This window comes from Pseudoalteromonas sp. JC28, from assembly GCF_013319255.1.
GTDB lineage: Bacteria > Pseudomonadota > Gammaproteobacteria > Enterobacterales > Alteromonadaceae > Pseudoalteromonas.
Genome location: NZ_QOKX01000005.1, coordinates 346,028 through 403,698, shown reverse-complemented (window position 1 = coordinate 403,698; position 57,671 = coordinate 346,028). Strand labels below are relative to the sequence as shown.

The 57,671-nt window shown below is 42.7% G+C and carries 53 protein-coding genes and 1 other RNA gene (2 of these 54 running past the window's edge); 20 read left to right on the top strand and 34 right to left on the bottom strand.

Going from position 1 to position 57,671, the window contains the following annotated elements; genetic code table 11:
- The 8 genes in view from DS891_RS13750 to hisC are tightly spaced (at most 36 nt apart) and all read left to right on the top strand, a layout consistent with a single transcriptional unit that may run on beyond the window.
- Positions 1–562, top strand: the 3' portion of a protein-coding gene (locus DS891_RS13750) for an ABC transporter ATP-binding protein (protein WP_039497249.1). It extends 158 nt beyond the left edge of the window; 562 of the gene's 720 nt are visible here — the last part of the coding sequence; its start codon lies beyond the left edge, outside the window; the stop codon is at positions 560–562.
- Complete coding sequence (locus DS891_RS13745) at positions 562–1,962, top strand: DUF3526 domain-containing protein (RefSeq protein WP_174170077.1); 1,401 nt, start codon at positions 562–564, stop codon at positions 1,960–1,962. Before DS891_RS13750 ends, DS891_RS13745 begins: the two co-directional genes overlap by 1 nt.
- Entirely contained in the window at positions 1,959–3,428 is a 1,470-nt protein-coding gene (locus DS891_RS13740) for a DUF3526 domain-containing protein (protein WP_174170076.1), read from the top strand. Before DS891_RS13745 ends, DS891_RS13740 begins: the two co-directional genes overlap by 4 nt.
- Positions 3,425–4,759 carry an alanine racemase gene (locus DS891_RS13735; protein WP_174170075.1) on the top strand — a complete coding sequence of 445 codons (1,335 nt, stop codon included), beginning with the start codon at positions 3,425–3,427 and terminating at the stop codon, positions 4,757–4,759. The genes DS891_RS13740 and DS891_RS13735 overlap by 4 nt, the downstream gene beginning before the upstream one ends.
- A 36-nt stretch (positions 4,760–4,795) precedes the next feature.
- Positions 4,796–5,854 carry a cysteine synthase family protein gene (locus tag DS891_RS13730; protein ID WP_174170074.1) on the top strand — a complete coding sequence of 353 codons (1,059 nt, stop codon included), beginning with the start codon at positions 4,796–4,798 and terminating at the stop codon, positions 5,852–5,854.
- A 2-nt stretch (positions 5,855–5,856) separates the two neighbouring features.
- Positions 5,857–6,840, top strand: a complete 984-nt coding sequence (locus tag DS891_RS13725) for an ornithine cyclodeaminase (RefSeq protein ID WP_174170073.1) — start codon at positions 5,857–5,859, stop codon at positions 6,838–6,840.
- Complete coding sequence (locus DS891_RS13720; protein ID WP_174170072.1) at positions 6,834–8,210, top strand: MATE family efflux transporter; 1,377 nt, start codon at positions 6,834–6,836, stop codon at positions 8,208–8,210. The genes DS891_RS13725 and DS891_RS13720 overlap by 7 nt, the downstream gene beginning before the upstream one ends.
- Positions 8,207–9,319, top strand: a complete 1,113-nt coding sequence (hisC, locus tag DS891_RS13715; protein WP_174170071.1) for a histidinol-phosphate transaminase — start codon at positions 8,207–8,209, stop codon at positions 9,317–9,319. Before DS891_RS13720 ends, hisC begins: the two co-directional genes overlap by 4 nt.
- A gap of 22 nt (positions 9,320–9,341) precedes the next feature.
- On the opposite strand, the gene DS891_RS13710 is transcribed toward hisC, so the two are convergent.
- The 4 genes from DS891_RS13710 to DS891_RS13695 form a co-directional block, all read right to left on the bottom strand.
- Positions 9,342–10,232 (bottom strand): DUF1015 family protein, encoded by an 891-nt coding sequence (locus tag DS891_RS13710; protein WP_174170070.1) that lies wholly within the window; start codon positions 10,230–10,232, stop codon positions 9,342–9,344.
- Between the two features lie 164 nt (positions 10,233–10,396).
- Entirely contained in the window at positions 10,397–10,984 is a 588-nt protein-coding gene (locus DS891_RS13705; RefSeq protein WP_102057064.1) for a helix-turn-helix transcriptional regulator, read from the bottom strand.
- 201 nt (positions 10,985–11,185) lie between these two features.
- Positions 11,186–11,590: a hypothetical protein gene (locus DS891_RS13700; protein ID WP_174170069.1), complete on the bottom strand. Its 405-nt coding sequence runs from the start codon at positions 11,588–11,590 to the stop codon at positions 11,186–11,188.
- Positions 11,591–11,691: 101 nt separating this feature from the next.
- Positions 11,692–12,153 (bottom strand): N-acetyltransferase, encoded by a 462-nt coding sequence (locus DS891_RS13695; RefSeq protein WP_174170068.1) that lies wholly within the window; start codon positions 12,151–12,153, stop codon positions 11,692–11,694.
- A 65-nt stretch (positions 12,154–12,218) separates the two neighbouring features.
- Here DS891_RS13695 and DS891_RS13690 point away from each other — a divergent pair, with 65 nt between their 5' ends.
- Positions 12,219–13,025, top strand: a complete 807-nt coding sequence (locus tag DS891_RS13690; protein ID WP_254605866.1) for a hypothetical protein — start codon at positions 12,219–12,221, stop codon at positions 13,023–13,025.
- Between the two features lie 12 nt (positions 13,026–13,037).
- Here DS891_RS13690 and DS891_RS13685 read toward each other — a convergent pair whose 3' ends face one another.
- The 17 genes from DS891_RS13685 to DS891_RS13605 form a co-directional block, all read right to left on the bottom strand.
- Positions 13,038–14,384, bottom strand: coding sequence for a DUF2254 domain-containing protein (locus tag DS891_RS13685; protein WP_174170067.1), 1,347 nt, complete (start codon positions 14,382–14,384; stop codon positions 13,038–13,040).
- A 122-nt stretch (positions 14,385–14,506) separates the two neighbouring features.
- Positions 14,507–15,889, bottom strand: coding sequence for a Na+/H+ antiporter NhaC family protein (locus tag DS891_RS13680; RefSeq protein ID WP_039497221.1), 1,383 nt, complete (start codon positions 15,887–15,889; stop codon positions 14,507–14,509).
- A 230-nt stretch (positions 15,890–16,119) separates the two neighbouring features.
- Positions 16,120–16,539 (bottom strand): hypothetical protein, encoded by a 420-nt coding sequence (locus tag DS891_RS13675; protein WP_010605173.1) that lies wholly within the window; start codon positions 16,537–16,539, stop codon positions 16,120–16,122.
- Between the two features lie 6 nt (positions 16,540–16,545).
- Positions 16,546–17,028 carry a GNAT family N-acetyltransferase gene (locus DS891_RS13670; RefSeq protein ID WP_254605864.1) on the bottom strand — a complete coding sequence of 161 codons (483 nt, stop codon included), beginning with the start codon at positions 17,026–17,028 and terminating at the stop codon, positions 16,546–16,548.
- A 25-nt stretch (positions 17,029–17,053) separates the two neighbouring features.
- Positions 17,054–17,434, bottom strand: a complete 381-nt coding sequence (locus DS891_RS13665) for a GFA family protein (protein WP_174170066.1) — start codon at positions 17,432–17,434, stop codon at positions 17,054–17,056.
- A 139-nt stretch (positions 17,435–17,573) separates the two neighbouring features.
- Positions 17,574–18,041: a DUF4265 domain-containing protein gene (locus DS891_RS13660; protein ID WP_174170065.1), complete on the bottom strand. Its 468-nt coding sequence runs from the start codon at positions 18,039–18,041 to the stop codon at positions 17,574–17,576.
- Positions 18,042–18,220: 179 nt separating this feature from the next.
- Complete coding sequence (locus tag DS891_RS13655) at positions 18,221–18,484, bottom strand: hypothetical protein (RefSeq protein ID WP_174170064.1); 264 nt, start codon at positions 18,482–18,484, stop codon at positions 18,221–18,223.
- 145 nt (positions 18,485–18,629) lie between these two features.
- Positions 18,630–20,888: a hypothetical protein gene (locus DS891_RS13650; RefSeq protein WP_174170063.1), complete on the bottom strand. Its 2,259-nt coding sequence runs from the start codon at positions 20,886–20,888 to the stop codon at positions 18,630–18,632.
- A 64-nt stretch (positions 20,889–20,952) separates the two neighbouring features.
- The gene (locus tag DS891_RS13645) at positions 20,953–21,273 is read right to left on the bottom strand and encodes a multidrug efflux SMR transporter (protein ID WP_017216036.1); all 321 of its coding nucleotides are present in this window, start codon (positions 21,271–21,273) and stop codon (positions 20,953–20,955) included.
- An 829-nt stretch (positions 21,274–22,102) separates the two neighbouring features.
- The gene (locus DS891_RS13640) at positions 22,103–22,618 is read right to left on the bottom strand and encodes an adenylate kinase (protein ID WP_102057074.1); all 516 of its coding nucleotides are present in this window, start codon (positions 22,616–22,618) and stop codon (positions 22,103–22,105) included.
- A 252-nt stretch (positions 22,619–22,870) separates the two neighbouring features.
- The gene (locus DS891_RS13635; RefSeq protein ID WP_174170062.1) at positions 22,871–23,485 is read right to left on the bottom strand and encodes a LysE family translocator; all 615 of its coding nucleotides are present in this window, start codon (positions 23,483–23,485) and stop codon (positions 22,871–22,873) included.
- A gap of 25 nt (positions 23,486–23,510) precedes the next feature.
- Positions 23,511–24,065: a GNAT family N-acetyltransferase gene (locus DS891_RS13630; RefSeq protein ID WP_174170061.1), complete on the bottom strand. Its 555-nt coding sequence runs from the start codon at positions 24,063–24,065 to the stop codon at positions 23,511–23,513.
- Positions 24,066–24,243: 178 nt separating this feature from the next.
- Positions 24,244–25,071 carry a hypothetical protein gene (locus tag DS891_RS13625; RefSeq protein WP_174170060.1) on the bottom strand — a complete coding sequence of 276 codons (828 nt, stop codon included), beginning with the start codon at positions 25,069–25,071 and terminating at the stop codon, positions 24,244–24,246.
- A 302-nt stretch (positions 25,072–25,373) separates the two neighbouring features.
- Positions 25,374–25,613, bottom strand: coding sequence for a hypothetical protein (locus DS891_RS13620; protein ID WP_010605182.1), 240 nt, complete (start codon positions 25,611–25,613; stop codon positions 25,374–25,376).
- Between the two features lie 135 nt (positions 25,614–25,748).
- Complete coding sequence (locus DS891_RS13615) at positions 25,749–26,861, bottom strand: serine hydrolase (protein WP_254605862.1); 1,113 nt, start codon at positions 26,859–26,861, stop codon at positions 25,749–25,751.
- A gap of 2 nt (positions 26,862–26,863) precedes the next feature.
- A complete protein-coding gene (locus tag DS891_RS24550) occupies positions 26,864–28,120 on the bottom strand; it encodes an alpha/beta hydrolase-fold protein (protein WP_254605860.1) in 1,257 nt (418 codons plus the stop codon).
- 377 nt (positions 28,121–28,497) lie between these two features.
- Complete coding sequence (locus DS891_RS13605) at positions 28,498–29,448, bottom strand: DUF5050 domain-containing protein (protein WP_174170059.1); 951 nt, start codon at positions 29,446–29,448, stop codon at positions 28,498–28,500.
- A gap of 364 nt (positions 29,449–29,812) precedes the next feature.
- Between DS891_RS13605 and DS891_RS13600 the strand changes: the two genes are divergently transcribed.
- Positions 29,813–31,021 (top strand): porin, encoded by a 1,209-nt coding sequence (locus DS891_RS13600; RefSeq protein ID WP_174170058.1) that lies wholly within the window; start codon positions 29,813–29,815, stop codon positions 31,019–31,021.
- Positions 31,022–31,091: 70 nt separating this feature from the next.
- Here DS891_RS13600 and DS891_RS13595 read toward each other — a convergent pair whose 3' ends face one another.
- Positions 31,092–35,534 carry a di-heme oxidoredictase family protein gene (locus DS891_RS13595; RefSeq protein ID WP_174170057.1) on the bottom strand — a complete coding sequence of 1,481 codons (4,443 nt, stop codon included), beginning with the start codon at positions 35,532–35,534 and terminating at the stop codon, positions 31,092–31,094.
- 348 nt (positions 35,535–35,882) lie between these two features.
- Positions 35,883–36,395, bottom strand: a complete 513-nt coding sequence (locus DS891_RS13590; protein ID WP_174170056.1) for a GNAT family N-acetyltransferase — start codon at positions 36,393–36,395, stop codon at positions 35,883–35,885.
- Positions 36,396–36,754: 359 nt separating this feature from the next.
- Between DS891_RS13590 and DS891_RS13585 the strand changes: the two genes are divergently transcribed.
- Entirely contained in the window at positions 36,755–36,913 is a 159-nt protein-coding gene (locus DS891_RS13585; protein ID WP_157782784.1) for a hypothetical protein, read from the top strand.
- 157 nt (positions 36,914–37,070) lie between these two features.
- Here the strand turns inward: DS891_RS13585 and DS891_RS13580 are convergent, their stop codons facing one another.
- Positions 37,071–37,958 (bottom strand): LysR family transcriptional regulator, encoded by an 888-nt coding sequence (locus DS891_RS13580; protein WP_174170055.1) that lies wholly within the window; start codon positions 37,956–37,958, stop codon positions 37,071–37,073.
- A gap of 105 nt (positions 37,959–38,063) precedes the next feature.
- Here DS891_RS13580 and DS891_RS13575 point away from each other — a divergent pair, with 105 nt between their 5' ends.
- Positions 38,064–38,930 (top strand): MBL fold metallo-hydrolase, encoded by an 867-nt coding sequence (locus DS891_RS13575; protein ID WP_174170054.1) that lies wholly within the window; start codon positions 38,064–38,066, stop codon positions 38,928–38,930.
- Positions 38,924–39,547: a DsbA family protein gene (locus DS891_RS13570; RefSeq protein ID WP_174170053.1), complete on the top strand. Its 624-nt coding sequence runs from the start codon at positions 38,924–38,926 to the stop codon at positions 39,545–39,547. Before DS891_RS13575 ends, DS891_RS13570 begins: the two co-directional genes overlap by 7 nt.
- Positions 39,548–39,689: 142 nt before the next feature.
- On the opposite strand, the gene DS891_RS13565 is transcribed toward DS891_RS13570, so the two are convergent.
- Positions 39,690–41,165, bottom strand: coding sequence for a serine hydrolase (locus tag DS891_RS13565; RefSeq protein WP_174170052.1), 1,476 nt, complete (start codon positions 41,163–41,165; stop codon positions 39,690–39,692).
- Positions 41,166–41,247: 82 nt separating this feature from the next.
- On the opposite strand from DS891_RS13565, the gene DS891_RS13560 reads away from it, so the two are divergent.
- Complete coding sequence (locus DS891_RS13560; RefSeq protein ID WP_017216057.1) at positions 41,248–41,781, top strand: helix-turn-helix domain-containing protein; 534 nt, start codon at positions 41,248–41,250, stop codon at positions 41,779–41,781.
- Between the two features lie 153 nt (positions 41,782–41,934).
- Here the strand turns inward: DS891_RS13560 and DS891_RS13555 are convergent, their stop codons facing one another.
- The 3 genes from DS891_RS13555 to DS891_RS13545 all read right to left on the bottom strand — a co-directional run bounded on the left by DS891_RS13555 (position 41,935) and on the right by DS891_RS13545 (position 45,248).
- Entirely contained in the window at positions 41,935–42,621 is a 687-nt protein-coding gene (locus tag DS891_RS13555) for a hypothetical protein (RefSeq protein ID WP_174170051.1), read from the bottom strand.
- 259 nt (positions 42,622–42,880) lie between these two features.
- Positions 42,881–43,252 carry a hypothetical protein gene (locus DS891_RS13550; RefSeq protein WP_039497169.1) on the bottom strand — a complete coding sequence of 124 codons (372 nt, stop codon included), beginning with the start codon at positions 43,250–43,252 and terminating at the stop codon, positions 42,881–42,883.
- A gap of 316 nt (positions 43,253–43,568) precedes the next feature.
- A complete protein-coding gene (locus tag DS891_RS13545) occupies positions 43,569–45,248 on the bottom strand; it encodes a hypothetical protein (protein WP_174170050.1) in 1,680 nt (559 codons plus the stop codon).
- A 536-nt stretch (positions 45,249–45,784) separates the two neighbouring features.
- Between DS891_RS13545 and DS891_RS13540 the strand changes: the two genes are divergently transcribed.
- Together DS891_RS13540 and DS891_RS13535 are read left to right on the top strand one after the other, a co-directional pair.
- Positions 45,785–46,657 carry an abortive infection family protein gene (locus DS891_RS13540; protein WP_174170049.1) on the top strand — a complete coding sequence of 291 codons (873 nt, stop codon included), beginning with the start codon at positions 45,785–45,787 and terminating at the stop codon, positions 46,655–46,657.
- A gap of 21 nt (positions 46,658–46,678) precedes the next feature.
- Positions 46,679–47,587 (top strand): ion channel, encoded by a 909-nt coding sequence (locus DS891_RS13535; protein ID WP_174170048.1) that lies wholly within the window; start codon positions 46,679–46,681, stop codon positions 47,585–47,587.
- 9 nt (positions 47,588–47,596) lie between these two features.
- Here the strand turns inward: DS891_RS13535 and gmtX (DS891_RS13530) are convergent, their stop codons facing one another.
- The 4 genes from gmtX (DS891_RS13530) to DS891_RS13520 all read right to left on the bottom strand — a co-directional run bounded on the left by gmtX (DS891_RS13530) (position 47,597) and on the right by DS891_RS13520 (position 49,721).
- The gene (gmtX, locus tag DS891_RS13530) at positions 47,597–47,998 is read right to left on the bottom strand and encodes a gamma-mobile-trio protein GmtX (RefSeq protein ID WP_174170047.1); all 402 of its coding nucleotides are present in this window, start codon (positions 47,996–47,998) and stop codon (positions 47,597–47,599) included.
- Positions 47,973–48,089 (bottom strand): gamma-mobile-trio protein GmtX, encoded by a 117-nt coding sequence (gene gmtX / locus DS891_RS24845; RefSeq protein ID WP_368032198.1) that lies wholly within the window; start codon positions 48,087–48,089, stop codon positions 47,973–47,975. Before gmtX (DS891_RS24845) ends, gmtX (DS891_RS13530) begins: the two co-directional genes overlap by 26 nt.
- Positions 48,090–48,599: 510 nt before the next feature.
- Positions 48,600–48,696: signal recognition particle sRNA small type (gene ffs / locus DS891_RS13525), an RNA gene on the bottom strand.
- 146 nt (positions 48,697–48,842) lie between these two features.
- Positions 48,843–49,721, bottom strand: coding sequence for a DUF3014 domain-containing protein (locus DS891_RS13520; RefSeq protein WP_174170046.1), 879 nt, complete (start codon positions 49,719–49,721; stop codon positions 48,843–48,845).
- 554 nt (positions 49,722–50,275) lie between these two features.
- On the opposite strand from DS891_RS13520, the gene DS891_RS13515 reads away from it, so the two are divergent.
- The 3 genes from DS891_RS13515 to DS891_RS13505 are packed head-to-tail and all read left to right on the top strand — an operon-like array spanning position 50,276 to position 53,212.
- The gene (locus DS891_RS13515) at positions 50,276–51,415 is read left to right on the top strand and encodes a patatin-like phospholipase family protein (protein WP_010606791.1); all 1,140 of its coding nucleotides are present in this window, start codon (positions 50,276–50,278) and stop codon (positions 51,413–51,415) included.
- A 30-nt stretch (positions 51,416–51,445) separates the two neighbouring features.
- Positions 51,446–52,624: a beta-propeller fold lactonase family protein gene (locus DS891_RS13510; RefSeq protein WP_174170045.1), complete on the top strand. Its 1,179-nt coding sequence runs from the start codon at positions 51,446–51,448 to the stop codon at positions 52,622–52,624.
- Positions 52,625–52,630: 6 nt separating this feature from the next.
- Complete coding sequence (locus DS891_RS13505; protein WP_174170044.1) at positions 52,631–53,212, top strand: GNAT family N-acetyltransferase; 582 nt, start codon at positions 52,631–52,633, stop codon at positions 53,210–53,212.
- A 253-nt stretch (positions 53,213–53,465) separates the two neighbouring features.
- Here DS891_RS13505 and DS891_RS13500 read toward each other — a convergent pair whose 3' ends face one another.
- A complete protein-coding gene (locus tag DS891_RS13500) occupies positions 53,466–54,677 on the bottom strand; it encodes an alpha/beta hydrolase (RefSeq protein WP_174170043.1) in 1,212 nt (403 codons plus the stop codon).
- A 115-nt stretch (positions 54,678–54,792) separates the two neighbouring features.
- Between DS891_RS13500 and DS891_RS13495 the strand changes: the two genes are divergently transcribed.
- A complete protein-coding gene (locus DS891_RS13495) occupies positions 54,793–56,883 on the top strand; it encodes a winged helix-turn-helix domain-containing protein (protein ID WP_174170042.1) in 2,091 nt (696 codons plus the stop codon).
- A gap of 88 nt (positions 56,884–56,971) precedes the next feature.
- Here the strand turns inward: DS891_RS13495 and DS891_RS13490 are convergent, their stop codons facing one another.
- On the bottom strand, positions 56,972–57,671 hold the 3' end of the coding sequence (locus DS891_RS13490; protein WP_174170041.1) for a monovalent cation:proton antiporter-2 (CPA2) family protein. Its footprint extends 1,271 nt past the window's final position; the window shows 700 of its 1,971 coding nt (coding positions 1,272–1,971); its start codon lies beyond the right edge, outside the window; its stop codon occupies positions 56,972–56,974.

Below are 57,671 nucleotides of genomic sequence, written 5' to 3'. Positions count from 1 at the left end.
CTTTTTACAACCGGATGCCGGGGAAATCACCATCGCTGGAATTAATCCACAACATGACGTAGTAACGGCAAGGCAGCAACTGGCTTATATTCCCGAACAAGTCGCGCTCTATCCGCGACTTAGCGGACTTGAGAATCTCGCGTATTTCAGCAAAATGGCCAGCATAGAAAAGACCGACGAGGCCTTTCGCACACTGCTCAGTGAAGTAAAACTGCCAAGTCACGCTGTAGACAAACCCGTTGCAACCTATTCAAAAGGGATGCGACAAAAAGTGGGCATAGCCATTGCCCTCGCAAAACAAGCCAAGGCATTGATCTTAGATGAGCCTACATCAGGTCTTGATCCTTCAGCCAGCCATGAATTTAGCCAGCTCATTCAGTCATTAGCAAAGCAAGGCGTTGCGATTTTAATGGCGACCCACGACTTATACCGCGCTCAAGAAGATGCTCATCGCGTGGCAATTATTAATCAAGGGCAATTAGTCGATACCTTAGTCTATGAACAACTGCAAGAAGTCCAACTTGAATCCGTTTACCTCAAACATATCAAGGTGGGTGTCTGATGTTTCAAACGACATTAAAAAAGGAATGGCTCGATACCAAGCGACAGGGACAAGCGCTTTGGCTTGGAGGCATTGCAGTATTGCTGCTCTTGCTTGCCTGCTTGACCGGTTTTAAAAGCCACCAAAGCTATCAGCAAGCCGTCACGGAAGTGTCCCAATCAGAGCAATTACGCTGGTTAAATCAAGGTGAAAAAGGTCCCCATTCCGCCGCCCACTACGGTATTTATGTGGTCAAACCCACCACCCCATTGGCTGCACTCGACGCGGGATTACAAGCATACCAAGGGAATGTGTTGAGGCTTGAGGCTCATATTCGCAACGATAGCATGTTTAGAAGTGCGCAAGATAACTTGCCGATGTCACGTTTTGGTAGCTTATCACCCGCCTTTGTGCTGCAAGTGTTATTACCGCTATTGATTATATTAATTGGCTACCCACTACTTGCCCGAGAGCGTGAGCAAGGCACCTTAAAACAACTGCTCGCATCGGGCGCAAACCCAGCTAAGTTGTTTATCGCCAAATGTGCGCTGCTTTTTGCTATTTCTTGCTTATTTTTATTGCCTGTCGCGCTTTTTTTACTTTATAGCCAAGTAACAAGCGCGGAGCCTCATACACTCAGAAGTGGGCTATTTTTACTATTTTATTTGGTTTACTTATTGCTTTGGTCGTTACTCACCACCACGCTTTCAAGTTTACTTCCAACGGCAAGGCGCGCATTGGTAGCGCTATTAACCATTTGGGCCCTTACAACACTTTTACTACCAAAACTGGCGATGAATATCGCAACCACCATTCATCCGCAAGGTTCAGGTCAAGCGTTTCAAGCAAAGCTTGAAAGTGAGGTTTATACCGAGGCACGAGTTGAAGCAATCGCAAAGTTCAAACAACAAACATTGACTCAATATGGTGTTAGCAATGTGGAAGACTTGCCCTTTGACTATGCCGGAGCGCAACTCCAATTTGGTGAACAATACGCTGATAAAATCTTTGACCGCTTATTTTCAGCGCGTTTAGCTCAACTAGAAGCGCAATCACAAAGCTATCAACTTGCAGGAATGTTAACGCCGTTTATCGCGATACAAACGCTGTCGATGGCCACCGCAGCCAGCGACTTTACCCACCAGCAAGCATTTGAGAATGCGGCAGAGCAGCACCGCCGCCTGATGCAAGAGGTGCTTAACTTTAATCAAAGAGATCACGGTCACAAGGCGGACGGACATTACACCGCGGGCGAGGAATTATGGCAGCAGATCCCAAAGTTCGCATTCCAATACCCTAATTTCATTCGTTACCTGCCTCACTACGTTATCAGCCTGTTTAGCCTGAGCTTTTGGTTGATTGTGCTGGTGTTATTGAGTTTCTTCGCGATTAAAAAACTGCGCTTGGAGGAGCAAAGATGAAACGCTTAATGTTAGCTACTGAGTTTAAAAACCTCTGGCGAGAAAAGCTCGTACTCGCGCTGTTTGTGACCACTACCATGCTTGCACTAGTGGCATTTTTTAACGCCCATTACTTTGCTAAAAAACAGCATGGCGTGGTACTTGCCGCACAGCAAATGCAGCAACAGGCCATCCAAGATGCCAAAGCTGGATTACCCGAAAGAGTCGCCAGTACAGCAGACTATAAATGGTGGGAAGACCCATACGACCTGCGCGGGCAGGCTTTTTACTTAATGCAAAATTACGCCACCAAAACCCCGCTTGCAACGTCGCCAATCGCAACAGGGCAAGCCGACGTATTACCTTACTATTTTAAGATGCTAATCAAAGAAAAACAGCACATCGTTCATCAATATGACTATGTTCATCCGCTATCTCTGTTGTTAGGCCAGTTCGATTTAAGTTTTGTAATTGTCTACTTACTGCCATTGCTCATTATTGGCATTTGCTTTAATGCCTTGGCAAGTGAACGCCAAGATGGGCAGCTAAGACTACTGATGCTGCAAAGAGGCAGTGCGACCCGCCTTCTGACCTATCAATTATTGCTGCGAAGCGCGTTAATTGTGCTGCCATTTTTAAGTATTAGTAGCCTGCTTTTAATAACAATACGAGAGCAGCTAGGAGTGGTTGAACTGCTGAGCTATAACCTTATCGCACTATGTTATTCTGGGTTTTGGATTGCCTTAACCGCTTGGGTAAATAGCAGAGCTAAAAGTGCAGCAAACAACGCAGCTACCTTAGTCACCTGTTGGCTTGCCTTGGTGATTGTGGTTCCAGCTTTGGTCAATACCAGCATCGCTTTGCTTGACCCAACCCCTTCACGAATTCACTATATAGATAGCCTCCGTGTCGCTAGCGACGATGCCCAAAAAGCGAGTGAAAAGACCTTAGCTCAGTATTTTCAAGATCATCCAGAACTTGCGAAGAATGGCAGTGGTTCCAGCGATTACGCAACCAAAAAAATCGCCACCATTAATTCTGTTGAACGCGCAATGGCGGCCGAAGATTTACGCTTTTTAACTGCGCAACAAGCACAGCAACATAATGCACAAAAGCTACAGTATCTCTCCCCCGCACTCATCGCACAAACACTGCTGGTTGATTTAGCGGGCAATGGATTAGCACGTCATCACGCCTTCATGGCGGAAGTTGAAGCTCATCATCAAGCACTACAAGGTTTCTTTGCCAACGAAATTGCCAAAGCCAACCAAAGAGGAGACTTTGCTCCTTGTGAGGGTTGTAGCGCCAAGCCAACGCTCACGGACTTAGCTGATATTCCTCAATTTAGCAGTGACTTTGCCACACCAGTGAACAACTACACGCCATTAATCTGGTTGCTGCTCCTAGCCGCCGGCCTGCTCCTTATAGCAAAACGCCGTGTCAACAAGATAGACAGTGCAAACAACAAAGAGGTGTTAGTCGTATGAGTGATGCCTTCACTGCAAAATTGCATCCGCAAACGCAGAGCCTGCTCGCGGAGCACCAAGCCAAGTTATTTGAATGGGCGGCAGCATTGGGAGCGCCGCTACATTTAGTGTTTCCTCAGCGTTTTGCGGAAAATATCGAAACCCTGCAAGCTAACTTAATAAAGCTCGGGCTTGAACATGAGATTTATTTTGCCAAAAAAGCCAACAAAGCCCAATGTTTTACTCAAGTCGCGTCCAATCACGATATAGGAATAGACGTGGCTAGTGTGCAAGAGTTTGAACTTGCCCTAAGCGGTGGTATTCAAGGTGTAAAAATTGGTGTATCTGGTCCGCATAAATCAGATGCACTACTTAGCTTAGCGCTTGTGCATCAAGCACTTGTCGCCATAGATTCAAGTGCTGAGTTAAGCTCCATCATTACACTGGCCCGCCAGCGAAAGCGCCCAGCGCAAGTGCTACTGCGTTTACAAACACAACCAACTAAAGCCTCACGCTTTGGTAGTTCACTGTGCCAGCTTACGCCGCTATTAGCACAGTGTCGAGAATACAAGGAGTGGGTAAGCTTAGAAGGATTTAGCTGCCACTTAAGCGGGTACTGCCCACAAGCACGTGGCGAGAGTATCCATACTTTAGTCGGTGCGATAGACGAGGCCAAGCAAATGGGACTGTCGCCATCAAAAGTGAATATTGGCGGTGGCCTGCCCGTCTCCTACTTACAGAATGAGCAGTGGCAACAAGCCTTGGACTTTGAATGCTTTTTTGCAGATAAAACCTTTGCAGGATTTTATCCCTACCATAACAAACAAAGCCCTGCGGACACCTTACACGCTATTTTGGCAGTGAAGAACGCGCATGGACAAACCGCATTAGCGGCATTACGCCAAAGGAACCTTACATTGATGCTTGAACCTGGGCGCGCACTGCTCGAAGAGGCTGGCATTAGCTTGTTTAAAGTGCAAGGGACAAAGCCGCACCTAGGCACATCAGACTGTTATATCGCTACACTTTCGGGCTCGAGCTTATCACTGTCAGAACAGTGGTTTGAAAGCGAATACTTGCCGAGTCCGCTGTTACTCACGGCACATTCAAACCGCAAACAAGGAACGTATCGCGTGGCTTTTGGCGGCGCAACCTGCCTAGATAACGACATGATAAGCTGGCGGTTTATCCCCTTGTCGCAACTACCGCAGCGCGATGACCTAATGGTTTACCTCAACACTGCAGGATATCAAATGGATTCAAATGAATCTGAATTTCACTCTATGCCATTGCCACGAAAAATCGCCGTAACGTGGGAGCACAACAGACTTTCTTGGCAACTACTTAGCTAGAAAAACCCCAACAACACAACGTAAAGGAGCCTATTTATGAACATAAATGTGCAGCATTCGCTCGCCTCGACATTATCCCTAACCCCCTATTTAAGGGTTTCGCAAAGTATTGGTAATACCCCGCTAATGCAGTTTTTAAGTCTACCAAACGGTAGCAAACTGTTCCTTAAACTTGAGCAATTTAACCCCACTGGTAGCGCTAAGATCCGAATGGCGAAGTCTATGTTAGATGAAGCAGAAGCCAGTGGCCAACTGAAGCCAGGTGGCTGGGTCGTTGAGTCAACTTCTGGCAATACCGGCGTTGGTCTTGCGCTGCTTGCAGCGGAGCGTGGCTATCGCTTTACCGCACTTGTGGATAACCATGCGGCAAAAGAGAAAATTAGTAATATGAAAGCCTTTGGCGCGGAAGTGATCTGCGTTAGCGAAGCTGGAGACGACAGCCTATCTACTGATATTCGCGATGCAATGGCCGCGAAGCTGGCACAAGAGCAAGGCGCATTTTGGACCGCCCAACACAATAATTTTGCCAATAGCCGCGGTTATACAGGACTTGCGCAAGAGGTCTTTCATGAACTTGGTGAACACATTACTCACCTTGTCGGTGCGGTTGGCACAGGTGGGTCGCTATGCGGCACAACAAGGGCTTTGCGCGACTTAGGTTGTCATCACCTCACAACGATTGGAGTTGAACCTGTAGGGTCTGTGATTTTTGGTGGACCAGGACTGAATTATCATCAGTCAGGAACGGGGACGCCGGAAGGCGCTGAGATAGGTCCCGTTATTGAGTATGAACTTATCGACAAAGGCGTGAAGGTATCTGACAAACAAGCGTTTAATACCGCCAGGTACCTTGCCAAGCACTACGCCCTAATGGTCGGTGGCTCGGCAGGTGGGGTTATATACGAAGCAGTACAGGCGTTAAAAACCGCCCCCGCCGATAGCTTATTTGTGGTACTCGTTTGTGACGGTGGCGAGAAGTATCTCGATACGGTATTCAATGATGATTGGATGGCAAAACACGACCTTATCGACATTAACATCGAGCAAGAGCTCGATGACCTATTAACGCAATATAAACCTGCCGCGAGAGCCTAACCATGACCCAACAAACTGTTCTGCCGATACTAAATGAAGCCCGACTGGCGCAACTTGATTTTCCCTATAGTAAAGTCATTGAGGTGGTGGAAAATGCCTTTCGTTCACTGCACCACCCTGACTCTGCCAACCCACTCAAAGTGATTATGACGCCACAAGATGGTCGATCCATTGCCTATAGTATGGCTGGCCGAGATGCCGCAAGTAATACCGTAGGGTTTAAGGTCGTCTATGAATACGACCCAGACAGAAGTCGCAACCAATATCAATTCTATTCCTTTATTTTCCTTTGCGATGATGCCACAGGCCACCCTGTGGCCCTAATGGATGTAAAAGAACTAGGTCCTATGCGCACATCAGCCACCTCCGCCTTGTTCGCAAAATATGCCGTTCATTCAGATGCTAAAAATGCGTTGGTTGTAGGCACCGGTGTTCAAGGGCAAATCGCTTTACCAATGCTGGTCACGGCATTACCACAACTCACAAATCTAACCGTTCATGGCAGCTATCAAGCAGGTTTGGAAGTGGTTCAGCAAAAACTAAAGGAGCATCACCCACAGCGACAAGTTGCGGTATCACAAGATTTAGAAGCTTCAGTAAGACAAGCCGATGTGATCCTTGCCGTTACTGGGTTATCCGCCAAAGAGAACATAAAATATGAATGGTTAAAACCCGGCGCTGTGGTGATTTTAGTTGGCTATGGGATCGAAAAACCAGTGCTACACCGAGCTGATAGATTGCTCACAACGGATGCAGAACAAATGAAGGTCACCGGAGACGATTTATTAGACGAGAACGATAAGCTACCCGCCGTTGATGCGACATTGACGGAAATACTAAATGGTGAAAAGCGGGCACGAACCCACCCTGATGAAATTATCTTTGTCTATAACAGCGGCATGATCATTACTGACGTGGCACTCGGAAGAGCGGTTGCAGACTTTGCCATCACACAAGAAAACGTGGAGGAAGTAACGTTATGGTAGCTTCAGCGCGCGCCGATATTTTTAAAGTAAGTCAGCTCGCAGGGCCGCTTATTCTGACCAATCTGCTCTACGTGGCAATTGCAACGATAGATCTTATCATGCTCGGTATGTTGAGCCCGTTAGAACTGGCTGCTGGCGGCCTCGCCATTGGTATTTTTAATCAATTTAGAACCATGGGAACGGGCGTAGTCACGGCAACGGGTAATCTGGTATCTGATGCAATCGGCAAGGCTAAACTAGATCAGATCACTCCTCTTTTTAACGCCAGCATGCTTATCGGAACATTTTTGGGTCTGCTATTCGCCGCCGCGATGTTTGCCATAGAGCCATTTTTAAGGTTTATCGGTACATCCGAGGCAATTGCCAATTTGACGACCCAATATTTAACCGTTGTCGCTTTGGGCTTATTACCCTGTTTTTGGTTTCAAAGCGTGCGGCATTTTAGTGTTGGATTGAAAAGACCAGGGCCATTGATGTTAATAACGGGTGTATCTGTTGTACTCACTATCGTGCTCAATTACGGTCTAATTTTTGGTCAGTTTGGCCTACCACAACTCGGCTTTGTGGGGGTTGCAGCCGCCACGTGTATCGTGCTGTATTTATCGTTTTTACTGTTTGTACTATTTGCCAAGCGCGATGACGTACTCAGCCCCTACCTCACTATAAAGTTTTGGCAAACCGACCGTGAAGCACTTAGTAAAACATGGAAAATGGGCGTGCCAATTGGCGCAACTTACGGGCTTGAAGCTGGTTTTTTCACCGTGCTTGCGTTGTTTGTGGCAACACTCGGCGTAAATGCCTTAGCCGCCCACAACGTGGTAAGCCAAATGGTGTACATCGTATTTATGGTATCTGCTGGCATTTCATCTGCTTGTTCTATTTACATCAGCGAAGCCAATGCTGCGGGGGACTTTCATCATGCAAAACGCATCGGCAATTTGGGGATTATTTGCGGTGCCGTGGTCATGTCTGTTTTCGCCTTAATCTATTTATTCACACCCGAATTTGTACTGCGGCCATTTTTAAGTGCAGAAGAATTACAAAACTCCGATGTCGTTGTTATCGCTATAGAGCTACTCGTTATTGCCGCCTTTTTGCAGTTTTTTGACGCGTGGCAAAATATCGGGCTCGGTATCCTGCGTGGACTTGGCGATGTTAAAAGCACCCTAATGCTGTCTTTAATTGGTTATTGGTGCATTGGTCTTCCCGGTGCGTGGTTATTTCAAGAATTTTTCTCTTTGGGTATTTTGGGCGTTTGGTACGCCTTAATGTTAGGACTTGCGGTCACAGCGCTATCTGAGATTTGGCTTTTTAATCATAGGGCTAATCGTTTACTTGAGCCCACATCACTCAAGGAGCAAAACGCATGACAACGACAATGCCAAACCCAGCCCGCAAGGAAGTCATTGCACTACCGCCCTATGGTGCGGGACAAACCATTGAGCAAGCAGCAGCGCGTAATCTCCACCCCAATATGATAAACCTCTCGGTGAATGAAAACCCTTTAGGGCCAAGTCCTGCTGCGCTTAATGCTTTTAAAGCACAACTGCATACCGCTAGCTGCTATCCAGACAGCCAATGCACTGAGCTAAATGAGCAGCTGGCAACTAAACTTAACGTTGCCAGAGAACAAATTGTACTCGGCAATGGCTCTGAGGATGTACTCTCAATGCTGTGTAAAGCTTTCCTCAGTCAAGGCGATAAGGTGTTAGTGGCCAAGCCTACCTTTGCGCTTCATGGGATTTACGCCAATATGATGGGGGCAAAGGTCCTAGAAGTGCCGATGCAAAGCGATTTATCCTATCGAATTGATGATTGGCTCGATGCTATCGCATGCCACCCAGATTTAAAAATGCTTATGCTTGCTAACCCATCCAACCCCATAGGTTGTACGTTTGATGCCAATAATTTGCAGCGCCTCATTGATGCCTGTCCGCTCAATACGGTTATCGTCATTGATGAAGCGTACTGCGAATATGCCCAAGGCCATAAACAGTTTGTCGATAGCTTAACACTACTTCAAACACAGCCTCGTCCCTACGCGGTATTACGGACTTTTTCCAAAGCCTATGGTCTTGCAGGGCTTAGAGTGGGCTACGGCGTAATGACAAATGCCCAATTGGCGGATTATCTGCACCGCGTACGTACACCGTACAATGTAAATCGACTAGCACAACTTGCTGCGATTGCGGTATTGCAAGATCCCTCCTATTTGGCAGACACGGTCACGCAAACGAATCGCGAAAGGGAAAAACTCAGCGCCGCCCTCACCGAGCTGGGTTATTTTGTCGCGCCAAGTCTAGCCAACTTTTTATTTATTGATGTCAAGCAGCCGTCTGCGCATGTCGCATCTTTGCTGCTGCAACAAGGAATAATGATAAAACCATGGCTAGAATCAGGTTTTGATCATTTTGTAAGAGTAAGCATCGGACTGCCGGAGCAAAACCTTAGGGTGCTTGAAGCCTTTAAACAGTTGTAAGTATCGCCCTCTGTGAGGGCTTTTAAGCACAAGCTGCCTGCTGATTTAAATGGTAAAGTACTTGGCTGTCGGCCTTATGAGTAAATAAGGTCGACTTTTCTGGAAAGTACTTGCCTGCTTTGGCAGCAGCAAAGATGTCTTCAATTATGGGGGCGCGACAGATGGCGGTTACAATATGAGCGTCATCACTTAGCTCAACTTTATTTTTAGACCACAGCTCCTCAAACGCTGGCAGTGCCTGCAGTGCTCTACGCAACTGGGTCTGAATAAGATAAGAATCGCTTTTCGCGCGTTGGAGAGCAAAACATAAAGCAGCTTTCCCCAACCAAATAGTATAATCGCCCTCAGTCTCCGGGGATTCACAGATATCAAAATCGCTAAGGTGCTGTTTGAATTTAGTAACATCTACAGCTTGTGTGTAAGATGCCTGCACCGCGAAACTCGTTATCACCGCATCTTGCTGTGGAACTAACCATGCCATCATCCGAGATTGAGGCGCATGACGTTGGCTGGCAGCAAACATCCTGTGATGTCCATCAGCAATTAGCCATTGTTGGTGCATTGCGATCTGCTGTCTGAATTCTTGTAGCACGTGACGATTTTCAACAGCATAGAGGCGATGAGTACACTCACCGCAATCACTGTGCCACTGCGCAGTTTCAACACATTCCGCTTGCCATCGCACCTTGTCCAAATTAAGTTTTCCGACCAAAAGACACGGGGGTAAGAGCAACTTCTCGAGCTGAACACGCTTTTTCAGCGCCATAGCATGGGTAACCGAAACCGACTCGTGAGGCAGAATCGCTTGCTCAGGTAACACTGAAACGTCAAGCTCGGCCAAAATGCCTGTAACCAAAATACCACCTTGCTCCACTTGGTAAAGATGAAGTGGTCCATCCGTTATTGTGATCATAAAATAAACCTTGCACCATTTTAGATACAATATAACATACCATAAATTGAGTAACATCAAGTTTACATGACAATTTATACTGACTTGTTTAGTGTGGTTATTGCTTTGCCTCAATAATCAGAAAAAATTCAGTAAGTTTGCTTTAACTTACTGAGCTTTTTGTATTACAGATTTGGTGACAACGAGAGTTGATAATCATCAAAGTGTACTTCAGCCTGTTTTTGATGTTGAACCGTAACACTAGGGGAAGCGATAAGAACTTGACCCTCAGAAGATAAGCTGTAAATCTCGGTCACTATTTTCACTTGGTTTTCTTGTTCAATTTTTGAGGTGAGGCGAATTTTTAGCTTATCTGAAAATACAATCTCGCTGAATGCGCCTTCGTCATTCAAAACCTGAACATCAGCCAGCGTTTGTCCCTGAGAGGTTAGCATAAGGTCAACCATCACGGGCTTAGCTGACGCCGTTAAGGTAAAAACACTTGCAGCCATCACAGCAGTACCTGCAAAAAATGCCGCAGCTTTGCGTGTTAATTTGGCACCTTTTAGCTTAGGCTGATGTTGAATTTCTATCACCTTAACTTCATAAACCGCAGCAAGTGCTTTTATCGACTCGAGCGATGCCGTCCCTGACTTTTCGATACGTTGTATGGTTCGCAGGCTTAGCCCAGAAACCTGTGCCAATTCGGATTGACTCCACGCCCGCTCTACTCTTTTCGATTTTATAAGTTGTTTGTTAATTTGCATTTCCATGATTGGTCTCCTGTATTAGTTAGCTCAACTATACTCGGAGACCTTCCTACTGATTACGCCACTTAGGCGACATAGGTATGTCAACTCTATGACATTAAAGAATAAATTAAAACTCTTTCACTGTGTTCTGACACATAACGTTTAAGAGTTAAGCATTAATGATATTTTCACTTAATATTGGCAAATCAATTTACACAAATACTAAATGGACATTTCATCGAGTTGTTTCACCATCGACTTTAGCTCATTAACTGTGACTTTTTCTGCACTAAACTCTTTGCTAAGATTTTGCTGGGCTGCTGCGAAAAGCGGCTCAGCTGTTAGTGAGTTTCCAAGCTTTTCGTGCAATAATCCGATACGGATGTAAGTAAATGCTAAAATATTGGGCCCCAATTCAGCACGAACGCTTGAGGACTCCGCTTGATTCAAAAGCCTAGCCAACGATTCTAAAGCATAGATTCCACTTTCAATTGAGCCATCTTTATATTGCTGAAATGATATTTCAACCTCATTTTTAATAAAATCCATTTCCATATCTTCTGCATAAGCTGCTGTTGTATTGAGTGTAATTAAGCCGCATATGCCTATTAAACATCCTTTAATCATCGAATTCTCCTTAGCCCGTTGTAACATTTATTTTTAGAGTTCGTACCTTTTATAGCAAAAAAAGTTTACTGTGTACATTTTATCATCTTAAGGATGAGTTATTATTGAGCGGGTTTAATTACTGATACAAACGCCAGCTTCTCTATTCCATGTGTTGGCAACCAACGTTTAAACTCAATAAATCCATACTTTTGATAAAGCGCTATGGCGGGGATATTTGCGCTAGCTGTTTCAACTATTACCTTCTCCGCACCCAACTCAGCTAACGCAAAATGCAGTAATTTACCCGCAATCCCTTTGCGAAAATAACTGGGATCAACGGTCAGGCTATCTATTTCTAGCGTTTTCTCAACAATGACAATTTCAATGACAGCGGCAAGATTTTGATTTTCAAAATATCCATAAAAGTGACTCGTCGCACCGCATATATCTTCTATCGTTCGAGATAAAGGCGGAAAATAACTCGCCCCAATTAACTCTGCTTCTATTTTGTATGAGCGTTGAAATACATTGAAAATCTCTCTCGCCACCAACGCATCGCGATTGTTTAATTTTTGGATCATATATTCCGCTTCATAAAAGCGTTCCCACAATTGTACCAATTGATGACCAAAAAAGTATCAATCTCTTGGTTAAAACACAACGCAACCAGTTGAAAAATTTCCAAGTTTCACGGAAATACGATATAAATGGATCAGGATCATTGCTTTTATTAATATCAAGGAGGTGCCCTATGTCGTTAGCTAAACACACACTCGATTTATCACTAACGGATAAAGTTTGGTTCAAATATGTAACTCTAAAAAACAAAAATGAATTGAACGATAACTCTCAAGTATCACTCAAATCTATCGCAGCGCTGGGCATGCTTTCCGGTGGCGCTGAGTTTTTATTTGCATTATTAGTCTTCGCCTTGGCTATCACAGCGTCGTTTATTGATGGCGAGTACCCACGCTACCTTGCCTTTCCTGCTTGTTTAATCGCATTTTTAATTATCTTTTTCACTAAAAGAGTCATGCTGTACAAAAAATTTGGCTTTGGCTCTCAATGGGTGATGGACGTGTCGAAAAACCAATTAACCATTTCGCCCAAAGCAATAAAAACAAAGGTAACTGGTACGCAAAAAATTGCTAGAGAAGATATTACTGAAATCACCTTTCATTACTTACTATTAAAAGACCGCAAAGGCGGAAGAATAAAAACAACGGCCAATTTATGCTTTGCCGAAATCTTATTAAAAGATGGTACAAAAGTAGAACTCAATGGCACTCGGATCGGTTTTTTTGACTTACTCTACTTACTTATATTCTTTGATTATCCCTTAGTTTATCGAAATACGTCTGCAGGCGGCAGCTCTGATATTGCCATCATTTTACTCAGGTTACTCTCCCTTTCTGCCATTGCCGCCGGTCTTGCTAAGCTTGCGCTGAATTAAAAAAGTTCGCGCTTATTCTCGTTTAAATTGAGTAATAAGCGCTTCTCCTTTGTCGCCATTGATTTTCTCAATGGCCTCGAGCATTTCAATGATCCGTTGACGGTCAAACGGGTTAGTGATGGTATTGCGCACATCGTCGATGATGGCCTCTAGATAATTAAATAAACTTTCCGTCGCTTGTTGACCCGCACTTGAGCGAAACAGTATATTTTTAAACGCTTCCAACACATTAACCATGACATAGCCATCGGTCTTTGCATAGTTTCTTATCGGCGTAAAATTATCATGCAGTAATTCATCAAAAGACGCTTCGTGAATATATAAAAGCGGCTCATTTTTAGCGTGTTTAAAGGAGTAGTTCACATCGCAAATATCCAAACGCTGGATAAGTAAAATACTCAGCATATCAATCGCCTTTACCGCAGTACCGGGGTCATTAATCCCTGGGCTCATGGCCTTCACTGCAATCTCCGAGATTTGTGTTAAACCATAGCGATAATGGTCGCTGATGTACTCTTCAACATAAAAAATAAAACAGCCAAGTAACGCATCCTGTAGCGCCTCATTTTCACTAAGATCCTTATTACACTTAAGAAACGGATAGCCTTTAACGGTAAAAAACCCTTGTTTAACTGCAATATATATTTTTAAGTCATGTTGCTCGCACAACCCGCACAGTTTGTCACTGTGTACTCCCTTAAAATATCCCTCTTCTGTGCTGGGTAAATTATGCCAACTCGAAAAGTCAGGAAAGTTATCAAAAGGCTGTTCTTGCTGTTTGGTGATAATATTCTTCATCTCATTCTTGGTGTTGTTAAACAGGTCATTTAGCACATTATCGACCTGTATGGCGCGGGAGATTGAATGGATAAAAAATACAAAAAAGCCTAATGAGATCAGTCCAAACACCAGCGAAAGTAAAACCCCTAACGCCGGGATCCCAGTTTCACCATTGCCCACGCCACGAATGTTTATCAGCATAATGATGGCATAAATGATACTGCCGAGATAAAACCCCAATACCAACTGGTGTGACTTTCTGGTGATAAGGCCCGGCAGAACTCTGGGTGACAACCCTGCACTGGCATTATTCAGCACAATCATCACCATTGAAAAACTAAATACCGTCAATGAGATGATACTCCCCACAAGCACACTTAAAATGGTTCTGGCATTCTCTTCACTGTCGACAAGTACAATCGCTATAAGCTCCTTAAAGTTGCTGATAGGAGCTGCATATTCAAGTGCAGTGGTTATAAGCGCGAAAATGAAAAATGCAACTGCAAGTAAAGAGGGGTAGAAACCGATACTACTTATCAGTTCGCGATAATTTTCGGCTAACTTGCGAGGTGTGAACATTGCTATCCTTACACTTTGAGAGTCTGGTTATATAGCCTAGCAAGACTTGAGCAATAGAGTAATGTATTTTAGAAAGTTAGCTTCGAAGGGTTAGCAAAACTAACCCTAAAACTTACTTGCGATTATGCAATGATCAAGAAGCCAACAAAGGCGATAGCAGCCGCAATCAACGCATAAGGTAGCTGAGTGATGGCGTGACTGACTAAGTTACAATCTGAGCCTTGAGCTGCCAATACTGTAGAATCCGAGTAGAAACACGCTTGACTTCCAAATGATGATGCCGACAACAACGCGCCTATTACCAAAGGAATATTAGCATCTACAGCAACGGCCAATGGCATCACGATAGGAATAGTCACAGCGAAGATCCCCCAACTAGAGCCTGTTGCAAAAGCCAAAATAGCCATAGATAAAAACACCATCGCAGGCAGTAAACCAGCAGTCATATAAGGACTCAGCGCATTTATCACATATTGTGGCAATAGCAGCTGATCGCACACATCCTTAAAGATAAATGCGGCGATAACCGTTCCTATCGCGGGTAGCATGCATTTAAAACCATTGATCATTTGCTCAAGCATGTCTGCAAGCGGCATCAACCTTTGCACCATATAAAATGGGATAGTCACAGCCAAAGTCGCTAACAAGCCTTTCCATACATCAATGTCAAAATACACTGTAAACGCCACCAACAAACCAATGGGCACTAAAAAGTTAACCAGTTTGCCTTGAGTGTCGGCTTGTTCAAATTCCTGCTCAATGGCTTTTGCAGCATAGTGATCCGGTGTATGCACTTCTTCCAAATCAACCTGCTCAAGCGCAGGCTGTCCTTGTTTAGCTGCAAGCTCTGCTTTTTTCATTGGGCCGAATAGTGGAACAACACCAAATATCACCAGTGGCACCATAATTACAGCCACCCAAGCATACAGCATGTAAGGAATGGCCTGAATATACGTGCTGATCCCCTGTCCTTCTCCGGCGACACCGTTATCAACCAGCAAACCACCAAAGAACACTGCCCAAGTCGAAAGTGGTACTAGAACACAGATAGGCGCAGCGGTTGAATCCACTACATAGGCAAGCATTTCCCTAGAAATCTTAAACTTATCGGTAACGCGACGCATCGTCTCACCAACCGTCAGCGCATTAAGATAGTCATCAATAAAAATGATCACACCTAAAAAATAGGTCATAAGCAAAGACGACTTTGGCCCTTTTGCCATTTTCAGTGCATTGCGACCAAATGCTAAGGCACCACCCGTGTGCACCAACAATGCTATCAAAGCACCAAACGTACCACATACCAGAATAAGCCAGCCGATGGTTTCATCGCCCATCACTTTTAGCGAAGCATCAGCAAAATTTGCCAATACGGTGGCAGGGTCTAACAATGCGAGTCCTACAAGCGCCCCTAAGACAAGGGACAAGATAGGACGACGTAAGATAATTGCAAGCGTCAATACGACGACTGGGGGAATGATGCTAATTGCACTTGGCTCAGCCATGCGAATTTCCCAAATCAAAGGAATTTGAGCTGCGGAAAAAGGGACGCAACATCGGCTATAAACAGCGGTTGATGCAGTCTTATCCGTTTCCCAAATTCAGAACAAAAGGTTAAAATCACAGGCACTTAATGGCGTGTGAGGATCTGCCTAATATTGGGTTGACGAGTTGACTGTATGGCCCTCATTGAAACATCGCGGAGAAAATATACAGAATTTGACTTTGCGTCAATTTATTTTTTGTCTAATGCTAGTTTTGCCATGTGCTTATTTACTTGCTCTATCTCTTCAGCGGTCAATTCGGCGTAACGTCTAGGATAAGACCACCCGTACCCCCAACGAAATGGCGTAGGTAAATAAGGAAGCCCACCAAGTCGTACACCCGCTAACATCAAGGTTGCCACTTCTTCTTGACCTACCGCAGCAACACATTTTTGCAAGGCAATGTCGGCATTTTCGCGCTCTATAGCGGTACCACCTTTCCAGTAGGCAAGGTCGTGTGCCGTGCAACAGCTCAACCACAGTTCATTTTGCGCCAAAGTACCATCAGGAAATGCACTACAACCATCGCTTGTGAATGGCTTTAATTCATCAGCACTGCCGTGGCTAGATGCAAACAGCAGCGAGAATATAATTACTATTTTTTTTATCATCGTAAATTACCGTATGGCTACTTTCATAACTTCCAAGCTTAGCTGGCGCATCTTCACCATAACTTTTGCATACCTTAATTGGCTTTGGAACATCAACCAAAACCCCACGCTATTTTGTACAGCCACGAGCCGAATGCGACAGTACCCCATTTGAGTCGCCAGCTCAACTAAGCGTTTAATCATCAAGGCACCTATTCCCTGCCCAGATACGGCTTGTGAAACAACTAGGTCATGTAGAAACAACGACGAACTAGGCGGCTGTTCAGGAAGTAATGTAAACAGACTCGGCGGCTTTTCATCGTACCAAGGGTGCGCCAATAAATAGGCATCCACGGCTCGATGTTGTTTAAAAACAAAACAACTCTTTAGCGAGCGCATCCATATACTTTTTAGGATATCCACAGTTTCCGGCGCAACATCATGATACGCCTGATTTTGTAGAGTTAGGATCTCAGGCCACGACGCATCTTCGATAACGTAATAAGTCATAATTTACTCACATACAGCACAGAGACTAATTGCATCCTATACACCACCATTTTGGCCTTCTTGAAATATAAGAATGGGATTTGGGTTCTAGGGTTTTACGACTATTGGCATCAAAAACGCCGAGCACTAATGCAATGATAGGCGCGTCATCTATTGCACCTAATGTGCTACCACACTCAGGGCAAAAAGCGCGCGATGAATAATCCGATGAACGCCACGCCTTAGGCGCACCGCCAGGCCCATCCCAGCTTACCTCTTCACTTGCGAACTCTACCCATGTAACGGTTAGGGCACCGCTATGTCTTTGGCACATTTTACATGAGCAGGTATGAGGGTTACGAGGGGCGCCAATCGCGGTAAAACGGATCTGCCCACATAAACATCCTCCAACAAAATTGACAGCCATCCTTGTGTTTCCTTAGTATTTCGCCATTATCCTAAACCAAGTACGATAGTAAATTACCGTGCCTATTAAAGTTCCAAGTGAAACACAAAACTGAACACTAAGCCACTGAATTTGAGAAGAGTTAGGTAATTTTCCTTAGCTATGCACTTTTACCATCGAAGCTATCGTGGGGCTCGCCGGTAAGTTCATACTTCAATACGCCAAGCTCCTGATAATAATGCAAGATATCGATAAAAGATTCGTATTCTCTTTGCGGTGAAACCGTCAAGGCAAAGCACCCATCATCCAATTGCTCGCTCTCCACGCCAGATAGAGTAAGCTCTTGAAGTAGCTCTATGTTTTTGGCATTTTCTAACTCGTTTGTAAAGCGGATCCGCAAAGAGTGATACTCACTTCGAGCCACAATCTCGATGACGTCTAAAGAACCTTCGCTATCTGGTGCAACCAAAACGTGGTCGTCGTAGTTAACACCAAAAGCAAAAAGCGGAGCGCCTTTTATTTGATAAATATTATCGCTCACTGCCGTCGCAACAATAAATTCTTCAGCACAACCTTGAGGATGGTTTTTAAAAGTAAACCGTACTTTGTCAGTGACTACATCATTCATATGGATACAAACCGCCTTTACATGGACTGATCTCGTTTTATTTAACCGACCGTAAGTCCAACAAATAAAAGTTACCCACAATTACAATGTGTTACTTGTATATGGGTTTAGATTGCAAACATGATGCAGTAGCAAAACTGAAGAGAAAATTAAGCGACGACCTATAGAAAACAAAGTGGTTAATCACCAGCTAATTTTAGCTTTGAGATCGACTGTGCGATCTTTCTTTTTATAATTTTCTGTTCAATATATAAAGAGACTCCCACTCCTATCATAGCGGTGATAAGCATCACTAACCAAAAGGACAAATTGTCGTAAGACAATAACCCAGAAACGGCAAGGTAGACGTTAAACGGTACTGCAATAAACAATACACCAAGCGCTTTGCACAGCTCATTTAAGGTTGCTGAGTCTGCTTTCGCTTCTGTAATTACCTCATGCAATATCCGATCGTCTATCAGCTCGATTTTCGTGAAATTATTCCTTATCCATCGTAAGTAATCCAATTTATCTTTGCCTCCAAATTTCGGTTTTAGATATAACGTATACAATTTGGGAACGTGGTACTCTGAGACTCAAAGTGGCATGCTAACGTTTGCCCCAAAGCACATCAATTTCTTTACCGTCTTTAACAAACTCTAGCTTCACCGTTACTTTGGTACCATTTTGTGCCTGAGGAAAAGTGCGCGTACATTGCAATACATAATGGGCGAAAAAGCGGTTATAAAATCCATGTTCGCCCATGTCATCAAAAAGATTAAATGCTTTTTCAAGCACTGAATAATCCCCTTCTTGGTGATAAGCGAGGTTAAGTTGTGCAAAACCATCGCATAGGTTTTTAATGTCGTGCAAAATCCGCGGATGCAACTCGACTATTCCTGCAAGGGTTTGGAATTTACTCGCACCTAGCCTGCGCCAATCCCGCTCTTTGCGTGCAAGTTTTCGACATCCCTTTGCTTTGAGATATTGATATGTCGCCAGAGCCACTTCGTTATGAGAGTTAAGTTGCGAATTTAACAATGCCTCAAAAATCGCATCATATAATTTCACCCGATTTTCTATAGTCGCCCGCTCAGGAAGTATTTTGTGATTGATAGGTAATGCAGCGGCAAGCGAGATGGCCAGTCTTCTACTATCAAACTGACCTAATAAAGGTAGTAGCTGAACAAACGCGTCATGGTCAAGGTGTAAGGACTTAACGATCCGCACATTATCGGCATCTTTGAGTATCTCGCTCAATCGGTGTTTTGTATCCTCAGAGTCAAACTCTGGGATCATACCCCATACCGATAAATCATCGACCAAGTGGTCCAGCTCGTTACTGGTCACACTCGCCTCTTGCTGTTTATGTAAGAGCGTCAGACCCAATGTAAACTCGTTTAGCTTGGGCGGCGTTGATGTTGAAAAGGCCACCATCTGAGCATCAAAGCTGAGATAGTAATGACGTTTATCGCCATTAATATCATCTTGATAACCACGCATTCCAAGCGTAGCAAGTTGCACTCTATTTAGCTTGTCTCTCGTTTCAATGGTTTTAAATGAATAGCTGTTACGGCTCATGGCCGACCAAGCACCAAAGCCTAAATTGAACCCATAGGCTTGCTTGATTTCAGTACTGGTTTGAAAGAAGAAGCGCTCTATCTCGATTTCATCTTGGTAACTATGCTGAGTGATAGTACCAACCCGCCCAAATAACGCATCAAGATGCACCTGCTCTAGGCCTTTGGTAGTTAATTTAGCTTCAAGCAGCGATTGATGACTGGATAAACGCGTATATTCAAACTTAACACTTAGCTCGGCTTTTAACTTTGCAGCCGTTTCAATATTTGCTAACACCGTTTTTTTAATGGTCAGCAGCTCGCTTTGAAGTCGTTCTAAACTGTCCGTTAGTGGATCAAGCTGTAAGCGATCTTTTAATCTTAAGATCAGATCATATTGCGCTTCATCGGGAGAGTCTGTTGCGACGAGTGAAAGGACTTCTTCAACCTTATCCAGAGGTGCATTGAATATCCCTGTCAAAATACTCGAATAAGCTTGCTTAAATCCGGCTTGGTCGGCAAATTTGGCGTTCACTCCCCCAGTGATTGTTAAAGCAGTATTCGACAATGTTGATTTTTTAATTGCGAGGAAAGTATGGTGTGGTTTATCCAAGCGTTTAGAAAAGACAACACGAAAGCCACCACGGATCTCGATATTAAGGTCCGCATTTAAAGCCGAATCAAGGTTAATATCAAGTAATTCTCCTTGATCCAACCAACGACTAAACATATCGAGATTTTGCGCGATTATATCTGACCACCTAAAATTGGCGCTCACCGTTAACGCCCCTGCCGTTTCCATCATTAATGCATTATTAGGTGCAAGTGACTTAATATCCTCAACATCGAAAATAACCGGCATAGTTGCAAGGTCGCGGCCTAAGGCAAAACCCACAGCTTCATGTGGTTGATGGCAAAGGTAGGCTGCTAGTTTACATTGTGCCTGCCCATCTGTATTAATACCAAGCAGCTCCGCTTTGGAGGCACCGGTGAGATCAAAGTCAATGTGTGTGCTGTATTTTATCCAGCACACCTCATCACTATAGGTAAGTGTTGTGGTAGGTTCGAGATTTGCATTAACCTCCTTTTGCTCACCAATAATACCGTCTTCATCGATGACTGTGCTCGCGTTGATAAGCTCTATCTTACTTTCACCAGTAACACTTGTGGTTATATCTTCCAATGCGAAGCTATGGCTTTCTACCATTTCCCCGCGCCAAGGTAACAAATCACCATGATAGTCTTTAAGTGGTGTGAGGGTAGTCTCGACAAGCGTTTGTAAGCCCGTCATATTCAGTTCAATCGTCATCGAATTTCCTTTTCATCTGAAGTGGAATTATCTAACCTAAGCTCCGATTAACTATAGCTGTAATTTAACCCTGAGAGGATAATTTTAGACCGATAATCCCAATCACTATCAGCAGTAAACTGAGTAGCTTAAGTGATGACAACGGCTCTTTAAAATAGACAAAGCCAACAATAATCGACCCTAGCATACCAATGCCAACCCAGACAGAATAAGCAACGCTAAGCGGTAAAGTTCGTAGTGCAACACTGAGAAAGTAGAAACTTGCGGCCATCGCCACTAAAGTAATAATTGAGGGAACAGGCTTCGTAAAACCGTTGGTAAATTTCAAACCAATAGCCCAAACGACTTCCAATAAACCTGCAAAAACAAGTAGCAACCAGCTCATGACAACTCCAAAATGGGGTCGTCCCCGCCAGTAAAAGAAAGCTCTGGAGGTCGTCCACCAGAGCGAGAGAAAATTAGCACGCCCGTGAAGCTAATTCAAGCTTCACGGCAAACAAATTAAGACTCAATTAAAATTGTAAAAGAGCGAGGGCCTGTTGACCTTTGCTGTTTGATTTTTGTTCTTCTGAGTGTGTTTTGGTCGCGACGCTCGACTTGTCGCCTAGTAATCTAGGTAAAAGTTGAGCAACAATGAACAAAGCGCACTCAGGTGAACCCAAAGGGCAGCGCTTGATTGGCATTTCTTCTGTGTTGCCCCACAAGGATGTGGGGTAAGGTGACTTTGCAGGAGCACAAAGTCTTTATCACCAGACTTACATAGAATGACTATGCTACGCTGGCTCTGCCTTGTATAAATACCAATCAAACTGCTGCAAAAACAAACTTGAAAGATCAACAGGCCCTAATATCCTAAAAAATCGCAGTTAGCCGTGACAGACAACACCTTCCAACCACCTTGCTCTATCTGTTCAATCTGTTGGTTGAGTAACTCAACGTCTGGTTGTCGCGAAAAAATGCTTTTTCTTATTAAATATTACAACTCTTCTCATGCACCTCTCCATGCGCAACTATCAAACCGGCTAAGTATAAAGAACAACAAAAAAGTACAAAGGCAAATAGCAAATAATAGTTGCGATTAGATGATTTATCACCGTTTTAGTGTGGGTAAGACCGCTACCAGTTTTATTATTCATCATTTACAGCGCAAAAGACGTAACACCAAAGGCTGTAAATCAAATCAATACATTACTCACGTTTACCCTTTGATGATATTACTTCGCATGTTGGCGTACAAAGCTATCAAGCGCCGCAACCGACTTAATCACATAGAGTGTTTTGGTTTGCGCACTTTCCTCTAACTGCGATAAGAATTTTTCATTCCAAAATTGCGGGCAGCGCCTTAACGTTTTAATACTGGCAATCGTCCCTTTAAACACTGAGCTACCATCTGGCCAGCCTTCAGGCTTATTGAGCATGCTTTTTAAAAGACGTTTTATCACAAACCAATAACTCACTCGATATGGTAAGTCGATGTAGACTAAGGTATCTGCTGCATCTAAGCGCTGTTTAAACGCATCTAACGGACCAAAGCCGTCAATGATCCACGCATCAGTATTCAATATGTTTTGATGTGCTTTATCAAAAGCGGCTCTGTCAACAAACTCGCCATTTGCTTGGTAGAGCAGCGAGTCTAATTGATATAACGGGATGTGTATTGCCGCGGCCAGTCCTTTACTCACCGTAGACTTGCCGCTTCCCGGTTTACCAAAAACTGCTATTTTCTTCATGTAACCTCCTTGCTGTGGCCCCACAAGGCAGATACAAAAAACCCACCTTACTTTGGTGGGTTCATTAAAAAAGCACACAAAACCACCACTCCTAAGGAATGGTAATAATTCGTGTACTTGTGAGAAATAGTTCTATATTCATAACGATACTTTCACGGAATGATTAGTTATTGTCAAGCACACGCAGGCTAGATGAGTGAATTGAGAAGTAGCATCACTTTGTGGGCTAGCGGGTCACTAACTTTGGCATCGCTACTGTCTACTCAACAGTAAGTTGCCGCCAGATAGCGCCAAAAATGAAGCACATGCACGATTAAAACGTTTAACCAGTTTAGGTTTACTAAACCACTGCCTTAGATACAGCCCAATAACAGCGTACATAGCGATAGCCACGATTTCCAGAACGAGAAAAGTAGCCCCCAATAGTGAAAATTGCTCTGTCACATTTTTTGCAACGTCGACAAACTGAGGGAGAAAAGCGGTAAATATCAAAATTGCCTTTGGATTACCCGCAGCAACAGCGAACTCTTGCTTCATCAGTCCGGTAATGCTCATATTGCGGACATCATCCGAAACTGGACTAACGTCTGAGCGCCATAAATTATAAGCCATCCATAATAAATAGAGCGCGCCACAAATCTTAATGGCAAGAAACAATATTTCCGACGTATACAGCACAACAGCAAGGCCTGAAGCGGCAAGCGCAATCATCACACAAAATGCGGCGAGCCTTCCAAATCCCGCAAGTAGAGCTATACGAAAACCATAACGACGAGCATTATTTAGCGCTAGAAGATTATTTGGCCCTGGTGCCATATTCAAGGCAAAGCAGGCTGGAATAAATAAAAGTAGTGTCCAGATTTCCATTGTCTTTCCTTTAAAAAATATTGGCTCAGCGATTAAATTCTGACTTTAATAACCCAAAGCACGTTAGATCGTGAAATTGTTCTTTCCAATACCCACTTTGTCGTCTAACTCCCTCAGCTTTAAAACCTAGCTTTTCTAACACAGCCTCTGACGCATGATTTCCCGGCACCGTATCTCCTTGAATTCGATTCAGTGCACCACATGCTAGTAAACCACCAAACGCGGCGGAGATAATTTGGTGTAATGCTTCAGTGGTATAACCCTTTCCCCAAAATTTCGGCGTCAAATCATAACCGATAACTGCATTTTTCATCGCTGAGTTCCATGAGTTAAAACCACACGTACCTATAAGCTGCTCAGTGTCTTTTAATCGGATAGCCCAACGGATCCCAACACCGCTATCAAATCGAGAATGAAAGAAATCTATGAGTTTTTCAGCTTGTAATCGCTCACTAAACGCCTCTAAATCGTAGTATTTCACTACCTCTGGGTTTGAAAATAGTTCAAAAATAGCATTACTGTCGCATTCGGATAGCGCCGTCAACTTCAAGCGTGGTGTTTCAAATTCTGGAAATTGCATATTGATCTCCTTAACATTCAAAGCGCAACACTGAGATAACTTCAAACCGCGATAAATAGCACGGTGAAAGTTATTTATACTGCGCGAAATAGCACTTTGACTGCATCTAAAAAATGGCCGGATTGCATGCCGTTTAGTCGAGGTTTTTAGTGGTAGTATAACCAAGAATAACTGAGCACTAGTGTGTTGGTCTCAGCGTTTCAATAACCTTCGCATCCATCCAATATGGATTACCTTCCCAGTAACTCGTGCCGTCTTTTTTGACTTTTTTGTCACCTCGCCAAAAAAATAAGTACTTTCCGTCTGGTGATACTTTAGGTCGTTGCTCGTACGCAGCCGTATTAATCGTATCTCCCATATTTATTGCGTTTGTCCACGTGCCATCTTGGTTACGAAAACTAATGTAGATATCAGGCGTGTTTTCACCTTCCTTTTCAGCATCCCACATAATATAAGACTCATCTGGCGCGATGTAGGGGTGAGCAATGTACTTTCCTTGGTTAATTGCCTTACTCATTTTGTGCGGTGTTTCATATTTGCCATCAACAAGCCGTGAATAACTCAAATGCCCACTGCCGTCTTTCAAATCTAAGACATAAAAGTAGTGTGTCCCTTTTGCTGAGGTGGTATAACCTCTGATTGGAATATCTTTAAAAGGCTCGATGTTTTGTATGTGTGAAACCGGTGGGCTAAATTGCTCCTGATATGCATTTATGTCTGCTTCGGGTATTGATTTTTCAATCCATTGATTGTTTTTATATTGCATCACAATCCAAGTTGGTTTTTGATATTCCCCACCAGAGCGAGTAAAAGAAAGCTCTGACATATCTAGCAAAAACAACACTTCAGTCTCGCGGTGCTCATCCGTAGAAACGACACCTGGAGCAAATAATTCAGGTGTTAATCCCGGTGTTTTTTGTCCTAAATCGTAATTGTTTTGGGCATAACTTTTATCGCAAATTATTAAACTGCAAAACATAGCAATTAGAATGCTCATCTGCTTCATAAACTATCCTTTTATTAGAGCCTTTAGTTTTCAAGTAAATATAATTGCACTAGGAAACAGACAAATCCAAGCACCTTTACAAAACCTGACAATGACACCAGTTTGTCTTAATACTTGCTCAATTTGAAGGAGTAAATCTGACGCTAACTGCGTTAAAGATTTCTTATTTAGAATAACTAAATAGCAAAATCTTTGTCTTGCCTACAGGACGTAGGTACCTTAGCGTGAGCAGGATGCGGAAGCGGTGTTATCGACAAGATTTTCTCGCCTCAAAATAGAGCACTTAATTAAGCAAATTGATGTTACACCGCAAAGCCTCGCCATTGCGGCATCAAAAGGCCTGCAATAAACCAAGGAACTTGTAGTACGAGAATACACAGTGCATACAAACGCAACTGCTCAGCAGTCCATAGCGCAGCAAACCACCCTATGATAAAGAACGACTTCCATCCTTCTATTTTTGCAGCTCCGCCAAAATTTAAAATCCAAAGCCAAAATGCCGCAAGTGTGACATGAGAGAGTATCCATGTAAGTAAACTCATACCTAACTCCTTGTCTCTAAATTCGTACCCGATCCAGCTTTCGCTTCAGAGAGTAAGCTAATGAAGCTGATATTAAACCACTTTAATCAATTGCATATTTTTTAACTTCTTGAATCCGGAATTTTCATTGTCTTTTTACCGCTTAGCGTGCTCATACTTTTCAACAATCGCATTGGCAATATCATTTAATTTCCCTTGCGTGTTGTTCGCTGAAACATTTGTGGCAATAAATATTCCTAACTTCTGCTTTGGATAAAGCGCAAGCCAAGTGGAAGTACCTATAGAGCCTCCACTGTGATAGAACATAGGATTAGCTGAGTGATACTCGTATGTATTCCAAAAAAATGCATGGCCATGTTCACTGCTGGTTTCTGTTAATAAGGTGCGCGACAACAGCACTTCTTCTGCTTGGGTGCTGAGTAAATACTGCATATAATCGGCAATCGAAGCTGCATTGGATGTTAGTCCGCCTTCAGCAAACGAGTGTGGACTGAGTAACGGTGCAATTTTGCCGTTTCTATCTACCCCTCTCGTTATTTTACTTATCTCACTGGGCTCTAAACGAAACCTTGTATGTTCTTCACCCGATTGCTCCGTGATCAATTGCGCAACAAGTGTAGATAATGGTCGGTTATACACGTTTTCCAAAATATACCCAGTCAGGTTTGCGCCAACATTGGAGTATTGAAATGTCTGACCAGGCATTGAGGTAAGTTGGTACTGAGCTAAATCTTCAAAAAACGTCGCTTTTGAATAGTTAGAGAACAGCTCAAAAGCCTTGCCAGACTTTATATCTGCGCTTGTATATGCAAAATCTTGCGGTAAACCACTTCTGTGAGTCGCGAGATGACGCAAAGTGATAGGTTTGCCTAGATGTTGCAGGTTTTGATAATCACCACCCTGCAAGTACACCCTAATATCTTCATCTAATTGCACTTTTTTATCTACTACCGCCTTGGCAAGCAACAACCCGGTATAAGTTTTAGTGATGGATGCAATTTCATACACGGTATCATGGCGTGGCTTTGTACCATCAGGAAACTCGCCAAATTGCTTTTGATAGTTAAGCTTATCATTCACAATAGCGATGGAAGCAATTTGTGCATTTTCCTCAATCAGAAAATCTGTTAGTTTTTTCTCAACAAACGCGTCAAAGTCTAGTTTGCTATCGTTGTTGCAGGCGGTTAACACCATCAAAAAGAGCATCAAACAAAGTAGGGTTAATGATTTCACTGAACGTAGCAGCATATTTACTCTGGTGCCTCGGTTAATTGATTGATGTATGCCAATAGAAGGCTTTTATTTACTTCATTATCAACCAGTCGCACGGCTACTTTGGCGTTTTTCAGCGCTTGTAAGTTATCCTCATTCGCCTCAAATGCCTTTGCTAATGACTCATAGGCTTGCCAAGACTTAGGTTGATATTCGGTGTAACGTTCTGCGACTTCTATCGCTTCTATGACTCGGCCTTGTTTAATCAAATACGTACTAATGAAGCCGAGCCTATTAACACTATTCCAACGCGTTGATCTTGGCAATATAGTAAAACCATAGCGCTCACTTAATTGGTCGTAGTAGTTATCAATATTTTGTAGAGCATTACCAGGTTTAGTCACAATATCGCGATACTTTGCTGACCAAAGTGACTTCGGGTATTTTATTTCTATCACATCCAGCATCGTTTTTAGCAATGCATCATAATGTCCCTCGTTATCATAAATTTTGAGGATAAAAGGTAGGTCTTTTATACTCTTCAGGCGGCTCTTGAGTTTATTCACATTGCTTTGATACTTCTTTTCCTTTTTTAGGTCGTCTCCAGCTACAGCAAAGTAAATAAGGGGGCCATTTTTAGGGTCTTCAGATACTCTTTCAACTAGACTATCTACCATAGTTTTATTTGGCATGTATCCCATCCCTATGATATCAGCCGCAGCTAAAAACACGTATGTATCAAATAACTGTTTTTCATGGATGAGATTATTTAATGGAAAGAAACTACTCGTTGAAATTGCAATCACTGTACGTTTTTCATTAGCCCGATAATGTGCTTTTAAAAACGGAAACAGCTCATTTTGATAAAAATCATGATATTTTTTAGACTCCCCCCATGATGGCCACTTTTTATTCGACTGACCACCAAACATATCATTATGGTAAATATCTGGTGAAGGGCTTCCTCCATTGATACTAACAACAATGGTTTCAGGCATCCGCTCTACATCAGCTAAGTGTTTTACGATACCACTGACCGCATGGAAGAACTCACTACCATGTTTACCAACTAAAAAGATCACGGGATAAGTATGAAGTTTCGAAGAAAGATCAAAGTTGCTAGGAAGCGCAATATTGAGTGGGATTTCATTATTTAAAATTTCAGACTTCAATACCAGTGTATTACCTATCACCACAGGGTCTTGCTGCGTCACCGTCACAGCTGTACTGCCACAGGCTGGGAAAAATAAAAAAGCATAAAGAACAAGGGTTTTTAATCCTTTTGGCGCTGTCATTAATACCTCCTAGTCTTGAACTTAGCCATCAATATTCGTTATATTAAATAACCTGAGCTGCGGATAATTAATGCCTTTCTAGCAGCCAGTTTTAGCGCTAACTGCGTTGAATTCACTTCCAATAGCCAGCTATTGGTGCGTAAATTCGCCTTGCCTACAGGATGTAGGTACCTTAGCGAGAGCAGGACGCGGGAGCGGTGTTTTCCCTAAAACTCTCTGGCTAGACAAGGAGAAAACTAAGTTGTGCTTTAGCAACAATGAGTTGGAACCTTCCTTATCCAAACCTCAGGTTAAATATGAATCATGTAATAGTCATTGAAATAGTCTCCATACCGCTTTATCTGAACGTCTATACCATTTACTGTCAGCGCACAGACCTACTGGCGCTCATTTGTTTTCTTTAATTTTTGTAGCGTTTCTTGGTCAAGACCTGGCACAACTGTCGCTTGCGAGCTGTTTTGAAGTATTTTTTTGATAGACGTGCCATCCACATTTATAGAAAAGACATCATAAAAGCCAAATACATTCTCTGAAGCGAAATACACCTTTGTGCCGTCTGGAGACCAAGATGGATCCCACTCTTGAATGTTATTACGAGTCAGTCGCTTGTTATTGGTTCCATCAATACCCATAACATATACTTCCTGATTCCCATCTCTATTAGATAGGTAGGCTATTTTCGTGCCATCTGGGGAAATTTGAGGAGACATGTTATCAGTGTCGTCTTGAGTGAGTTGAATAACCTCGCTGCCATCCAAATTGGCAATGCTAATTTGGCTTGGGCTGGCTTTAGATTGGTATAGTAATCGACCATCTGGCATAAATTCTGGAGCACGACCTTCGAGATTTTTAATTTGGCGCTGTTCACTACCATCAGCATTCATTAACCAAATTTCTTCCTGCCAAACACCTTCCTTATTTTCATATTCTCTAGCAAACGCTATCGTCATTCCATCCAAAGACCAAGCAGGTGCACTATCCCACACATATTTTTTACTGGTTAATCTTTTCAGATTGCGGCCAGTAATATCAACGGTATGAATTGACCATGTTTTGAAGTTATCGTATTTACCGTAAAAGGTTACTTTGTCTCCCGATGGTGAGACAGCAGGATAGCCGTCACTTGACGTGGCTTTCACGATCTTTACTGGCGATTTACCACCTTGGTCACTTAAGTAAATCGCTTTGCTATTACCGTCTTTAAAACCATATATAACACCATACGACTCTGTTGGTAGTTCGCTATATGATTGAACTTCATGAATAAAAAACAACATAATGGTGGAAAAACAAGCCAATTTTGAGATGCCAATTTTTTTAACAAGCATTACTCAATCTCCCTTTTGTAGTTGTGTATCTAATTGGAAGACTACAGAAGTCTATCTACCAAAAACATGATGTTTTATTGATTTTTCGCTGAATTACACTTTTTCGTGCTATCTTGCAGTAACAAAACGCTGATATTGCTATAACCCCTTACATTTATTGCGTAAAATCAATCAATAACCTCAGAACTCGTACTTTCCTAACTCATTGATATTTAAACTCAATGAACAGGAAATGAATAAATTTACCAAAAACCACGTTATTTTCTTGATATTTTTTCACTTTTGCCTGTATTTTAGCTTTGATAATCTCCATTTTTTAGCTAATTTAGCCCTATTTAGCAACAACATTGAAACAAGGTAATTCATGAAAAGAACACTTGCTGCCACTCTTATCGCTAGCGTGACTACTATTCCAACAGTGAACGCTATCGAGATATTCAAAGATGAAAAGAATAGTGTCACGATTGGCGGCTTTATCGATGCTCGAGTTATTAACACTCAAGGCGAGACTGAGTTGGTAAACGGCGCATCGCGTATTAACTTTGACTTTAAACGCCAATTGAAAAACAACTGGCAGGCTTTCGCACTCCTTGAATGGGGTGTAAACCCTGTTGGTAGTAGTGATATTGTTTACAGCAACCGCTTCGAATCAATACAAGACGAGTTTTTATATAACCGATTAGGTTATGTTGGGGTTAAGCACGATGAATACGGCCAAGTTACCCTAGGAAAGCAATGGGGCGCTTGGTACGACGTGGTATACAGCACCAACTACAGCCTAGTTTGGGATGGTAATGCCGCAGGTGTTTACACCTATAACAAAGACGACGGCGCGATCAATGGTACTGGTCGTGGTGATAAAGTGCTGCAATACCGTAATCAATTTGGCAAGCTGAGCTTTGCTGTACAAGCTCAGCTAAAATCTGATGACTTTTATACTTGTGATGTCGTTGATATTTCGAGCAGCTCCTGCGAAGCCCAATTTAATCAAGGGAACAACGCGGCACAAAAAGTAGAGTTTAATTCAACTTATGGTGCCTCACTTACCTATGCTGCGACCGAAAACTTAACTCTCACAGCCGGTGTTAACCGCGGCGCGTTTGATATTGTGTACGCTGGTGGCCGAAATCAATCGGTTAAAGATTTAATTTATGGCGTCGGTATTACTTACGGGGATTTCTATAAGCCTGGTTGGTATGCAGCTGCAAACATCAATAAAAACGAAAACCACGATACAGATAACCTAGGCCGCTTAATCAAGGATGCCGTTGGATTAGAGTCGCTTGTTAGCTACCGTTTTGATAATGACGTGCGTACATTTATCGCTTACAACGTATTTGATGCGGGCGATGACTATGTGATCCAACCAAACTTTAATGCTGATCCTAATGATGTTTTTAAGCGTCAGTTTGCCGTGATAGGCGCACACTACTTTATGTCTGAAGACACCATTTTGTACATTGAAGCGCGTAAGGACTTTAGTGACTTCTCAAGCGCCGATGCCGCGCAAGAAGCACAAATGTCACAAACCGAAGACGACGGTATCGCCATCGGTTTCCATTACACGCTGTAAGACTAAGCACTGTAATAACAACTTCAAGTGCATCAAAGCTCATGACTTTCGTGATCTTTGATGCACAAACTTACAATGAGTTTAAAAATGCCAACACGGCTGATTTATCATTTGCCGACAAGCTTTCGTAAGCTACTCTCGCTGCTTGCGCTTCACCATCATGCCATAAAATAGCTTCTTCAATCGTTCGCGCACGACCATCGTGCAGATAGCTTGGCTCAGCGGTACAAAACTCATTGCCCTGCCCACCTAACACATTATCAACACCACCTGTTACACAAGCAGACAATCCAATCCCCCATAATGGCGCTGTTCGCCACTCAGCACCGCTAGCGATGCCTTCACCTAAGTTATCCGCAAGACCTGGGCCCATATCATGTAATAATAAATCGGTATACGGATGGATCGTTTGCGCACGTAACTCCGCAAATGGATGATACTCACTGGTTTCAAATGTTGCTGTATGGCAACCTTCACAGCCAATTGAGGTAAAGCGTGCCTTTCCTAATTGCACCTCAGGGTCGTCAAGCCCACGCTGCGCTCTTACACCCAATAAAGCGATATATTTGCTTAGCGCAGTGAGATGTTGATCAGACACTTCTACACCGCCACCTCCGCAGCTTGATTGTGATGCTCCACAGTCAGGATTTGGAAATACCGAGTTGGTTACTCCCATATCCGTATTAAATGCACTAGCGACTTGGTGTTTAATTGATGCCGCCGCAGCTTTGTAGCCAAAGCGTCCTAACCGTGTTTGACCGGTAATAGGATCGTTCACGCGCTGCGCTTTGCCCGAAATACCGTCGCCGTTACTGTCGTTTTCATCCGCCAACGCTAACACCGCACTCTCTGGTATCGCTTCAAGTAAGCCCAAGCCCACCAGCTGAGGCGCGATACGGGCTGAGTAGCGTGCTGGAGTGGTTTTATTAAATTGGTAATTGGGTGAACGCAAACCATTATTTTCAGTCCACGAAGCAATCGTTACATCTCCCTCGCCTTGCGTCTCGGTATCTATGCCTGTGTTTTTAGGCTGTAACACATTCCCCAATAAGGGATGGGTGTTGCCATTGATATCGGCCACTTTAAACACCCATTTTGCCAATGAGCCGCCAATAGCTGGTGGAGCCGCACGACCATTGCGAACATGGCAAGCTGCGCAACTGTCGTTGATATAGTGTGGGCCTGACTTTCCAACCACCGCACTAAACACGCCATTTTCTCCGTTGCGTTCATCGTGTTCACCATTAACAAAACTACTGTGGTGAACACGTCGCCCCTGAACAAATGCCTGTCCATTTTGGCTCGATAAATTGGTCGCCATTTGCATAAAGTGATTATCAGGCTCATTAGTGTAATTGTATGGCAATGTGGTTTTGCCTCCTAACCACCCCGCTTCTGCAATCGGGTAAGAATCTTCGCGTTGTGATGATGGATCAGCAAAGTCGCCAACGGTTTTCCATGGGACAAGCCCTTCACCTACCATGTATAAATACGTTGTACCATAATAATTTTCTCGTCCTTCTGGTGGCGCATCAAGAAATTGGCTAACTTCAAACTCCATGCGCTGACCAACTTCAAGAGGCAAAAAGCCTGCAGCAGGGTCCCAATTTAGCGGTCTGTAGTCATCAATGATCACTCTATAACGATATTGATCACCTGAATCACTTATCTTATTAAAGTTCGTATCATAACTGCCGTTATCAAGCTCAACGACCGCACCGCCACCAAAGTAATTACCGTGGTACTCAGCAACTGTGCCTAATCCACGATACCAAGCACGAAATTCGCGCGCACCGAGTTTCCATTCTGTAATAAAGGTCACTTCAATGCGTGAGCCGCCTTTAGCTACAAAATCAGCGATTTCAAATTGCGCAGTTCGATGCGTCCAATAATGCGATAAATAGTGATCATAGATTTGAAACTGATCTTCTTTTGCATGGCGGTCTCGGCCGCGATCAGCAAAACGCGTAATTAGTGCATCTCCACGGTCATAACTCACAGCTTGCTCTAAAGGTGTTGTTGCATCATAAAGTGGCACAATAGTGCCAAAGCTGATCTCACAACCTTGGCTGTCAACTTGGCGGCCCGTAGGTGTATTGGGACATTGATCTAGATTATCTGGCACACCATCGTTATCGCTATCATTGTTAGATGAACCAGCGATATTGAACTCAAGCCAGTTTAGATTTAACTCGCCACCCGCCATTTCAACACGAACGGTATGTACACCCTCATTTAACGTAATCGACGCAATATTTTGACTAATAAAGGTTTGCCAGCCACCCGTAGCAGGCACAACGGTACTGGCAACTAGATTACCATTAACAACAACGTTATACGCTCCGTTACCAACTTGGGAGGCAACGCGTGCGGTCAAATTATAGCTTCCCGCGCCTAAATTAGCCTGATATTCGAGCCACTCTCCCGCCGACGTCCAACCTACGTTGTAACCACCGCCGTTGTCGCTGGTCAGCTCAATATCAACATCATCATTGCGATATTCGCCACCTGTATTGCCTGCATCGTTATCAAAATAGTTGCTATAGTCTTCCGCTTCGATACGAAGTTGCTCAGTGATTAAAATGCTACATCCATCGGTGTTTACCACATCCCCCACAGGCGTATCTGGACACTGATCGATACCATCATTCACGCCATCACCATCGCTATCGTTACCAGCTGAGGATTCTGAAAGTATATAGGCCTGCTCTGCGGTATCTACGACCGTTCCGTCCTCCTGTTGGTAAGTAAACCAAAAACTAACCACATCCCCCACTGCTAGCCCAGATATTGTCAGCTCATTGCGACCATTAATCACTTGCATGCGGACATTTTGCTGCACACCGCCGTTGACTCGATAATGAACATCCGCCCAGCCGGTAGTGTTAACATAGAAAGTTAAAGTATCCAGAGAGACCTGTTCCAATCCATCGGGTAAATTATTCAGTGGACAGCCATTCGCATCAACTTCTTCATTTGGTTGAGTATTTGGGCACTGATCGAGGCTATCCTCAACACCATCTTGATCGCTATCGACAGGGGTACTACCGCCCCCTGTCCAGGTAATATCGTCAATTGCCATTTGAAAAGAATAGTTAGGTTCTTGCCCAGCGACAGAGACAATATTGAAGTGATTTTTAATTGATTGTAATGCCACCAAGCTACCCGCTAACTCAGTGATTGGAATACGCACTTCACCCCATTGACCATCACGAACAAGGCCATACTGATTGGTGTTCGCGGGGAATGTGATCCAGTTCTCATTAGTATAAGTGTCAGCAATGCCAATTCTGAAACTCACATTCGCAGGAATTTTAATCTTAAAATTTAAGTAACCATCCCTAAAGTTGCTCATATCTCGCGCTTGACGACTTTGAATACCGGCTCCAAACCACTGCGTTGGCGAATATTGCCATGCAATCACTTCATTGCCTTCATAGGCAGGGATATTGCCCTGAGTGAGTGAGTCTTGGTTCCACACATAAATATCCGCGTTGCTTCCCGGCACTAACTGATTATCGCTTGGCCCCTCACTAAAAACACCAAAGGTGCCAACTTCGGGCTTAGTGACATTGCCGCTGAACACTTCACCTTGACCATCTAGCTCATAAATACGCACATAATCCACCACCATTTTCCCAGGAAGTGGCGCGCTCACCTGTTCATTGCTAAGCGCGTCCGTAAATAACCCGCCGACAGCCAAATTCATCAATAGATAAAATGGTGCGTTGAATTCATTTGACTCTTCACTAATAACAAACGGGCTATCGAACATATCATATTCGACCCCATTATCCTCAACTGTGAAACGGATCGTTTCTGCAGTCCAATAAGTACGGTAGATAACAAAGCGATTGGTTAAGGGGGTTGAGGACAAATGTGCATTATCGGTTTTGTATGCCACACTTGCTGCACAGGTTGGATTACCTTCATTGCAGGCGGCATCTGCATAAAAAATTAAGTTCGAGCCTGTATAGTTATTGCTTGGCGCACCGGGAAAGCCTGCATCATTACGAGCGGCTTGAGATTGGCCCATCTCCATGATGTCGATTTCGCCTTTTGCCGGCCAGCTAGCTGTACTCGTTCCTAGCATCCAAAGTGCAGGCCAAAGCCCCGTGTCGACATCAGATACCTTCATTCTGATCTCTATCATGCCATATTGCACAGCAAGCTTATTCTTACTCTGGATCTTACCTGAGGTAAATGCCTTGCCGCCTATCGCTTGATTTTTTGCTTCAAGAACAAGGCCTTTGTTTCCCACCTCGCCTACAATGTCGCTAATATAGACATTATTTTCACTGTACCACTGTAATTCTTGATTACCCCAACCACATATTCCTTGGTCACAACCATCCCCGACATCTATATTCCATGTGTTGGTATCTAAATTATTAAAATTATCTTCCCAAAGTAAATTCCCCACAGCCGCGTTACTTTGCGAAGACGCACAAACAATCAGACTGATAACGCTAATGTTTGCGAGCTTTGCGATTAACTTGCTACTCGTTTTCACTTTATGTCTCCAAATGTAATGTATAAAACTGCTTTAGTGATCAACCACTAAAACACGGATCCTTTTATCACTTCATAAACCGCAGAAATGAAAGCGCTTACATTTCAATCCATAACAACTCCGAACAATTGAAAAATATAGCGCTTTTCAAACACACGAGCTTTACTACACACTTTTCAGCGCGGTGTAATCGTATGTTGAATGTTAAACCTAACATGTAAGCGCTTACATTAACAAGAAAATAACAACAATTGTTATATTTTTTACTTTTATCAATTGATGGACTAACGACAAGTCGAGCGTTGTGACCAAAGCACATTCAGGGAAATAAAAGTCAAACCGCTGAGGTCAACAGACGCGATGGATCTCATATTCAAAGAAAAGTGGACTGTTTTCATCATGCACTTGCTGTGAAAACCCCAGCTTTTTGAGCAACCGAATGGAAGCATGGTTGGATTGCTCCACTCCCGCAATTAGGGTACTCCAATACTCTATACTGGTAACTGCATGGATAAACCCTTGCAGCAATTCACTGGCGTAACCTTTGCCCCAGTGCTTTTCAGCCAATAAGTAACCGATATGCGCATCACTTTCGTTTTCAACGTAAACAAACAAAAAGCCAATTGTCTCATGCTGCCCAAGCTTAACTTGCAGTAAGCGGCTCTCTGAACACATACGCTGAAACCAGTTTTCGGCCTGTTTTGTTGAATCAATACCATGAAAATAGGGGAGAAGGTTTTCAACCACGTTAGAACTCAGGATATGGGGAATTTGCTCTATCAGCCGTTCACGATCGAGTGCCGGAAAATCGTCGTTAACCTCAATAATATGCAACCTTAAGGTCTGAAATGATAATGCCATTAGCTCCCCTACTTTTTATCAACTCGATTGTTATCCTAACAAGGATACTAGCATTGCTTCTTTTAATGTGTAAGGCGCACGCAGCTATTTGCCGCAACAATTGGTTGGATATAGGTTGTACAATCAACAAGATTGACATGCACAAAAGTCCAACGCTGTCATTTTTACTTGCTTGATAAAAATTCAATATAATAAACAACTTAAAAAACAAACAACTAAAAGATCTACTGAAGTTATTTGCCATCCCCGCTTGAAATGTGTTTAAAAATTAAACACATTATTTAACAGATAAGTACTTAGAAATAGGTATTTATCTACATTACCGAATAATCAAAGATAACAAAATAACTGGATACAACATGAAACTGAAAAAAGTAAAATTAAAAAACCTTAACGCAAACAAAGCGCTAGATGCTAAACAAACGAAAGAAATAGCAGGCGGAACCGGCGCTTACAGTAAAGACTACGGTGCATGCTATACCGCACCTGAATTTTGCCCAACAGTTTACATCTGCTAAGTATGTCAAGCCCAGCAACTAGCTGGGCTTAGTTTTAAGTAAAAAGTAATTGAGAAATATAGCGATAATAAAACACTCGTCGTGTTAGCCACTCATCTGAGCAAACGAGCTAGTAACGTAACAACATTAAGATGTAACTCTTAAGATACTTGCAGTTTCACCATGGCGTGTTGGCAAAATAGTGCGACAAATAATCTATCAATGCCCTCACGGTTGGAGACATATACTTTCTCGAAGAATAGAGCACGTATATATTCATATCGCTTGGCTTCCAATCAGGTAGTACCGGCTTAAGCTCGCCAGATTTGATGTAGCGGTTAACCAAATAAGTGGGTTGAATTGCCAAACCAGCGCCATTTAACGCTGCGTGCATTAAGGCCGTCGCTTCGTTCGCAGTTAAACGACAGTTTACGGCTACCGACTGTTGTGAGTTACCTTTGCGCAAATGCCAGATATGCTGCTGAAAATTCTTATACCCAAGGCATAAGTGCTCAGCTAGGTCATCAGGTTTTGTGATTTCACTTGCACTCGTAAGGTACTGCGGCGACGCCACAATAACAGAGTCACATACTGCAATTGATTTACCAATCAAAGAAGGGTCCGGTGCAGAGGCAATACGAATAGCAAGATCTATCTGACTCTCAGTGAGATCGGCCACAGAATCTTGCAAATCAATATCAATATTCACATCAGGATGTGCTGACATAAACTGTTGAATAGCGGGCACAAGTTGAGAAAAGCCAAAAGACATACTGGTTGCTAGTCGAACCGTACCAGACAGTTTTCCGCTAGTATTCGCCAAGCCGGTTATGGTGTCAGCTTGCCTCAGCCACTGTCTTACTTCTTCCAAGCAGGACTCCCCTGCTGTCGTTAAAGACACTTTTCTCGTGGTGCGATGTAATAAACGAATGTTTAGCCAGCTTTCCATTGCTTCAATGTACCGAGTTACCATAGGGCGAGACATATCTAGCCTATCAGCCGTCGCGGTAAAGCTACCTGTGATTGCAACGTCGGCAAAGACCTTAGCAGCGATGAGTCTATCCATTTATTTGTTCGATTTATGAAACAATGATGTTTAGTTTGGCATGTTTTTCTGAGCCTATCAATTTCATATCATCTGCTCCGTACTAAACCTATTGAGGCAAAAGATATGAAACACCTAACGTTGATAGCAGCATCGATTTTATTCGCAAGCAATGCGATGGCAGCAAACACCGCCCCACTTACACTGGATGTTTATAACGCTGACAAAAACAGCTTCCACGTTAACTCAACACTGGTGATTGGTGAGAGTGAAGTGATGGTCGTAGATACGGGTTTTACCAAAGCGGATGCACTACGCATAGCTGCCAAAGTGCTCGACAGCGGCAAAACCCTAAAAACGATTTTTATCAGCCAAGCTGATCCGGACTATTATTTTGGCGCGGAAGTGCTACACACTTTATTCCCTGAAGCTAAGATCCTAACCACAGCGGCCGTAAAAGCAGTGATTGAAGAAAAACTCGCGGGTAAATTAGCATTCTGGACACCAAAAATGGGGGAAAATGCACCTGTTAAGCCATACATCCCAACAGTTGTAGAGGGAAATACACTCTTTGTAGATGGGCACAAAATAGAGATCCACGGCACGCAATCTGAGCTGGCACACCGCCCCTACTTATGGATCCCGTCAAGTAAAGCGATTCTGGGCAATGTTGCAGTCTACGGTAATGTGCACTTATGGATGGCCGATGCGCAATCCCAACGCAGTCAACAAGCGTGGAGCCGCCAATTAAAAGAGTTAAAAGCACTGAAGCCAGAGATTGTAATACCTGGTCACATGAAAGCAGGCACCAAACTTGATTCAAGTACCATAAGCTACTCGCAGCAGTATTTAAGCGACTTTAGTCAGGCAAAAAGCAGCAGCAAAAATAGCGCTGAACTGATTGATAGTATGTCTGCACGCTACCCTGATGCAGGATTACCGATGGCGTTGGGTATTGGTGCTAAGGTACATATGGGAGAGATGAAATGGTAAAAGTGCACTACTTCTTCGACCCCATGTGTGGCTGGTGTTATGGTGCGGCTGCACTGCTGGATGCAATTGCAGCCAACAGTGACCTCAAGCTTGAACTGCATCCTGGAGGTATGATTGCCAACCAATCTATAGAGAAAGCATTCCGCAACCACATTCTCACAAGCGATGCGCGTATAGCCAGCATAACAGGCGCGCAGTTTGGCAAAGGTTACATCCAAAGGGTGAAGAGTAACGATCCGATGCTCCTTGACTCATACATCACCGCTCGTGCCATCATAACCGCTGAGCAATTGGGCATAGAGCCACTTAACATGCTTAAAACTATTCAGCATGCCCACTATATAGAGGGTAAACAGGTTAACCGAGCTGAGGCTATAGAGGAGCTAGCCGTTGAGCTTGGGCTAGATAAAAACCACTGGCAACGAGCTATGCTGGCAAATCAAGGTGCTGAGCAAACAAAAATCGCGCAAAGCCGCCAATTAATGCAAAAGCTTCAGGTTACTGGCTACCCAACCCTTATCCTTGAAAAGCATGAGACGTTCGTAAAGCTTCCGCATACTGCCTATTACGGTAAGCCCGATGCTTGGCGCAAGCTAATTGATGACTATATACACTAGTTCTATACAAGCTTTGGGGTTGGAATTGGAGCTGCTGTTACGCTAATGTGAGCTCCAAAAGGGGCTGTCGGCATATCCGCTACACAACTTTGGCGTTGTCACACTAATTTGCATCTAGATTGCAACTAACCTTACCTCTGAATTACCTAACTTTTTGGAATTGCCAATCCTTTAATTCGATAACGGACATGCTTTTATCAGCGGTTAGTTCGTAGAACTTACCCGGTCTAAGTTCTACTATAAATTCATTATCTGCTTGTCCACTGTAAACCTTGCTCTGTAAATCCCCCCAAGCAAGATGTAAATCGCTGTCTCTCTGTTTAATAGTCAACTGTCCAACATCCGTGTTTTCGTATACACCTTCAAGTGATAATTTAAGCGAAGGTGATATGCTCCGGCGTTTTGACAAGTCTTCTCTTTTAGCGGCAATTGCTGCCTTTGCTTTTTCAACATAAACAGCAAGATCAGTCATCTCCTCTTGGTGGAATTCAATAAGCTTACTCACATCTTGATTAGTTAACATTTTATAAGCGATTTCAGTTATTCTGCCATTTAACTCATTTGCAATGAGCCCACTTTCGTTATGAACAACAACGACACCAAGGTTTTTTTCGGGAGCGTAAGATACTTGAACAGAAGCGCCATCAAACCCTCCAGTGTGCATTAACACACTTTCACCAGCCACTTTTGAGTGCATCCATCCCCATCCATAGCCGGAAAAATAGCTATCAATATCACTAATCAGTAGTTGTTGAGACGCTCTTACAACCGACTTGGGAAACGCTGAGCGCTCTGCATTTATTGGTAACAAGTGGGTTATCAACTTACCCCAATCATTTGGTCTGGCAAAAATACCCACTGAATACAAAGTCGCATTGTTTTTATTCATATAAATCTCAGATTGACCACTTCGGAATTTATATGAATATGGGCTTGGAATAGGCCAATTTTGCAATCTTGCTTGATCAACATCTGCTGTTGAATTTTTCATTCCTGCAGGTGAAAGCACTAGATCTTTAATCGCATTTGTCCATCCCCCTTCATAGTTCTCATCAAACCATATTGCTAAAAGATTGTACCCAAGGTTTGTGTAACCAAACTCATCTTTTTTAATTTTCGGGTGCTGTTTTAGCGAGGAAACAAAATGAATTCGTTGCTTTTTATCATGGTTTCCAGTGTAAGAAAAAGTCCATGTCATCGCGTCATTGGTTAATCCAGAGCGATGAGACAATAAGTCTCTGACTGAGTAGTTGTCAGGATTGATATAAGAAAACTTAACGTTTGGAAATAGCTGCCTCAAGGTAGAGTCCTTAGAAAGCAAACCTTCTTTTTCAGCCTGTAATGTCGCCAGCCCCATTATCGCTTTAGTTGTCGAAGCGAAGTAGTAAACCGAATTTGTATCGACAGGGATCTGCTTTTCAACATTCGTCATACCAACGTGAACTTCGTGAGTAATTTTACCATCCTTAATCAATACAACGGATGTGCCTGAAGCCGACTTGGTCACGGATTTGGCTTTAACGATAAAGTTGTCTAAAGGCGTATATTCTGACGCTACACTGACAGAGCTGATGACACAAAGTAAATAAACGAAGCAAACAAAAGTTTTACTAGGCATGTAATTCCCTTCTGAATAGATAAGTGCTGCATTGTGCGTTATAGTGCACACAATATCACTGTACGCAATAACGCACAACATAATGAAAGTTAAATCGGAAATTTCCAAAAACCTAGGTGTTAGATTAAAAGACATCAGAAAAGAGAGAGGCCTAAGCCTAGATAAATTGGCCAACATGACCGGCATCTCCAAGGCGATGTTAGGACAAATTGAAAGGTTTGAGTCTAGTCCAACAGTTGAATTATTGTGGAAGTTGGCGCAGGGTATTGGCATAGAGTACACAATGTTACTTGATCCGAGCGACCCGCAGAATTCGAATAACTCTATCAACCAAGAAGGCTCTATATTTGCTCCTGTTTATTCATCTAACGGGAGCAAAAATACCGAGGTGTTTGTCATTTCTCTCATTCCAAATGATGAACACTTAAGAGAGCCGCATGATAATGTTGCAGAAGAGCTTGTTCATGTTCTAGAAGGTCAACTTGAAGTTTTTTATGACGGTGTTTGGCATCTCCTTAAAACTGATCAGAAAACCAAGTTTAGTGCTGCGCAAAAGCATGGTTATAGAGCTTTAGATTCTGCTACAAAGTTTATTAACGTCATAGTTTATAAGTGAATTTAATTTTAACGAATTTTTGCCGATTGGCTTTACACAAGCAGTCTCTAATATTTTAGACTCTGGAGTATTGTAGTTGCGCCCGTTCATCACTATCTTCAACTTTTGAGCGTCATACAAAATGTGAGACTTGCCCTAGCTATCGATACTCAATTACACATTTATGTTAATTCTAGGATATATTGCCTCGTTCATTTTCATTGCAAACAGCATTGGGTGGCTATTCACTTTGTCCTCAAGTGTATGATAATCCTGACCAAAGCCCGTATCATGGAATTGGTTTTCGAAGCTTTTACTTAACTCATTCAACCTAATATTGCCATAAAGGTCCTTTGCTTCGATGCCTTGCCGATCTGCACCAGAGAATCGAACAATTTGTGCAAGTCCTTCATGTACCTGTTCATAGGCATTTTTTAGCTTATTGTTTTCGTTAATTATAGACTCAAGATCCTCACGCAATTTACCGTCTACACTTCCACCAACGAGCTTTAGTGTGCCATCTTCCTCTTGCGATAAATCTAAAGAACTCAAATCAATTTCTGGATTTAAGCTACTTTGTTCTTTTTTAAATTTTTCAAACTCGCTTAAGGTGGTTGCAAACGCCTCTTGCGTCTCTCCCATCACTTTATAATTTTGTTTGCTAATCTCAAAAGTTTCTTGTTTTAGCTTTTGGATTTCTTCTTCAGTTAATACTGGCGTATTTTCGGCTGACAATGCCGCAGCGTTCATCTCCTTCTTTGGTGCTTGAGATTCGATGCTATGCGCCTCAGCCTCCTTTTTAGCGGTTAAGTTACTGGCTAAATTGACCTGCGAATTAACTAGTGGTGAATTAATCTTCACTGCTTCAGTCCTTGATAGTGGTAAATGTCTAATGTAGAAAACATTAACATTTGCGTTGATTTTCTCAAGGAGAAAAGAAAACAACACTTGTAACCGCTTTTAAAAGACTAAAATACTGTATAAGACATGCTGGCATAGAGAAAGTTAACTCTATGCCACTTTAATGAGGAAGTTAAGGTATAGGTCAGCAATGATATTTTCACTACACAAACCAGATTTTGGTGACAAAAAACTGCCTTACTCTTTTCAATATTAACGACTAGACAATTAAGAAATTAATTCTTCGTAATTCGTCATCATTAGGCGAACTTCTATATCCCATTGCTGACACATCTATTTCGCTTTGGTTAGCATTTACTGCAAGGCTCTTTACACCTTCCTGAGGATCTTTAATACTCAAGATTTCCAAAGTACCGAGTACGTTACCGCTGTCTCCGCCAATAAAATCAATATCTAACTCACCATGGTGGCCTGTTTTAGCGACCACCTTAAAGACGCCATGTTCACCTCGAGGGATTACTTTACCATCAATTGAACTGCCATCACCCTCAACCCAAGAGTCTCGAGTGACTTTCGTAGTAATTGATTGGTTTGTTCTATTCTTAATTGTGACATTCGCTGGACTGGACATAAACAAACTCCTTCTTTCGAACTTGTGCTTGAAGGCCTTCCCTCAAGCTGCGTACAAAGTATAGAAACGAAAAATGAGTGAGGCCATTACAGCGCATTACAAAAAATACTGATGGGTTTTGCCATTTTTTTACCCAGTGATAAGCGGATAACAAATTTGTACAACAACGCCACAACGCGAAATACATAAATAGGCTGACTGAAAATTGCCCGAAACAACGACCAGTTAGTCCCATTGAATGCTATATACTCTGGGCCATTGAGTTCTAAATTTACATTGGATATTAGCTAAATGATCCACGACAATGCTTTACTTGTTACAATGAATTCATCATGGTTTCAAGATTACTCCATGTAACTGAACCACTTAGACTAATTTCTCCGACACCATTCAATGAATCTATATTCATTCTTACAATTTTAGATAGTTTTTCTTTTCTATTATTAGAATCAACTACGTCACTAAATTTTAATATTCGTGCAGCTAGTGGTGGCAACTCAAAGCCATATGGGTTAACTGGGTTAGACTTAAATACGGACTTGGCACCAGGTTTCGATGAAAATATCACAGCATTGTTTTGTTGGCGGTACTCAAATCTGCTCCCAATTTGCCGCATGACCTTCCCAATATCTGACAGCTCATTTGTGATCAGCGCACTATCACCAATATAGTAAAGTTCAGTTCCTTCCTTATCCCCTAATAGCATGCTAACCCTAGTAAGGGCATCAGCCATCTCATCATTTGGGTAACATGCATCGATCATTAGTGTGAAAGGTACGTTTGCCATTGACAGCGCATTGTATAGCTGCTCTACAAGAATAAGGCCATCTCCCGACTCACTAAGTGAAGGGCTATAGCTCTGTGCAGCTCGTTCCGCGTAGTCTTTATTTACATTACCTTGAAGTAGTACGATTTCTCCATTAGGTAAAGAAAGGGCATGCCCTGTGTAATATACCACTAGGTGCTCTACAGGATTCTCAAGAAGCTCTAGTGTCAGATCCACCGTCCAATCCAATAACTTATCATCACTGATCGGCATTTGTTTGGTGCTATTCAGTTGCTTTACAAAAACTGGGTCATAAGATTCAAAGAATTGCCGCATCAAAAGAGAAGCTTCTGTAGATTGCGGTATATCTAACGACCGAAAGTTAGCGTAATGTGCATTGGCAATTGTAACCACTCCAAATGAATTGTTCGTTTTTCGTTCTTGAACAGGGTTTTCATTACCGATCTCTGCCACTCTTCTAGAGCTCAACTCATTTAGTACTAACGCACCTTTGTCAGATAAATCAGTAGCAACATAACTTGCTTCCATCACTTCATAGGCAAATACGATAGGCGAATTAATAGAAAATGATATTTCTTTTCTATCTTCAATATTATCTGAAAAGTTAAATGAGCCAAGTCTTGCTTTCTCAACTTTATATCCAGTTTTAGACATATCAACTAGCGTTTTGACACCAGACTCATTTAGCGCGCGAACCACGTACTCAACGACACCAACATACGCGCGACTTACAATAATTGGCTCTATATTATTTTCCATAGCCGCCTGCACTAAAACATTTTTTGCAATTTTCTCCTTCAATGCACCAATTGGTAATTCTGCAATAAATGCATCTTTAATATTAAGAGTTACTTCCAATTGTCCATCATTAGAAAACGCATTATTAAACAAGCTGCTTTTTCCACCAGCCTGAACATTGGACATATCGTTAACAACTGCTTCTATAGTAAATTGTTCACCTCTCAAAATAGATTCATCATCAGCATCACCCGAGCTGTAAACCATAAATGATGAATTGCTTGGGGATAGTATTGAGCCCGGAAAGCGAGCATGTTTTGGAGGGAGATTTAACAATAATTTGCTTGGTTCGACATTTACAGCAGAGGCAATTGCTTCCTTTAATGTTTTCTTTTGTATATCTCCAATAACGAAAACAGCAATGCCAACTACTGCGGTTATAAAAACAACAATTGCGAGTGATTTTTTCATGTTGGTCCCATAAATTCCTATTCACCTGTTGTAGCTCCAAAGCTACTATTGAGAAGTGTTTTTGATTGCATAACAACCGTAATCAACGAGCTATTGGGCTATTATCTATCTTTAAATCGTCTTGTTTCCATCCATCTTATACCTCTACCATTTGCTCTAAATAATTACTTTTACAATGTTTACATTCACTCTACAATCTTATTCTAGGACAAAAACGAGTAAGTGGGAGGAACAACAGCAATTGGCAGAAGAGACCGAGCCGTTATATGACCCAGTTTATGGATTTCAGCAAAACCCACGCTATAAAAGAAAACCGACACGGGCTTTTAGGGATTTTATTGACCTAAACCCCGCGCCAAAACAATACGAAACAAGGTGGTTTAGGTGTCCATTTTGTTTTCATGTTTGGAGCCGTTCAAGTGAAGATGTGCCATACTCCAAGAAACTAACTGAATGCTCTCATTGCACTTCATCTGTCAAAATAGATTAACTTCTGGCAGCCTTAATTACATTACAAACTCAAGGCGTTATACCAAATGAACAAACAGATACCTGCCCCGCTTATCGCTGTATCAGTAGATGCTCTGTCAAACTTAGAAACTCACGCATCTATGGATTCTCTATTCATGTACTCCAACGCTCCTGGAGAACCGCCTGAAGGTAGTAAGTCGGTCAAAGCCCTTGAGTGGTTAAGAAGAGTCAATAACCAGTCCAATGAACCTTTAGATATTCTGGGTAAGCTCATAGAAAATTATATGGAAAACCCTGATTATCAATCAGAATACACCGAGGTAATGCTTCAAAAAGTTGAAAATAAAGCTTACAAGTATGTTCAAAATATTAGGAAATGTTTGTCTAAATATGGACTTGAATATCATCAAGGTGGTCTTATTTTAGATGGGGCTAGTGCTCCGATAAAGTCTTTATCTACCATCATCAGAAACCGAGACTTACCAGCTATCAATGCAGAATTCGACAGGGCTATAGAAAATTTAGTTCGTGACCCAAGAGAAGCAATATTGGCAGCTTGCAACATACTTGAAGCAGTCTGTAAGACTTTTATCGAAGATGCGGGCTTAGCTATGCCTGCTAAAAAAGACCTACAGGGAGTTTGGAAAGTCATAAAAGATGAACTTGGCTTTGATATTAGGCAGATTCAGGACGAGGACCTAATTCGAATCCTGAGTGGGTTATTTTCGACAGTTAGTGGTATCGGAGCCTTACGAACTCATGCAAGTGCCGCGCATGCTGAGGGAAGAACTCGCTACAATATAAAACCTCGTCATGCTCGACTAGCAGTACATGCAGCACATACCGCAGCCGTGTTCATTATAGAAAGCTGGGATGAGAAAAATTCAAAAAAAGCATTAAATCATACAAAAGTTAAAAATATCAAACCCACACTATAATTAGTATTTAAAGGTGTTTAATTGAAAAGTCCTATACGTTGGTTTAGCTACTATCTGATATGTGTACTTCTATTTGCGGTCGTTTACTGGCTGCTGTGGTTGCAAAAGCCAGATAGATTCATCATCAACCCCCAACTAAACGTGCATCCCTTTCAGAATATTGAAAGCTTCCTTTGGGAAGATAGACCACATTACCAAACTAGCTTCCAAGTTGATTTGTATACGTATAAAAGAAATTACGATATTTTCTATACAAAGTTACGAGAAGCTGAACTGCAAATCCTAGATATTGAACATCAACTGAAAATTTTGGAAGACAGCCTAGTTGCTCTAGATAACAAAAGAAACTCTGAAATTGATAACAACTTCAGACTCTATGATGAGAAGAAGCTTAAACCGTTTAGAAATACTGAAGAAGCTATCCAAGTTCAGTTGGATATTCTTGAGAAAAAGCTCCCGAAAGAAATAACTACAGAAGCTGATTTAGATATTTTAAAAGAACTAGGAAAGAAAAGAGTTGAACTCGCACAAGCAAAATCAAAGACGGCGAATCAAGCATACTTAAACTCCGAGAACCTCCTTCAAAATTTGGCAGGCTTTATGTCCAATGAAACTTGGGATGAATATAGAAAAGCATCTGATACCAAAAAGAAGCTTTTTCAGAAACGATATGACTACGAAAATATCATTAGTGAAACTCGTAGAAAAGCAATTGATGCATTAAGGGATGATATTCAATTGGTGAGAAGCAGGGTTAGCTTTGTCGACTTTGCGTTCTTCAGCATAGGGATCTCCACAACGACCACATTTGGTGATCTAGTAGCGAATGATTATTTAACCAAGCTTCTAGTGAGCATTCAGCTACTTACTTGTCTTGTAATTATTTCAATCTTTTTAGGTGCCGTAATTAAAATGTATAAATTGGGATGAAAGCTAAATTCAAAGTATCTTTTTAAGCCTATTCACATACCCACGCTTATAGATCTCGTTTACCTCAGCATCTTTGACTTGTCCAGTTGGCATAACTTCCCAGTCTTGTTTATTGAAAAACGCATCAGAAATTGCGGCTTTAATAGTTTCAACTTCCAGCGGTACCAGTTGTTTGTTTTCAAGTGTGGTGTTGGTTTTATCGCTTTTGGTTCTGTCTATAAATAAGTCAGAGTTGGCTTTTAATGTATTGAGCTGATCACGGTATTTATTACGTTCGGCAATCAGTGAGCCTACAACAGCTCTAATCACTGGATCGTCGATAGCATCGAGAATATGTTGGTCGTTGCTGTTCAATAACGGCTTTTGGCGCACTGAGAGTGGCTTTTTACACGTCGCGCCTGCTAGCCTCAATTAATTGCTGAAAATGCTTTCCTGTGCGATTACGGATGGTTTGCGTTGATGGACCGCCTTGTTCTTTTGACAACCGCCCGATCGTTGCCATGGAGAAGTCGAGAGGTGTTATTCTACTTTGTTGCTCAAGCTCTAAGTTCTACACAATTAAAGTATTGCCATGGCTTTTGCAAGGCTCTTTGCTGGCATTAACCATCAAGTTAGCTGATAGCCCATTAGCAGCGACATAGTATCGCTCATGTTTGATCTGTGATTAATGGCCGTGATTTTCTTTAAGTCATCTTTTAAGTCTGCAAATACTTCTACGTCATCGCAAATTAGGATCAGCTGCCTAAATTTAGGTTCTGTGTCTAAAAACTAAAAATGGTGATATATCTTGCGCGGAGCCAAGCACAATCACTTTGTCTTTGCGAGCGTGGCTAACACGGCAACTAAACCAACTTGTACGTATGAGTTTTAGAAGATTAGTAGAGAAAGTACCATTTGATCTAGTTAACTGAGATCTAGCATTTAGTTGGATTTATAAAGGAATTAGTATAGTTTTGGTAACTATGAATAAGACTTATACTTCAAACAGCAAATATGGAGGTTTGGGTGGCAGTCTTACCAGCCACATCCCGGCACACAAGTCATACGCTGTGGCTGCTTCGTTCCCGACCTGACCAGATTCACGTACTATTGTTGCGAGAGGACCAATAAGACTACCATTGAGGGCCTTGTTTGGCGCGGGAAGAATTATCTCGAAGATTGCAGGGGGATGCAAGGGAAAAGTCAAAAAGCTTGGCTAACTGAGTGATGTTTAAACAGTTTGCCAAGCTTTTGTGGATTTTATGAGGCTGTGTGCTTATTTGTTCAACGCAATTTTGATTTCTTCTAGACGCTTTTTCACTTTCTTCATGTTTTCAGGGCCCATTCTTAAAAACTGCTTTTGCGCCGGAGAAAGTTGCTCCCATTCTGCATAAGCATATTTATAGGTAACTGAGTCTTTTACCAAAGGCAGTGCGGTGTCTGGAATGGGTGTTGCCAACAACTCGTCGATTGCATCAGTTAACGTGCCGTTGAATGCATCTCCTTCGTAGCCTATTTCTTCGTATGCTTCTTCAAACAATGGTTTGTATTGGTCGTATAATCTAACCACTTGCGCGGTGCTCATGGTGTCGAACATGGCGACATAGGGTGTGTAACGCTCGTAGCTGTTAGGATCGGTAATAATAATGTCGTCATCAATTACGCTAAAGCCATCTTGCGGCTTCACCACTGGTGCGTGATTTTCTGCCACTTTACCCTTTGCTAGGTTATCTACATAAACCACCGTACGGCGGATCACATCATCGTCTGCCAGCAATTTTACCGCTTGATTAGAAAGATAGTTCGATACCGCTTCTTTAATTTCTGTATCACTTTGTGAAAGCGGTGGTAGTGTTACTTCAGGTTCAACCGGCTCTACTTGCTCTGGCTCGATTTGCTCTCGTTGCGGTGGCAAGGTTACTTCAGGCTCAACCACTTGTTCAGGTGGTGTTTCTCTTGCGGTATTGACCAGTGGCGTTTCTGTTTGTTCAGGCACAACAATATCTTGCTTTACCTTTTGGTTTTCCGTCGATGGAGTGTCTTTTTGTGCTAGCACAAACACAGCCACAATAATCAACGCTAGTACAACTATCGCGGCAAATAACAACTGGCTGTTAGAAGGTCTTTTATTACCTTCTTGATGGTTCTCTGACATGGGGACTCCCTCTTCGTCATTGTTGATACGCGTTAATGTAAAACTATCACCAAATACTTGACTAATAACTTAATGCGCGCTGAAACCCTAAAAAAATGCGTTGTGGTGCAAACTCCGGCTACACCTTGTTCAAACATTTGATCTTAATAAAAATACTTGAGCACCGAACTTAAGTTCAGTACATTGAAGTTAAGCTAAATCGCCACTTTATTAAATACAAAATCGCGCCAATTAGCGACTAAATTAAACCGCTAGTTTGTTAAAATTTGTTTGTGCCACCATAGCGCTTTAGTGCTTAAATTTCAAAATAATAGCCTAATATGTTGCGCGAGTATGTGCACTCAGACAACTTGGGTTTTAGCTAGGTTCAACTAGAATAAATAATACAACCTAAAAGCGGCTTAAGGGCAGAGTGGCACTTTACTACTAAAAATAACGCATTTACTGGAGTTATCAACTCTTTGCACCTAAAGCATTACAACATCAACAAAGATAAATAACGCATAAAAAGACCAAATTTAAATTAAGCAAATTTAACAGCAGGATGGCCTCTTTTGAGAAAGCATAGAACGAGTGATAAAAAAATTGCCTTACTACTGACTGGAGGTGGTGCAAGAGCCGCTTATCAAGTTGGGGTATTAAAGGCGCTTGCGCAAAGTATGCCTCGTACTTCTCCCCTCCCCTTTGAAATCATTACTGGTACCTCTGCCGGTGCAATTAACTCGGCGGGGATTGCCTGTTACGCATCTTGCTTTCACCTCGCGGTGAAAAAAGTGGAATATATTTGGAAGAACTTTAGCACCGACATGGTGTACAAAAGCTCGTTTACTGGTGCATACGGCCATTTATTTGCCAATATGATGCGCAGCTTTCAAGCGCAATACCTTAATCAGCCACCAGCCAGCTTGTTAAATAACTCGCCGCTTCGAAAGCTGCTGGCCAATGTACTTGATTTAAATCGCATCGATCACAATCTACACCGCCATTATCTTGATGCCATCGCGATTACGGTTTCGAGCTATTCTACTGGTAAATCTGTGGCGTTTTATCAGGCGAACAATGCTGAACCTTGGCAGCGCTCAAAGCGCGAAGGTGTTCCGGGCACGATTTCGCTCGACTTACTCATGGCAAGTTCGGCTATACCTATGGTGTTTCCAAGCGTGCGCGTTAAGCATCATTACTATGGTGATGGCTCTATCCACCAGCTTTCCCCGCTTAGCCCTGCCATTCATTTAGGTGCGGATAAAATCTTTGTGATTGGTGTTGAGCAGCCTAAACTGCCACAGCCGCTCGGCTATGAGCCGCATTTTCCGGGAATGTCAGTGGTCGCCGGTCACCTGCTAGACAGTGTGTTTAGCGATACCTTAAATTCAGACATCGAACGGCTCGACCGCGTCAACCGTACGGTAAGCTTGCTACCGGCCAGAGAAAAGCACAAAGAGCTTAGACGAGTAGATCATATGCTCATCAAGCCAACGGTTAATTTTAATGAAGTCGCAGATCATTATTACGAAGATATGCCGTTGGCAATCAAGCTGTTGCTCAGAACCATGGGGGTTAAAAAGCATTCTCCGTCGAGTTTAACGAGTTACTTGCTGTTTGAGCGTACTTATACACAAAAACTCATTGAGCTTGGATTTGAAGACGGCATGAGCCGCTTGGACGAAATGAGAGAGTTTTTGGAACTCAAGTAAGATATACAATAATAAAAATAGGTAGTAAAGATGTATAAACCTACTATAAGTGCACTTATGCTTATCACACTTGGGTCAATTTCATTTTGCGCACACAGCCAAACGTTCGACGTTGTTCAAACCATCCAAAATAACACCGCAGGGTTTAGCGGCTTAGATAATCCAAGGCAGCTGCGTTTTAATCACCAAGGTACGCAGGCCGTTGCAGTAAGTGGCGACGATAACGCAGTGGTTACATTTACGCTTGATGCAAATAAACAGCTAGTCCAAGATCAACTCTTTCAATCGAGCGACGCGCAACCGCTTTTACTTACTGGCGCATCCGATGCGGTATTCGTAAATAGCAATCTCATTCTTAACACTAGCTTTTACGATGGTGCATTAAATGTGTTTGCAAAAGATAAAACGGGTAAGTTTAACCTTGTGCAAACCTTTTCTGACGAAGTGTCTTACAAAGTGGTGTTTGATCCAACCAAGAATGCCTCAGCTCATGACACCTTTAGCTTGTTTGCACCTTGGAAAATTAGTTTAAGTGGCGACAAGCGCTATGCATTTATCCCTAGTTATAAAAGCAATACGGTCACTGCTTTTAGGATCACGCCTACAAACAGCGTGACGTGGCTAGGCCCTATTGATAGCGCTGAGCAAACTGATATGGGTGGGCCTGTGGATGTGCTAGTAAGTAAAGAGGCTAACGCGCTTATCGTTGCAGGTTATGAAGGCGATGTCATTACGCTATGGCAACAGACAAAAGGTACTTATACTGTTAAACAGCGCATCGTTAAAAACGACACTAACTTGCTCGCACTCAGTAAACCACAAGCCTTGGTTGCAAGCTCAGATTTCACTGTTTTTTATGTTGCAGCGGCGGGCAGTAACAGCATTTTAGCCTTTGAGCGTCAACAAAATGGTCAATATCAATTGCTCCAGACCATTGATGCAAACCAAGTTGGCAAGCCACTTAACGGTGTCTCCACCTTGTTACTTGCTCCTGATGGCAAAAGGTTGTTCGCAGCGTCTGAGAGTAGCTCTGGTATTGCAGAGTTTAGCGTTACCGCAACGGGCAAGCTCACACATATCGCAACTTTTGATGATTTGACCAATTCCTTAGCCAATATATCGGCCTTGGCTTTTGTGACTGACGCAAATCATTTAGCTGTATCTCTTGCAAAACAAGATACCATCAAAATACTCAAAATAAGGAAGTAGTAACGCATGTGGCCAACTGATAAACCACTGATAGGACACCATGTCACCCTTGAACCATTATCAGCAACACATATTAATGCGCTGCAACAGGCGGTAAAAGATGGTGAAGCTTGGAAGCTTTGGTATGCCAATGTACCCAATCCAGAGGATATGGAGCGCTATGTTAACACTGCGATAAGCCAAGGTTCTGAAGGCAACCTTGCCTATGCGGTAAGGCTAAATAGCAGCAACGAAATAGTGGGAACCACCCGCTATTACAATGCAGATATAGCTAATCGCCGTGCCATGCTTGGCTATACTTGGTACAGCGATAAAGTACGTCGAACAGCGGTTAACACGGAGTGTAAGCTTTTGCTGTTACAGCAACTTTTTGAAGATTTTGACGCCATTGCCGTTGAATTTAGAACCCACTTTTTTAATCATGCCTCTCGCAATGCGATTGAGCGGCTTGGCGCCAAACTCGATGGTATCTTGCGCAGCCACCAGATCGGTAGAAACAGCGAGCTAAGAGACACTGTTGTGTATTCGATTATCGCCTCAGAATGGCCCACCGTTAAGCAGCATTTATTGAGCAAGCTTGACAGGTAGTAAAAGCATAAAAGATCGCAGGGTGAACCTGCTCCTACTCCGTGTTGTAGGAGACACTTTACGCGGCGATCTGTAACAACAAAAACAGAACAGAGCACAACCTCGCAGGGTAAACCTGCTCCTACTTTGTGTTGTAGGAGACGCTTTACGCAGCGAGCAGTAACAACAAAAACAGAACAGCGCACAAGATCGCAGGGTGAACCTGCTCCTACTTTGTGTTGTAGGAGACGCTTTACGCGGCGATCTGTATAGCTTACTGCACGATTTTGCTTTTTGCTTGGGCTATCATGCTTTCAAAATAATCATATACTGACGGGTCGTCGACTTGCTGTGCTTTCGCAAGTTGCAAGGCGTGATTAAAGCTTTTCAACGCCTTGTTATACGCTTTATTCTCTAAATATCCATGGCCTAGGCTTGCATGCGCATAAGACGAGTCGGGATAACGCGTGACAAATGCATTTAAAGTCGCAAATGCAGCGTCTACACGTTTATGGCTGATTTGCGCGTCAGCAAGTGCTCTGTATATAGACTCTGGCACTAACACATCAAACTCATAGCGCTTAGAGAGCTTTAGATAATAATCTTCAATATCAGAGATATGCGCATATTTTCCTGCTTCTTCATTAAGCTCAAAATAAAAATCATCAAAAAGTTTTGTTAGTCCTTCATAGAGACTTGGGTAGAACGTAGTTTGATGCGTTTCCAATTCTTTGAGGCTAAATTGCCAATTTACTTCTTTTGATCGAAGTGCTTTCAGGTTTGACGCAACTCGCATACCGTTGGTGTAAAAGTCGCCTCCTTCCCCTGCGATACTAATATACAGATTGCGACGTAAATCATGTGCTGAGTTGCTAAGTGCTTTAAACTGCTGATCGAGCTCTTCCTCACCCCACCAACCTGGCGGGCTAATAAGCAGATAATTAGTAAATATCTCTGGCTTATTTAGAAAGGTGTGTAGTCCGTAGATCCCACCATTGGAATACCCTACTAACGTACGATTAGGTTTGAGTAAATATTGTGACTCAATGAAAGGAAATAACTCTTGAGTTAAGAAGGCTGTAAACTCGGTTGTCTTGCCAAATTGAGGAAACTTCTCTTTAATCCAGCGCTGTCTATCACTTTGAGCCTCACCGTTAATTGGCGGTAAGTAGTCTCTTGTTCTCACCGTGGTTTTCAACCCAACAACGATGGTAGCTGGTATTTTTCCAGTGCTAACCAAAGACTCCACAATGCCCACGGTTTGGGTAAAAAAGAATTCTGCATCGAGTAAGTACAACACTTGATATTGTTTCTTAGGGTCATAATCATTTGGCGTATAAACCATGACCTCCCTATTCTCACTTAATATCTTAGATGCAAAAGTTATTTTAGACCCAATCGTGATGGCTTGTTGTTCTAATGTTTGCCCATACACCTTGCTCAATGCTGCAAGTAGCATTAACAATAGCAAAATAATAAAACGCATGGCTTTCCTTTTTAGTTTATTTTTATCAGTGTGTTACATTAGAAAAAATCAGGGCGATAAAACAGCAAAGTTTGCTGATTTTTCGCTGATAATTCGCTGAAAAAAGAATTTTAAAATGGAATTAAAGCAGTTTTTGATTGCAGAGCACCTTGTAGATGTAAACCGCAATCATATTGTTATAGACCAACAAACTTATGCGCTCCCTCCTAAAGCAATAGCGGTGCTTTGTGAATTGGCAAAACAACCAAGAGAAGTGGTGAGCTTTGAGCAACTACTTAACACCGTTTGGCACGACAGAGTTGTTTCTCCCAATACATTGCAGCGCTGCATCTTCCAAATACGCCAAGTATTCAAATATGCTGATAGTGAGTTAGAGTTTATAAAAACGCACAGTAAAAAAGGCTATAGTTTAGAGGCATCCGTTACGTCGACAAGCGATAAGCCGAGCGCGCATAAAGCGACTCAAAAATCTCGCCCACGCGCTGCAAAATTTGGGGTGGTGGCACTAGTGGTAGTTATCACGGCTTACCTCTTTACTATTATAATTGCACCCGAAACCGCCCCCAGAGTACCTATTCAACCTACTTTTACTCCAATGACCACAAGTGACGCATGGGATGCAAATGCCAGCTACTCACCTGATGGCCAATGGATTGTTTTTCAGCGCTTTAGCGATAATTGCCATAATCAGCTTTGGGTAAAAAATCTAGTCTCGCACAAAACCTCTCGTTTAACCGCTCGCCAGGGCGTATACGGAAAACCAAGTTGGTCACAGGACGCAAAGCAACTAACTTTTACCGAACGGAGTCATTGCAAGGCTCAAGAGACGTCTCCCTTTTGCTGGTCTTTAAACACACTAAATGTCGATACTGCAATCAACTCACCACAAAATCCACATGCCATTATCGCTTGCCAAGAAAAGCCCATATGGCGTGCAAATTGGATGAAAAACGGCGAGATCAGTTACTTATCTCATTTACGCCCTAAGCAAGTAGTGCCCTACCTTTTTGATTTAAATACAAAAAAAAGCCGCACTACCGAGTATATGCCAAACTTTGAAAACTACACTCTTGACTATCTTGCAGATCAAAATGTTTTCGCAATGGTAAGTATTGATGAGCACAACTCTCATCACCTGAATATTTACAATCCCGATAAGACACCAACGATCACGGCAAAGATAGTACTACCGCACGAATTGTCACCATTACAGCCAATTGAAGTCAGTTATCATCCAAGCGGCGAGTATTTGCTCGCATCGACGACTAATGGACTTTATAAACTGCAAACCAACGGGAGAATGGTTGCACTTGATACTGGGGGCAGAAAGAATCTAAGAGAGGCTTCTTTTTCAGCTGATGGAAAACAGATTTTAGCGACACAGATAAATGCCGATACCGATATTTTTACCTTAAGTCTTGCTCAAATACGAAATCACCAAACCGCTGCGGCAGCAAAGATAGCCAGAACAACAATGAAGGAAGACAACCCTCAGTTTCAACCTCATGGTGATCATATTGCTTTTACATCTACACGTACTGGTTCAAGGCAATTATGGCTTTACAATGACCAAGGTGTTGCACAGCTTACCGATTCACAGCAAGACAATATCAGCAAACGAATTGTGTGGTCTCCTGCGGGTAATGAGATAGCGGGCACAACACAACAAGGACTCACTATTTGGTCTTTAAATGGTGAGAAAACCCTCATTGCTAATTCGCTTGCTATTGATTCTGTCCTGCAGTGGCTAACGCCGAAAACGTTGTTGGTCACAGCAAGGGAGAATGGAAACGCGGGGCTTTACATTCTTAATAAAGATACCAAAGAGGCCTCACTCATTGTTTCTGAAAATGTAGTTTGGGCCACGCAAGTAGATAGTGAGCATTTTCTGTATCAAGATATGAATCAGCGTTTTTGGCTTGTTAACACAAACACAGATCCTATACCGACTGAGATCAATGCGTTACGCGCTCAGTTAGCGCAGCCATTTGCCGTTTATAAAGATGGTATATTGTACGGCGTAAACAACGACAACCAGCTATGGTCTTATCATCTCAGTACTGGGATATATCAACGCCTTGCAGAGGTACCCAGTAACAGCCGTTACTTGGCAGATTTTAACGGTGAAACCTTTTTGTTTACTCAAATGCATTTGTTACAAAAGCATATCGTGTCATTTAATACACCTGATGATCAAGGCACATAGATAGAGCAAGAACGCAGGCCTACTCCGTGTTGTAGGAGACGCTTTACGCGGCGATCTGTTAAAAAAAGCATAAATTTAAGAAACGTTATTACGGTAGGCCATCGAGTAAAAACTGCTCCGCACGTTCAACGCGGCGGGGTTTCCCCTTTAACAGCAAAACATCATTAACGCGTAAAACGGTTTGCTCATCTGGTTGAGCAATTTCTTCGCCGTCACGCCTTAACGCAGTAATATCAACGCGCTTAACGTTGAGCTCAAGCTCAGCAATCGATTTGTTAACGGCAAATGCATGGTCAGGCAAAGCAATGGCATGCAGATATTCTAACCGCTCACCTGTGACTTCATGCAGATCACTGCTGTCTCCAGCAAAAAAACCATGTAAATACGGATAACGATTTTCTCGCTCTTTACTGACGCGACGAAAAATTCTGCGCATTGGCACACCAGACATGTACAACACATGAGAAACCAGCATCAAACTTGCTTCTAAAGTTTCTGGCACAACTTCTGCGACGCCCATGGCTTTTAATTGCTCCATGTAGCTGTCATCTTTCATGCGTACCAAGATCTTCACTTCGTGGGTACGCCGACGAATGGCGTCAACAACCACCTGCGTCTGTTCAAAGTCATCAAAGGTAATGATAACCAAGCGCGCTTTATCAATATTTGCTGACTTTAACAGCGTTTTTTGTGCCGCATGACCAAATAACACGGGCTCACCCGCAATTTGTGCGTCTTGTACAATTTGCGGGTTGCGCTCTACCGCAATATATGGAATAGCCTCTGGA

Excerpts from the sequence above, each read along its gene's own strand:
- DS891_RS13600 (WP_174170058.1), top strand. The coding sequence starts at position 29,813 with ATGAAAAGAACACTTGCTGCCACTCTTATCGCTAGCGTGACTACTATT.
- DS891_RS13615 (WP_254605862.1), bottom strand. The coding sequence starts at position 26,861 with ATGCTGCTACGTTCAGTGAAATCATTAACCCTACTTTGTTTGATGCTC.
- DS891_RS13720 (WP_174170072.1), top strand. The coding sequence starts at position 6,834 with ATGGTAGCTTCAGCGCGCGCCGATATTTTTAAAGTAAGTCAGCTCGCA.
- DS891_RS13735 (WP_174170075.1), top strand. The coding sequence starts at position 3,425 with ATGAGTGATGCCTTCACTGCAAAATTGCATCCGCAAACGCAGAGCCTG.
- DS891_RS13695 (WP_174170068.1), bottom strand. The coding sequence starts at position 12,153 with ATGATCCAAAAATTAAACAATCGCGATGCGTTGGTGGCGAGAGAGATT.
- DS891_RS13605 (WP_174170059.1), bottom strand. The coding sequence starts at position 29,448 with ATGCTTGTTAAAAAAATTGGCATCTCAAAATTGGCTTGTTTTTCCACC.
- DS891_RS13675 (WP_010605173.1), bottom strand. The coding sequence starts at position 16,539 with ATGATAAAAAAAATAGTAATTATATTCTCGCTGCTGTTTGCATCTAGC.
- DS891_RS24550 (WP_254605860.1), bottom strand. The coding sequence starts at position 28,120 with ATGACAGCGCCAAAAGGATTAAAAACCCTTGTTCTTTATGCTTTTTTA.
- DS891_RS13710 (WP_174170070.1), bottom strand. The coding sequence starts at position 10,232 with ATGATCACAATAACGGATGGACCACTTCATCTTTACCAAGTGGAGCAA.
- DS891_RS13540 (WP_174170049.1), top strand. The coding sequence starts at position 45,785 with ATGAACAAACAGATACCTGCCCCGCTTATCGCTGTATCAGTAGATGCT.
- DS891_RS13660 (WP_174170065.1), bottom strand. The coding sequence starts at position 18,041 with ATGAATGATGTAGTCACTGACAAAGTACGGTTTACTTTTAAAAACCAT.
- DS891_RS13725 (WP_174170073.1), top strand. The coding sequence starts at position 5,857 with ATGACCCAACAAACTGTTCTGCCGATACTAAATGAAGCCCGACTGGCG.
- DS891_RS13590 (WP_174170056.1), bottom strand. The coding sequence starts at position 36,395 with ATGGCATTATCATTTCAGACCTTAAGGTTGCATATTATTGAGGTTAAC.
- DS891_RS13560 (WP_017216057.1), top strand. The coding sequence starts at position 41,248 with ATGAAAGTTAAATCGGAAATTTCCAAAAACCTAGGTGTTAGATTAAAA.
- DS891_RS13645 (WP_017216036.1), bottom strand. The coding sequence starts at position 21,273 with ATGAGCTGGTTGCTACTTGTTTTTGCAGGTTTATTGGAAGTCGTTTGG.
- DS891_RS13680 (WP_039497221.1), bottom strand. The coding sequence starts at position 15,889 with ATGGCTGAGCCAAGTGCAATTAGCATCATTCCCCCAGTCGTCGTATTG.
- DS891_RS13570 (WP_174170053.1), top strand. The coding sequence starts at position 38,924 with ATGGTAAAAGTGCACTACTTCTTCGACCCCATGTGTGGCTGGTGTTAT.
- gmtX (WP_368032198.1), bottom strand. The coding sequence starts at position 48,089 with ATGGCAACGATCGGGCGGTTGTCAAAAGAACAAGGCGGTCCATCAACG.
- DS891_RS13510 (WP_174170045.1), top strand. The coding sequence starts at position 51,446 with ATGTATAAACCTACTATAAGTGCACTTATGCTTATCACACTTGGGTCA.
- DS891_RS13505 (WP_174170044.1), top strand. The coding sequence starts at position 52,631 with ATGTGGCCAACTGATAAACCACTGATAGGACACCATGTCACCCTTGAA.
- DS891_RS13700 (WP_174170069.1), bottom strand. The coding sequence starts at position 11,590 with ATGATTAAAGGATGTTTAATAGGCATATGCGGCTTAATTACACTCAAT.
- DS891_RS13745 (WP_174170077.1), top strand. The coding sequence starts at position 562 with ATGTTTCAAACGACATTAAAAAAGGAATGGCTCGATACCAAGCGACAG.
- DS891_RS13635 (WP_174170062.1), bottom strand. The coding sequence starts at position 23,485 with ATGGAAATCTGGACACTACTTTTATTTATTCCAGCCTGCTTTGCCTTG.
- DS891_RS13740 (WP_174170076.1), top strand. The coding sequence starts at position 1,959 with ATGAAACGCTTAATGTTAGCTACTGAGTTTAAAAACCTCTGGCGAGAA.
- DS891_RS13550 (WP_039497169.1), bottom strand. The coding sequence starts at position 43,252 with ATGTCCAGTCCAGCGAATGTCACAATTAAGAATAGAACAAACCAATCA.
- DS891_RS13580 (WP_174170055.1), bottom strand. The coding sequence starts at position 37,958 with ATGGATAGACTCATCGCTGCTAAGGTCTTTGCCGACGTTGCAATCACA.
- DS891_RS13495 (WP_174170042.1), top strand. The coding sequence starts at position 54,793 with ATGGAATTAAAGCAGTTTTTGATTGCAGAGCACCTTGTAGATGTAAAC.
- DS891_RS13545 (WP_174170050.1), bottom strand. The coding sequence starts at position 45,248 with ATGAAAAAATCACTCGCAATTGTTGTTTTTATAACCGCAGTAGTTGGC.
- hisC (WP_174170071.1), top strand. The coding sequence starts at position 8,207 with ATGACAACGACAATGCCAAACCCAGCCCGCAAGGAAGTCATTGCACTA.
- DS891_RS13625 (WP_174170060.1), bottom strand. The coding sequence starts at position 25,071 with ATGAAGCAGATGAGCATTCTAATTGCTATGTTTTGCAGTTTAATAATT.
- DS891_RS13500 (WP_174170043.1), bottom strand. The coding sequence starts at position 54,677 with ATGCGTTTTATTATTTTGCTATTGTTAATGCTACTTGCAGCATTGAGC.
- DS891_RS13665 (WP_174170066.1), bottom strand. The coding sequence starts at position 17,434 with ATGGCTGTCAATTTTGTTGGAGGATGTTTATGTGGGCAGATCCGTTTT.
- DS891_RS13565 (WP_174170052.1), bottom strand. The coding sequence starts at position 41,165 with ATGCCTAGTAAAACTTTTGTTTGCTTCGTTTATTTACTTTGTGTCATC.
- DS891_RS13685 (WP_174170067.1), bottom strand. The coding sequence starts at position 14,384 with ATGTTCACACCTCGCAAGTTAGCCGAAAATTATCGCGAACTGATAAGT.
- DS891_RS13620 (WP_010605182.1), bottom strand. The coding sequence starts at position 25,613 with ATGAGTTTACTTACATGGATACTCTCTCATGTCACACTTGCGGCATTT.
- DS891_RS13585 (WP_157782784.1), top strand. The coding sequence starts at position 36,755 with ATGAAACTGAAAAAAGTAAAATTAAAAAACCTTAACGCAAACAAAGCG.
- DS891_RS13630 (WP_174170061.1), bottom strand. The coding sequence starts at position 24,065 with ATGCAATTTCCAGAATTTGAAACACCACGCTTGAAGTTGACGGCGCTA.
- DS891_RS13705 (WP_102057064.1), bottom strand. The coding sequence starts at position 10,984 with ATGGAAATGCAAATTAACAAACAACTTATAAAATCGAAAAGAGTAGAG.
- DS891_RS13640 (WP_102057074.1), bottom strand. The coding sequence starts at position 22,618 with ATGAAGAAAATAGCAGTTTTTGGTAAACCGGGAAGCGGCAAGTCTACG.
- DS891_RS13670 (WP_254605864.1), bottom strand. The coding sequence starts at position 17,028 with ATGACTTATTACGTTATCGAAGATGCGTCGTGGCCTGAGATCCTAACT.
- DS891_RS13575 (WP_174170054.1), top strand. The coding sequence starts at position 38,064 with ATGAAACACCTAACGTTGATAGCAGCATCGATTTTATTCGCAAGCAAT.
- DS891_RS13520 (WP_174170046.1), bottom strand. The coding sequence starts at position 49,721 with ATGTCAGAGAACCATCAAGAAGGTAATAAAAGACCTTCTAACAGCCAG.
- DS891_RS13730 (WP_174170074.1), top strand. The coding sequence starts at position 4,796 with ATGAACATAAATGTGCAGCATTCGCTCGCCTCGACATTATCCCTAACC.
- DS891_RS13650 (WP_174170063.1), bottom strand. The coding sequence starts at position 20,888 with ATGACGATTGAACTGAATATGACGGGCTTACAAACGCTTGTCGAGACT.